Source organism: Paraburkholderia aromaticivorans, from assembly GCF_002278075.1.
Taxonomy (GTDB): Bacteria; Pseudomonadota; Gammaproteobacteria; order Burkholderiales; family Burkholderiaceae; genus Paraburkholderia; species Paraburkholderia aromaticivorans.
The window spans coordinates 2,967,991-3,024,705 of sequence record NZ_CP022989.1 but is presented as its reverse complement, the minus strand read 5'-3'; the positions used below and the strand labels follow the sequence as shown (position 1 = coordinate 3,024,705).

The following is a 56,715-nucleotide window of genomic DNA, read 5'->3' as shown; positions in this document are numbered from 1 at the left end:
CGGAATGTCCTGGAAGCGCACGAGACTGCGCCGCTCTTCGCCGAACTCGCCGATCAGCACGTGGTCCGCCGTGTAGACGCGCAGCGGCACCTTCGGGCGATAGTCGGTGAGCGCGTCGAGCGACGGCAGTTGCGGCCCCATCACCACCAGCGCATAGCCGATGATCAGCGCGCCCACCACCGCGATGGTTGCGATCAGGCCGGCGAACCAGATGGCGATGGTCGCACCGATGGAACGGCGGCCGGCCTCGGCGTCGCGCGAAGCTGCATTGCGTCCTGGCGTGCGCTGGTAGGAATCCCGGTCTTCACCAGACGGAGAATTGGATGAATGCGGTCGTTTGATGATTGGCATGACTGGAATAGTGGGCGCGTAACCGAACGCCTTTCTGCACGCGCTCGTGGCGCGTGCATGGATCGTGATCGGGCATCCTGGACCGAGGCGCAAACCACCGCGCGGCCCTGTGCCCCCGGCCGGCCGCACGGCACGCCCGGGACCATGTCCGGCGCAACGTAACAGCGCATTTTAAAAGAAATCGAGCGCGGTCCAAGTTAGTTTTTTTGTAAGAATTCCCTTCGTGCGAAAGGAGTCTGTAGTTCCGGGCAGTCATATGAGCGCTTTTGCGCCGGCTCGGAGTTATTCACAGAAAATGTTGAAAGGCCTGTGGACAAGCCGCCCGCAAACACTACAACTCGTTGATGTCACGGGATTTTCATGTCGCGCCCGTTCCGCAGCGGGGCAACTCGTCATATGATGGACTCCGCGCGCGCCAACACCTGCGCGCGTTGCGGCGTTCGCCAAATGTCCGCTTTGAACCGCCCATGCCAACAAGTATGCGAGCCGACCATGAACAAGCCCAGCGAACGCATCGTCGTATTCGTCACGACCGCGCAGAAACGCGCGATTACCGCCACCGCGGAGAATCTGGGCATTAGCGTCAGCGAGCTGATGCGGCGCGCGGTGCTGAGCTTCGGCGCGACCAGCGAACAGGTGAAGGCGGCGAGCATCGTCGACCGGCTGCGGGCCCCGCGTGCGCCCGATGCGCTCGACGCAGCGCTGCAGCGGGTCGCGCGCGGCACACGGCACGCGCGCGCCGCACTGCCGCCGGCCTTGCAGACGCGCGGCGACGGCGCTACCGGCGAGTCCGCCGACAGCGCGGCGGGTTCCGCTGCGTCCACGCCGGCTGCGAGCGCGCCGGCGCGCACCGTCATCGACGATGCGCCCGCGCCGCTGCTGCCGGCGGGTGTCGCCGCCGCCCTCGCCGCTGACATCGACGAGGAAGCCGTGGCCACAGCGGAGGCGGTCGCGCGGGTGGCGGCGGCCAAAGCGGCTTCGACAGAAGGAGCCACGCTCCAGCCAACCGATTCCGAAGCGCAATTGCGCAGCGTGCTCAAGCGCCCCCGCGTCGACAGCGTGCGCGAAGACGACGATCCGCTCGGCGAGCCAAGCACAAAGGGCGGCCGCTTTGCTTGACGAGGCGGCGCAGCGTACCTGATATGAGACGCGAGTCCGCGCATTGCCGTTGCATGTCGTTACATCTGCACGCATTCGAATGCGTGCGCGTTGCGCATGGCGCGCAAGCGAACCTCGTGAATCTGTCATCGCTCCCTTTAAGGCGGTTTTAAGAGAGCACGTGGTGTAATATCCGCGAGCGTCAGAATGACGCGCCGCGCGATTTAACCTTTTGAACTGCTCGCAGCCCGATATCCGAATCGAACAATTTACGTCGCCGCTATTGCATTCGCCGCGTGCGCCCCGAACTCCGGTCCGAACGCTGCGCAGCTTCGTGCGCAGCGGCGTAAAGTAGCAGTTGAATGCAGTTGGGCGCGCGGGGTTATTCAGCGCCGTTTACATTCTTTGGAGGTTTTCATGTCGCTTTTTGACAGCATTTCGCGCACGCTCAAAGGTCTCCTGAACGACGCAGCCGATTCCGTGCAGGATCCGTCGCGCGACTCGCGCCAGATCGTGCGCGAACTCGACGAAAGCATCGCCAAAGCCGAGAACTCGCTGATCGAGATCCAGGCGCAAGTGGCCACGCAGCAAAGCAAGCGCGATGTTGCCGCCGACAAGGCGAAGAAGTATGAAGACGGCGCCAAACGCGCGCTGCAATCCGGCGACGAAGCGCTCGCGCGCGAGGCCCTCGGCGCGCAGGCCACGGCCGAAGCCGAACGCGATGCGCTGGCGAAGGAATTGACCACGCTGGAGCCGTCGGTGGCGCAGTTGAAGAGTCAGATCGAAGACATGCGCACCCGTCGCAACGACCTGAATGCGCGCTCGAACATTCTGCAAGCCAAGCAGCAGATCGCTCAGGCGAAAGACGTGGCGGCCACGGCGTTGGGCGGCATCGGCGGCAAGAATCTGTCCGAAGATTTCCAGAAGCTGGAAGACAAGGTTGCGCTGTCGAATGCCCGTTCGGACGCCCGCCTGAATTCGGCCGACGTGAAGAGCGGCAAGGCGCTCGACGACAAGCTCGCGGATCTGAACCGCGGCCCGTCCGTCGAAGATCGTCTCGAAGCATTGAAGAAGCAGATCAATACGCCGGCCCAGTAATTGCGTCGGCAGCAGTACATACCGGCGGCCTTCGTGTGAGCCGCCGGAATCGACTGAAGGAGACGGGCGCAACGCGCCCGGTCCGTAAATGAAAAAATTTCTTGCAACCGCATTTGCCTCACTGCTGTTCGTGTCGGCTGCGGCGTTCGCCGTGCCCACCGTCCAGCAGATCGAATCGGCCATGTCGCAAGGCAACTGGCAACAGGCCGATGCGGGCCTGAGCGAAGTGCTGCAGGCGCATCCGAACAATGCGCGCGCGCATTATCTGTACGCGCAGGTGCTCGACCGCGAAGGCCGTTCCGCCGACGCGCTCGCCCAGGTGCAGCAGGCCAAGACACTCGACCCGCAAATCCGCTTCACCGACCCGACCCGTTTCGCGCAAACCGAAGCGCGTATTCGCAAGGACGCGGAACGGGCAGGCGCCGCGACCGCGAACACCACCAGCCACGCGGCCAACCCGTTCGTGCAGCAGACGACGCCGGCCGTGCAGCAGCAGTCGGCCATGATGTCGCAGGCGCCGCAACGGCATGGTCCGGGCATGGGCATGTGGATCGGCATCCTTGTCCTGATCGGCGTGATCGCGCTGGTGCTGCGCTGGACCTTGCGCCGCGCCCGCACGCAAGGCGATACGCGCGCCGACGACGATCGTCGCGTGCAACTCAAGCGCGCCACCGACATGCTCAACACCGTGCGTTCGCTCAAGCTCGACGTGAAGCTTTCCACGGTGCCAGGGCACGAGGCGCTGGAAAAGGAAGTCGAAGCGACCGAAGACCAGTTGCGCGGCCTCGTCGAAACCTTGTCGAACAGCAAGAGTCCGGTGCCGCCGTATCAGCTCGACGAACTCGAACAGCGCCTCGGCAGCCTGCGCGCGCGGGCGGACGGCAAGCCCGATCCGTATGCCGCGCCGGCCGCCGGCACGCAACCCTCCCCCTATGCGCAGGAAGCCGAACGTTTCGGCAATCCGCCGCAAGCGCCCTATCCGCAGCAAGGGCCGTATCAGCAACAGCCGCAGGTTATCGTGCAGCAAGGCGGTGGCGGTTTCGGCGGCGGCATGGGCGGTTTGCTGACCGGCGTGCTGCTCGGCGAAGCGCTGAATTCCGGGCGTGAGCGCGTGGTCGAACGTGACGTGATCGTCGACGACGAAACGCGCCGCCGTGGCAACGACGGCGGCAATGGCGGCGGCCTCGACTTCGGCCAGGGTTCGAACGACTGGAGTGACAACAGCGGCGGCGTCGATATGGGCAGCAACGACGACTCCGGCGGCTGGAACGATACCTGAGCTGCGTCGCGGCTGAGATCACATCAGTCGTGCAGGCAGGCGTAGATGAAAACAGGCTCCTTCACGGAGCCTGTTTCGTTTTGCGCTTCTTCGTTTTGCGCTTCTCAGGCCTCAGGCCCACATCGACGACGGCGCCCTGCCCGGCTCATGCTGCGCGACCAACACCGAACCCGCGAACAGCCTCACGATAAAACGCTCCGCATAGGCGACCAGCGCATCGCGGCGCGCTTCGTTTGCGTCGATATACTCAGCCGATAGATGGAACAGTTGCAGAACGGTCTGCGTGCAGACTTCGTCGACGGTTTCGCGTGAAAGCGTCGGCATCAATTCCAGTTGAACGACGTCGTCGGCCATTTCCGCCGAGACCTCGTGCAGGTTCGCGCGCACGGCCTCGCGCAACGCGCGCGAGGTGCCATGATATTCGGCCAGCGCGCTGAGAAACGCCTCGCGGTTTTCCAGCGCGAACGCAAAGAACGCGACGCACGCACGACGCGGCACGCTATACGGCTCGTCATGCGCGGCGAGCCAGCGCTCGCGCCGCAACATGGGCCGCAAACGGCGGCTCACCGATTCGACGGCTTCGCGCGCCAGATCGTCGAGCGTGTCGAAATGGCGATAGAACGTGTTGGGATTGAGCCCCGCCTCACGCGCCAGTTCGCGCAAACCCAGACTCGCAAAAGCGCGGCCGCCCGCGGTCAGACGCAACGCGGCTTCGATCAGTTTGCGCTTGCCGGCCGGCAATTCCTGCCCCGCGGCTACGCCATGCTCGGCGGCGGCTGCCGCTTCGGGTATGGATGTCATGTGATTTCAATCAATGCGCGCCACGCGCGTTTAATAGCAATACTCTAAACGATCTTGACGCCAGGTGCACAGTTGTCTACCCTGCGCGTTATGCTGCGTAGACACCCGTAGACGCCGTAGATGCCTGAAATTCGCCCCCTCCCGGAGACCGCCGTGACGCCTGCCTCAACTGCCCCATCCGCCGCGCCACGCATTGCGATTGTCGGGAGCGGCTTTGCCGGCATCGGCATGGCGATTCGGCTGCAGCGAATGGGCATCACGTCGTTCACGATCTACGAGGCGGCCGGCGACATTGGCGGCACGTGGCGCGACAACACCTATCCCGGCGCGGCCTGCGACGTACCTTCGCATCTCTATTCGTTTTCGTTCGAACCGAATCCGGCGTGGTCGCGTGCGTTCGGTGGCCAGGCGGAGATTTTCGCTTACCTGAAGCATTGCGCCCGCAAATATGGCGTGGACCGCTACGTGCGCTACCACGCGCGCGTGGCCGCCGCGCGTTTCGACGAAGCGCGCCAGGTCTGGTGCGTCGAGCTCGATGTGAACGGCGTGCGCGAACACGTCGAGGCCGACGTGGTGATCGCCGCGAGCGGCCCCTTGTCGCGCCCTGCGATGCCGCGAATCGCCGGGCTCGAACGTTTCCAAGGCAAGCTGTTTCATTCGGCCCGCTGGGACCACGCGTATCCACTCGACGGCAAACGCGTCGCGGTGATCGGCACCGGCGCGAGCGCGATCCAGTTCGTGCCGCAAATCCAGGCGCGCGTCGCGCATCTCGATCTGTTCCAGCGCACCGCGCCGTGGATCATGCCCAAACCCGACAAGCCAGTGAACGCGCGCACCCAATGGCTGTTCCGGCATTTGCCGTTCACCCAGCGCTTCGTGCGCAGCGCGATCTACTGGCAACTCGAATCGCGCGCCATTGCGTTCGTGCTCAATCCGGAACTGATGAAGCTGCCGATGAAATTCGGCCTGAGCTACCTCGAACGACGCGTCAAAGACCCTGCCCTGCGCGCCAAGCTCACGCCGAACTACCGGCTCGGCTGCAAGCGCGTGCTGCTTTCGAGCGACTACTATCCTGCGTTGAATCAGCCGAACGTCGACGTGGTGACGAGCGGCATTCGCGAGATCGTCGCCGACGGCGTCGTGACCGAAGACGGTGTGCATCGTCGCGCCGACGCGATCATTTGCGGCACGGGCTTCCAGGTCAACGACGTCGGCGCGCCGTTCGACGTCACCGGCCTCGACGGCGCGGACCTCGGCGCCCTGTGGCTGCGCGACGGCCCGGAGGCCTATCTCGGCGTCAGCATTGCGAACTTCCCGAACTTCTTCATGATCGTCGGTCCGAATACCGGACTCGGCCACAACTCGATGATCTACATGATCGAGTCGCAAGTGCAATACATCGCCGATTGCCTGCGCGTACTGCGCCGCCGTCGAGCACGTACGATGAATCTGCGGCCCGACGTGCAGCGTGATTTCAACGCGCGTTTGCAAAAGGACATGCAGCGCTCAGTATGGGTGAGCGGATGTCACAGCTGGTACCAGACCCGAAGCGGCAAAGTCACCGCATTGTGGCCCGGGTTCACCTTCAGCTTTCGCAAACGCACGCGGCGCGTGCGTGCGCACGACTATCGCTTCGTGCCCTGACGACATGAGCGGTGGCCGATAACCGGCAGAGCGAGACGCCGCCGATGCCATCCGATTCGAAGCCAATCGAACTAACAGGGAGACAACCAGCATGGCAAGCATCGACTCCACCACGCCCGCCTCGACCACCCCGCTGCCGTCGCGCTCGCTCGCCGCGCGCCTCGGCATCACCAGCGTGCCGCGCGACGAATTGCGGCGTCGCTATACGCAAAGCGGCTCCAGCTTCGTGGAGATCATGGGCGCCGATGTGCATTACATCGACGAAGGCAGCGGCGACATCATCGTGATGATCCACGGTTTCGCGTCTTCGCTGCATACGTGGAATCGGCTCGCCGATGAACTCAAGCGCGAGCATCGCGTGATCCGCCTCGATCTGCCGCCGTTCGGCGTGACAGGGCCGTTGCGCTCAACCAGCGGCGACATCGAAACGATGAATCTGCCGGCCTACCGGCGCTTCATCGACACGTTCATGCAGGCGCTCGGCATCTCGCGCGCGACCTTTATCGGCAATTCGCTCGGCGGACTGATTTCGTGGGACTACGCGGCGCGCCACCGTGAAGCCGTCGAGCGGCTCGTGCTGATCGACTCGGCCGGTTTTCCGATGAAGCTGCCGATATACATCGGCCTGTTCAATAGCGCGCTGGTGCGGGTCAGCTCGCCGTGGTGGCTGCCCGAGGCCATCATCAAGAGCGCGGTGCGCAATGTCTATGGCGATCCGCGCAAGCTCGACGCGCTAACGCTGCGCCGCTACGTCGAGTTCTTTCACGGCGAGGGGACGCGCGAAGCGATCGGCAAAATGGTGCCCACGCTCGACTTCAAGGAAGTCGACACCGACGTGCTGACGACACTCGACGTGCCGGCGCTGGTGCTCTGGGGCGCGAAAGATCGCTGGATTCCACCCGCGCACGCCACCGAATTCGCCAGCCGCATTCCGGGCGCGAAGTCGGTTATGTATCCGGGGCTCGGCCACATTCCAATGGAAGAAGCGCCCGAGCGCGTCATGGCCGATCTGCGCGCGTTTCTCGGAACAGGTGACGCGCGGGTTCCGGCCGACAAAGGGGCGTATCGCGCGCCGGCCTGATCTGACGCCTGCTTGCGCGCCTTTTTCCCGCTTTCTCCTGATTTCTCCCGCTTTCGCGCTGATCACTCAATCGACGATTCGCGCGCTGAAGTCGTGCGAATCCCGCCCGCCCTTCGCATGCGCCGCGCCGGCGCGCTCAGCCGCCACCGAGCAAACGCAACAGGCCCCACAGGAATTTGCAGAGCATGACGATCAGCTCCCACAGGTGGTAGAGCTGTTGCCAGCCGGAAACGCGCGCGAAGCCGTCGATCATGGATGCCGGTAAGAGAAGGAAAGGTCCGCGCTGACGCTACGAACCGGGGTTGGACCGCACATGATAACGACTGCGGGATACCCCGTATCAAGTCGATTGAAAGTCTGCCGTCAAAGCATCTGGAGGACGCTGCATCCGCGCTGGATGACTGTGTCGATTGACTGCGCCAAGGGCGCCATCCCAGGAGACGACCATGACGCGTTTCAGCTTTCGCCGCGCGGCCCGTTCGCAGACGGTCGTCGGCGATATTGCCGCGCAAGCCGGCAAGCTGGGCATCGAGATCTGCGACGTATCGGGCCACGTCGAGGAAGTGGCCGCGCGCGTGCAGCGCCAGGCGCACGTGTGCCTGGCGCTGCGCGAATCGGCGGCGCAGACGCTCGCCGGCAACCATCGCATTGCCGCCGCCGCGCGGAAGATGAGCCACGTATCCGCCGAAGCCGCAACCGGCGTGCAGGATTCGCAGCAAACGCTCGAAGCGTCGCTGGCCGACATCCACGGACTCGTGGAAGGCGTGACCGTCATCGAAACCCAGATCGGCGCGCTGCGCAGCGCGCTGGCGCATGTGAGCCGCGTTTCCGAGGAGATTTCGCTGATCGCCCGCCAGACGCATCTGCTCGCGCTGAATGCCGCGATCGAAGCCGCGCGCGCCGGCGACTCCGGCAAGAGCTTCGCGGTGGTGGCGGCCGAGGTGAAAAACCTCTCGGCGAAGACCGCGCAAGCCACCGGGCAGATCGAGACGACACTCGCGCAACTCACGCAGCAGACCGAGCAGTTGATCACCGAGGGTTCCGCGAACACCGCGCGAGCACACCGGGTGCGCGAAGGCACGCGCAAGATCGGCGAGGTCGTGCATGCAACCGGCGATGCGATCGCGCATTTGAACGATGAAGCAGAACAGATCGCGGTGCTGACCGGCGAGATAGAAACGCAGTGCGACGGACTCGAGGCGCAGGTGCTGGAGATGGCGAGCGGCGTCGAGGATTCGAGCGAAAACTTCGTACAGGCGAAGGATCGCCTGGGGAACCTGCTCGGCGTCTCCGAAACCTTGATCGAACTGACCGCCGCGACCGGCGTGGAAACGGCGGATACCCGCTTTATCGACGCGGTGCGAAAGGCGGCGGCCGCCGTGAGCAAGACATTCGAAACGGCCGTGGCGCGCGGTGAAATATCGCTCGACGATCTGTTCGATCAGCATTATGTGCCCGTGGCCGGGAGCAATCCGCCGCAGTTCATGACGCGCTTTACCGCATTCACCGACCGGGTGTTGCCGGCGATTCAGGAGCCTTTGCTCGATCTCGACCCGCGAGTGGCGTTTTGTGCGGCGATCGATTCGCGCGGTTATCTGCCGACGCACAATCTGAAGTTTTCTTTACCGCAGCGTGATGATGTGGTCTGGAATATGGCGAATTGCCGTAACCGGCGCAGGTTCGATGATCGCACCGGGCTGGCGGCTGCTTCACATACGAAACCGTTCCTGTTGCAGACCTATCGGCGCGATATGGGCGGCGGCGAGTTCGTGCTGATGAAGGATGCGTCCGCACCTGTTTTCGTCGGGGGACGCCATTGGGGCGGAGTTCGGATGGGGTATAAGGTTTGAGGTTTTTAGGTGGTGGGCGGCCGGGTCCGTTGCGGAGGGCACGCCCCACCACCTCACGCCCTAAACCGCCATGACCGCCCGCTTCCGCTCGGCCCGCTGCATAAAGTAGTTAGCGAGCACCACGCCAACGGTCACCACCGCTATAAACAGCGTAGCCAATGCATTCATTTCCGGATTCAGCCCCAACCGGACGCGCGAGAACACGACGAGGGGCAAGGTCGTCGAACCCGGCCCGGACAGAAACGCCGACAGCACCAGATCGTCGATCGACAAAGTGAACGACAACAACCACCCGGAAACGAGCGCCTGCGAAATCAACGGCAACGTAATGAAGAAAAACACGCGCAACGGCGTGGCCCCAAGATCCAGCGCCGCCTCTTCGAGCGAAGGATGCAACTCCTTCACCCGCGACTGCACGATGATCGCCACGTAAGAGATACACAGCATCACGTGCCCGATCCAGATCGTGAAAATGCCACGTCCGGCCGGCCACCCCAGCCACTTGGCCATTTCGATAAAGAGGAGCAGCAACGAGATCCCCTGAATCACCTCGGGAATCACCAACGGCGCATTGATCATGCCGGTATACAGCGTGAAGCCGCGAAACCGCCCCATGCGCGCGAGCACGAACCCCGCCCACGTACCGATGATCACCGACGCGAACGCCGTCAACAACGCCACGCGCAACGACAACCACGCGGCCGCGATCAGCTCGTCATCCTGCAGCAACGCCGCATACCAGCGCGTCGAAAAACGCGTCCACACCGTGACCAGCTGCGATTCGTTGAACGAATACACAATCAGACTCACGATCGGCACATACAGAAACAGAAACCCGATCCCCAGGGCAATGAACTGCAAAATCCGGTTCGGCTTCATCAGCGCCTTTCCTCCATCGCCTTCGCCTGCGCATACTGGAAAAACGCCATCGGCACCAACAACAACAACACCATTGCGCACGTCACGGCGGACGCCATCGGCCAATCGGCATTGTCGAAGAACTCATTCCACATCACGCGGCCGATCATGAGCGTATTCGCGCCGCCCAGCAATTCGGGAATCACGTACTCGCCCACCGCCGGAATGAACACCAGCAAACAGCCGGCGATGATGCCGTTCTTCGAGAGCGGCAAGGTGATCTGCCAGAATGCCTTCCATGGCCTCGCGCCGAGGTCGTAGGCGGCCTCCAGCAGCGTCATGTCCATCTTCACCAGATGCGCGTACAGCGGCATGACGAGAAACGGCAGATACGAATAGACCATGCCGATATAAACGGCGGTATTGGTGTGATACAGCTCGATCGGCGTGTGAATCAGCCCGACCGACATCAGGAAATTGTTCAGCAAGCCGTTGTTCTTCAGGATTCCGATCCATGCATACACGCGAATCAGAAACGACGTCCAGAACGGCAGCATCACGGCCATCATCAGCAGATTGCGGCTGGCCGGATTCGACCGCGCGATGTAATACGCCATCGGATAGCCGATCAGCAAACACAGGAGCGTCGAGATCGCGGCCACCACCACGGAATTCACATAGGTGGCGAAATAGAGGCTGTCGGTCAGCAGAAACGCGTAATGCGACAGATCGAGCGTGATGTGAACCGCGCCGTCCGCGAACTTCGTCAACTCCGTGTAGGGCGGAATGCCGAGCTGCAAATCGGCGAAGCTGATCTTGACCACCAGCAGGAACGGCACGAGGAAAAACAGCAGCAGCCAGACGAACGGACCGGCGACCACCGCGGTACGGCCGCTCAGGTTGAAGCGCCGCACCGGCCAGGTGGCGAAGGAATTGAACGAGCGCTTCATGACGTCAGCACCACACCGGCCGACGCGCTCCAGCGCACGTACACTTCGTCGCCCCACGTGGGCGGATCGATCTCGGTCAGCGCGAGGCTCGTCACGTTGGCAATCACTGTTTTACCGCCATCGAGCTTCACGTGATAGAGCGAATAGCCTCCCATGTACGCGATATTCGTGACCACGCCCTTGCCCCAGTTGTACGCGCCCTCCGGCGGTTTGCGGGTGAGCGCGATGCGCTCGGGGCGCACCGAGATCGTCACCGGCATGCCGAGCGGACCGGTGATACCGTGGCTCACATACAGACGGCACGGCAGATCGGGCGTTTCGATGAATACGTGATCGGGCTCGTCTTCGACCGTATGGCCTTCGAACAGATTGGTCGAGCCGATGAACTCGGCCGAGAAGCGGCTATTCGGATACTCATAGACTTCGTGCGGCGTGCCGAGCTGGACGATCTCGCCTTCGCTCATCACGGCGAGGCGGGCCGCCATGGTCATCGCCTCTTCCTGATCGTGCGTGACCATCACGCAGGTCACGCCGACCTTGTCGAGAATGTTCACCAGTTCGATCTGGGTGCGTTGACGGATCTGCTTGTCGAGCGCGGACATCGGCTCGTCGAGCAGCAACAGCTTGGGCCGCTTGACCAGCGATCGCGCCAGCGCGACGCGCTGCTGCTGGCCGCCCGAAAGCTGATTCGGCTTGCGCTTCGCGAAGCGGCCCATCTGCACGAGTTCGAGCGCGGTCTGCACGCGCTCCTTCAGTTCGGCCTTCGGCACGCCTTCCTGCTTCAGGCCAAAGGCGACGTTACCCTCCACCGTCATATGCGGAAAGAGCGCGTACGACTGAAACATCATGTTGACCGGCCGGCGGTACGGCGGCAATTGCGCGAGGTCTTCGCCGTCGATCAGGATCTTGCCCGAGGTCACGCTTTCGAGCCCGGCCATCATGCGCAACAAGGTGGACTTGCCGCAGCCGGAACTGCCTAGCAGCGCGAACAGCTCGCCCTTCTTCACCGACAGGTTGACGCCTTTGACCGCCACGGTCTCACCGAACTTCTTCACGACGTCGACGATCTGGACGAAGTTGTCCGTGGCGTCGCCCGCAACGGCGTTCAGGCTCGGGGACGGCGCGGCGGCCCCCGCCAGCGCGCCCGACTGGTCACTACTCATCACAATGCTTTACTCCGGCGTTTGACGAACAAAGCCCCCGGTGAACACCGAGGGCTTCATGATGATGCTTACCTGTTCACACCGGCCGCGGGTCAGCGGCCGGACTTGAATTCAGTCCACAGCCGCGTTTGCAGCCGCTGGATTTCCGGCGGCAGCGGCTTGAGCAGGAACAGGGTCTTGATGACTTCAGGCGACGGATACACGGCCGGGTCGTTCGCCACGTCCTTGTCCACATATTTGCGCGCTTCGAGGTTGGCGCTCGGATAATAGACGGCGTTGGTGATCGCGGCATGAACCTGCGGCGTTTCGATGTAGTTGATCCACTCGAGCGCGGCGTCCTTGTTCTTCGCGTCCTTCGGAATCGCCATCACGTCGAACCACACCGGCGCGCCGCCCTTCGGAATGTAATACTCGACCTTGTAAGGCTTCTTCGCCTCGAGCGCGCGATGCTTGGCGATCACGACGTCGCCCGACCAGCCGTACGCAAAGCACACGTCGCCGCCAACCAGGTCGTTGATGTAGCCCGACGAGTTGAACTGCGTGATGTATGGGCGGATCTTCTTCATCATCTCGAGCGCGGCGCGATAGTCGGCCGGGTTCGTGCTCATCGGATCCTTGCCGATGTAGTGCAGCGCGGCGGCGAACATCTGGTCCGGTGCGTCGAGCACGGAAACGCCGCACGCCTTCAGCTTCGAGATGTTTTCCGGCTTGAAGAGCACGTCCCAGCTGTCGAGCGGCACGCCTTTGCCGAGGATCTGCTGCGCCTTGGTGACGTTGTAGCCGAGGCCGGTCGTGCCGTAAGCCCAGGGCACGGTGAATTTGTTGCCTGGATCGGCGCCGGCGACGAGCGCCATCAGCGACGGATCGAGGTACTTGAGGTTCGGCAGCTTCGATTTGTCGAGCGGCGCAAAGATGCCGGCGGCGATCTGCTTGCCGGCGTAATTGCTGGTCGGCACGACGATGTCGTAGCCGGAATTGCCGGTGAGGAGCTTGGCTTGCAGCGTGTCGTCGCTGTCGTAGTTGTCGTACTTGACCTGGACGCCGGTCTGCTTGGTGAAGTTCGGAATGGTGTCCTTGGCGATGTAATCGGACCAGTTATATACGTTCAGCTGCGTGTCTTTCGCAGCGGCCGTCAACCACGGCGTCGCGCACAAGACCAGCGCCGCCACTTGCCCCACTACCCGTCTTTTCATCCCGTTCTCCGTTCCTGACCGGCCGAGCCGGCCGTCTCACCTACGCCGCGCCACCGCGCGCGGCTCCCCTGAAAAACCCGAAAAGTACCACCAATTATTGCGCGCTCCAAAAAAAATCCCGGGCTGTCGCGCAAACGGCACAGCGCAAGCCGCGCCGCTGGAAATTTGGCCGCAATTTTAGCGGGTTATGGGCGCGTGTCTACCCGAAAAAAACACCTGTATCGGCCGCACGGTTATCTCACGGTCGAATTGCCGCCGTGAAGGCGCGCCGCGCCCGCGCAAAGGGGGGTGACCCAAGGCGGCTTGCCCTCACCCGCATCCCGCGCGGCGCGGGTGCGGCGAGGTCGATATGAGGTCGAGCCGCCTGACGTGCGACGGTGCACAATAGTCCTCGAGAGCCGTCGACAACGCGCCGCCCGGCGCGTGTCGGTGCGGCCCCGCCCACGCCCGCCGGGCACGCGGCTTGCAAGAGGATGCAGTCTTGAACCTCAGGCACCGATGAACACCAATCCGTCCGCATTGCGACCCCACCGCCGCCGGCGTCTGCCGGCCAATGGGCCGGCGCGTCCGGCGCACTGGTTTTCGTTCGTCGGCGCGGGGGCTTTGATCGCGGTCGGTTATATCGATCCGGGCAACTGGGCGACCGCGCTCGGCGCCGGGGCGGGCTACGGCTACCGCCTGCTCGGCATCGTGCTGCTATCGAGCCTGATGGCCATGCTGCTGCAATGGCTGTCGTCGCGCCTTGGCGTCGTGACCGGGCGCGACCTCGCGCAGATCTGCCGCGAACGCACGAGCCGCCGCGGCACCCTTTTCCTGTGGGTGACCAGCGAGGTCGCGATCATCGCGTGCGACGTCGCCGAGGTGGTCGGCAGCGCCGTCGCGTTGCAATTGCTACTCGGCGTGTCGCTCACGGCAGGCGTGTTGATGTCGGCAGTGTGCACCTTCGCGCTGCTCGCGCTCAAGCAGAAAGGCGGCCGCAAGCTCGAAGCGGTGATCGCGGCGCTGATCGGCTTCGTCGGCCTGTGCTTCGTGGTGCAGCTCGCGCTGGCGCGGCCGGACTGGCACGCGGCGCTGGCCGGCACCGTGCCGAGCGTCGAGTTGCTGCGCAACGCGGGCATGGTGTGGCTCGCGGCGGGCATCGTGGGCGCGACGGTCATGCCGCACAACCTTTATCTGCATTCGGCGCTCGTCAAGCACCACGCGCCGGACGGCAGCGACGCACAGATCAGGGCGGCGTTGCACGTCGTCAATCTCGACACCTTCGGCGCGCTTTCGTTTGCGTTCGTGATCAACGCGGCGCTGCTGATCGTGGCCGCGGCCGTGTTCTACCTCAGCGGCCATCGCGACGTGACCGATCTCGCGGATGCCCACCGGCTGATCGCGCCGCTCGTCGGCACGCACTGGGCCGGCATCCTGTTCGCGGCGGCGCTGCTCGCCTGCGGACTGAGTGCAACGGTCACCGGCACGCTGGCCGGCCAGGCGGTCATGGAAGGCTTTCTGCGCATTCGCCTGCCGCGCTGGCAGCGCGCCTTGCTGACCCGAGCACTCGCGATCGGGCCGGCGCTCTTCGCGGTCGCGATGTTCGGCCAGCACGGTTCCAATCAACTGCTGGTGGCAAGCCAGGTGGTGCTGAGCCTGCAATTGCCGCTCGCGGTCGTGCCGTTGATCCGCTACACCTCGGACGCCGGGCTGATGCGCGGCTGGCGCGTACGCGGCATACCGCTCGCGCTGGCGTGGCTGTCGGCCGCGTTCATCGTCATGCTCAATAGCGCGTTGTTGTGGCAACTGGCCTTCGGCAGCTGAACCGCCGTTTTTTGACGAGGCAAGATGAAGTGAGTTTGTAAGCAATCTTCAAGTATCTCGACATGACCGGCGACGCCGCCAAACATACGGCGGATGCGGCCAAGCGTGCGCGGACGGCGGCCACGCCGTTCGCGCACGGCACGGCGCTTGCCGCGCATCGGTTAACATAGCGGAACTTCGCCTCTTCGCCCCAAGGTTTCCGATGGCTTCGAATCTTCACGATCTTCCCGACAGCCCGTGTATCGGCGTCTGTTCCACGCTGTTCGACGACATATGCAAAGGCTGCGGCCGCACCGCCGCCGAAGTGTCCAACTGGGTCTTTCTGAGCGACGAGGAAAAGCGCGCCGTGTGGGTTCGCATCGAGCGGCAAGGCACGGCGATGCGGTTCGCCAACGACAAGCTATAGGTCTCGTCGAATGCGTCGTGCCGCGCGTATGCGGCAGCGTCGCGCTCAGGTCGACGCACCAATGGAAACGCCGGGATATCCCGGCGTTTCCATTGGTGTATGCGGTCGAACACGCACGCACGAACCGCGCGCGAAACTCAGAAGCGCATCCCGACACCGAGGCCGACCACTACCGGATCGATGCTCAAGCGGCCAAGCGCCTGTCCGCCGAGCGTCGCATCCGTGTGCATCCAGATCTTCTTGATGTCCGCGTTGACGAACAGCGACTTGGTCACCTGAACGTCGACGCCGGCTTGCAACGCCGGGCCCCAACTGTGATTGGTGACCCCGATCGACTGACCGCCCGCGTTCAGGCCGTTGTTATAGAACAGCGTGTAGTTCACGCCCGCGCCGAGATACGGACGAATCCGTCCTGCGTGGTTGAAGTGATATTGCAGCAGCAGCGTGGGCGGCAATACGTTCACGCCGCCGAGATTGCCGAGGCTCGAAGTCAACTGATGCCTCGAGGTGGCGAGAATCAGCTCGACGCCGAGGTAATCGCGGATCATGTACGTCAGGTCCAGCTCCGGCACGATGGCGTTGTTCACATCCACGTTGAGCGCCGACAACGATTGGGTGGTGCTCACATTCGGCATGATGCTGATGGCGCGCAAACGCACCAGCACGTCGCCGGCGTGAATGCCGCTTATCGTGTCGTCGCCCGCGGCGTGCACCTGCGGGGCAAAAGTGCCTGCGCACAACAGGCTCGATGCAATGGCGGCGGCCCGAAGTCGGTTCCTTAACGAGTGGTTCATCTGCTTCCCCAAGTAGTTGTTTGCGTGTGGGGATTGTCGAAGTTCTCGTCGCGCGGCATGTTGACGCGTATCAAGTCAGAGAAAACGCCCAACGTCCTGCGACAGCCGGTCGCGCCGCTCCCGTGAGCAGCAGTTCGAGCAGGTCGTGCACGCTGCGAATGGCGGAGCCGAACGGCAACGCTTCGCGGCCACGGAAGAACAGACCGTTTGCCACGTCCCCGCGCAACGCCGCCGCGAGCCGCGTGTCGATGCAGAAGTGCCCGAACTTCTCGATACCGTCGCGCCAGCCGCAAGCGCTCAGACATTCGAGCGCGGTCGGGCAAGCGTGTTTGAGCGCGCCGGCTTTCTCGCGAATTTTCGTCTCGTGCCGCAAATACCGCATCAGCCAGGGCGTTTTCACGGCACGCGCCGGCAGCCCCGTCACGCTGACGAACTCCACGATGTCCTCGGGCAAAGCGTCGGCCAGCACGCGCTTGAAGTTCGGATGCGCGTCGCCTTCCTCGGTGACGGCGAACGGCGTGCCGAGTTGCACGCCGCTTGCGCCCGCATTCAGCAGCGCACGCACCGCCTCATGACTATTGATGCCGCCCGCGACGATCAAAGGCACGTCCTGCCGGTTCAAACCGAGCGACGTGAAAACCGTGTCGAGCTCTTCGAGGACGCGCAGGAAATCGAAGCGTCGATCGTGTTGATCGGCCAGGTTGTTGACGCCGAGATGGCCGCCCGCGTGCGCTGGATGTTCGATCACGACGGCGTCGGGCAAACGGCCTTTCTTCATCCACTTCTTCAGCACGAGCGCGACGCCGCGGCTATCCGACAGAATCGGAATCAGTGCGACGTCGTGGCCTTGGGTCATGTCCGGCAAATCGAGCGGCAGACCCGCGCCCATGACGATCGCATCGGCACCGTTCGCACACGCGACGCGCACGTAGTCGGCCTGCGCGCTGACCGCTTTCATCACGTTGACGGCGATCATGCCGCGGCCCTCGCTCAGCGCTTTGGCGGCCTGGATCTCGCGGGCCAGCGCGGTGAGATTGGCCTGTTCGAGCGTGGCACGCTCGGGCGACTCGCGGCAACGTTCGATCAAATCGCGATGATGATGTCGCAGGTCGATACTGGCGATCGTGCCCAGCGCGCCTTCACGAGCGACGCTGCCGGCCAGCCGGTGCGCCGAGATACCGACGCCCATGCCGCCTTGCACGATAGGCAGCAGCGAGCGGCCACGAATGACGAGCGGCGGGAAAGAATGAGAGTTGAGCATGACTGGCCCAATGGCGGATTATCGAAGCGGTGATAATCGTTGGTTGGGCGCAGCCTGCGTTGTTTCAGGTCAATGTGCCGGTAAATGGCCGAGTCGTATGTGCCGATCCGTTGATGCCGGTCATGTGAATCGGATCACGCCTTGAATTGCATGGACTTGAGTTCGAGATACTCTTCGAGTCCATAGACGCCGTTCTCGCGCCCGAATCCCGACTGCTTGAAGCCGCCGAACGGCGCGGCCATGTTCCATGCACCGCCATTGATATCCACCTGACCGGTCCGGATCCGCCGCGCGATGCCGACCGCACGCTCGTCGCTGCCGGCCCATACCGCGCCGCCGAGGCCATACGGCGAATCATTGGCAATCCGAACCGCTTCCTCTTCGTCCTTGTAGGTGAGAATCGACAGGACCGGGCCGAAGATTTCCTCCTGAGCGATCGTCGCCTTGGGATGCACGCGGCCGAACACGGTGGGTTTGACGAAGAAGCCCTTCGACACCCCGTCAGGCAAGCCCGCGCCCCCCGTCACCAGCTCGGCGCCCTCCTCGATTCCCTTCGCGATGTAGTGCAGCACGCGCGCCTGCTGCGCCGCCGACGCCAGCGGGCCGAGACGGGTCGTTTCATGGCGCGGGTCGCCCGCCACGTATGTCTCGGCGACCTGCTTCGCCAGCGCGCGCGCTTCGTCGTAACGCGTCTCGGGCACCAGCATGCGCGTGTGCGCCGAGCATGTTTGTCCGGAATTCAGGAAACACGCGCTGACCGTGCCCTTGACCGCCGCGGCGAAATCCGCATCGTCGAGAATCACCGACGCCGACTTGCCGCCGAGTTCGAGCGCCACGCGTTTGACCGTCGCCGACGCCAGCTCGGACACCCGTTTTCCCGCGCGCGTCGAGCCGGTAAACGACACCATGTCGACCGACGGATGGCTCGCCAGCATTTCGCCCACCACCGGCCCATAACCGCTCACCAGGTTGAACACGCCGGCCGGCAGCCCGGCCTCGTGGATCGCCTCGGCAAGCACGAACGCGTTCAGCGGCGCGATCTCCGAGGGCTTGAGCACCACCGTGCAACCGGCGGCGAGCGCCGCCGCGACCTTCAGCGTGACCTGATTGAGCGGATAGTTCCACGGCGTGATCGCCGCCACCACGCCGACCGGCTCGCGCACCACCAGCGAATTGCCGACGCGTTCCTCATACTGGAACTCGCTCGCGAGCTTCGCATACGCGCCCCAGTTGTAGACAGGACCGCCCACCTGAATCGCGCGAGCGAGCTTGAGCGGCATGCCGACCTCGCCGGCGATCAAACTGGCCAGTTCGTCGGTGCGCGCTTTCAGGTTCGCCGCGATTTTGCGCAGAAACTCGCCACGCCCGGCGGCGGGCGTGGCGGCCCAGCCGTCGAACGCGACGCGCGCGGCGGCGATCGCGCTTTCGGCGTCGGCCTCGATACCTGCGGGGATGCGGCCCATGATCTCTTCCGTGCCCGAGTCGATCACGTCGATCGTGCTCGTGCCGCTCGGCGCGATCCACTTGCCGTCGATATAGAGTTGGTCGTAGGTCTTCATGATGGTCGGTCCCCTGTCTGCGTCTCCGGAATGGTCTTCTATTCTAACCAGCCAGCATGGGAAGGTTGATGCGGGTGCACGACCATCAAATAGCGAAAGCCGGATGTAGTACGATTGCATTGCAATGCGAAGCGCACGCCCGGAAAGCCCCGTCCAAGGGAACAACTATTATGAATATGCTTTCGATATGGCCAACCCTGGTCATTATCGGTGTCACGATCCTCATTCTGTCGGTGAAGCGAGTCTTTTCGTGCCTGGATACCGCGCCCGTTGCACATCAACACCGTCTGGATTCAATCGACGGATTGCGTGGCATTCTTGCATCAGCGGTTGTATTTCATCATTTCGTGATGACAGCCTACAACTTGAAGAACAGGACATCAGGGCTGCCGCCATCACCCTTTTACTCGTTCATCGGGCCGGGCGCCGTGGCCGTGTTCTTCATGATCACGGGTTATTTATTTTGGGGACGCCTGATCGATCGACAGGGCAACATCAAATGGCTTGAACTGTATGTCAACCGCGCATTCCGGATTTACCCGCTCTACCTGCTTCTGATCGTCGCGTATTTCATATTTGTCATTCGCCATGTCGGCATTGCGGCGACTCAGACAATGGGTCAAACGGCCGCGCAACTCTCGCAATGGCTTTTCTTCGGCATCGTCAACCAGCCGACACCGTTCCTCAATCGTCCCGAGTATCTGGGGCTGGTCGGGCAAACATGGAGCCTTCATTATGAATGGCTCTTCTACATGGCGCTTCCGCTGCTCGCTATTGTGGCCCGCGAGAAGGCTACGGTTGCCATCACTGCTTCAGCCTTCATTTTCATGCTGTTCGGCAATGCAGTGATCACCGATCTGTCCGTAGTCTTCATCGAACACTTCCTGATCGGCATGCTCACGGCGAGCCTGCTTCGGACATATCCCAAACTGAAGGGCAATGGCGCCGTCCGCTCGTTTGTTGCGATTGTTGCCGGCGCATTTGCGATCCTGATATCGGGCGGTCCTTATACGAATCTGGCAACCGTGCTTCTCGGCATATCGTTCTTTTGCATTGCTTCAGGGGCCTCGGCATTCGGCATCCTGACCGCAGCGGGCACGAAACGGCTCGGCAATATCAGTTACAGCATCTACCTGCTGCACGGGCTGATCATCAATCTGCTGATGCAGTTCCCCCGATACAACGCCAATCTTGTGTTCACCACCCAGCGATTCTGGCTTGTCACGTTTCTGACCTACGGTTGCATCATTGCCGTCTCGATTGCGACTTATTATGTGATCGAACGAGGTGGCATTAACCTCGGGCGCCGGATCATTCAAAATCTGCCGGCTAACGCCACGAGATCGAATAGCGCGCTGGCGGAATAGAAGCCGTTCGGATCGACAGGCGCGATTCGGGCGCCGGCGAGCACCGTTCGATGCTCGGAAAACAAAAGGCGTGCAACCGTTGCCGGTTGCACGCCCTTGGTCCTCAGAAAATCGACTCGCTACAGGATCACGTCCCTACTGTGCCACAGAGACGAAGCCCCTTATGAGCGAGCAATTTCGGACGCTTACTGCACGCCCTGACTCAACAGGAAGTCTTCGTAATTGCCGCCGAAATCGTTCAGCGTGCCGTTCGTCTTCACCTCGATGATCCGGTTCGCGAGGCCGCTCACGAATTCACGATCGTGTGAAACGAAGATCAGCGTGCCTTCGAACTTGTCGAGCGCGATCTGCAGCGACTCGATCGATTCCATGTCCATGTGGTTGGTCGGCTCGTCCATCAGCAGCACGTTGTGGCGGCCCAGCATGAGCTTGCCCCAGATCATGCGGCCCTTCTCGCCGCCGGAGAGCACCTTGACCGACTTGCGGATGTCGTCGGCGTTGAACAGCAGCCGGCCGAGCGTGCCGCGCACCATCTGCTCGTCGTCGCCTTCCTTGCGATAGACGTCGATCCAGTCCATCAGCGTGACGTCGTCCGGAAACTCCTCGTACGTATCCTGCGGCATGTAACCGATGTTCGCGTTCTCGGCCCACTTCACCGTGCCGTGATCGAGCTCCAGCTTGCCGAGCAGCGAGCGCAGCAGCGTGGTCTTGCCCGCGCCGTTCTCGCCGATGATCGCGATACGCTCGCCCGGCTGCACGCTGATGCTGAAGTCGTTAAAAATCTGACGATCGTACTTCTTCGAGATCTTCTCGGCCACCACCGCGATGTTGTGCAGCTTCTTCTCGTACTCGAAGCGGATGAACGGGTTCTGCCGCGACGACGGCTTGAATTCCTCGATCTTGATCTTGTCGATCATCTTCAGACGGCTGGTGGCCTGACGCGCCTTCGACTTGTTCGCCGAGAAGCGGCGCACGAAGTCCTGCAGGTCGGCGACGCGTTCCTTCGCCTTCGCGTTGGCGTTCTGCTGACGCTCGCGCGCCTGCGTGCTCGCCAGCATGTAGTCGTCGTAGTTGCCCGGATAGACCTTCAGCGTGCCGAAGTCCATGTCGGCCATGTGCGTGCAGACCTGGTTCAGGAAGTGGCGATCGTGCGAGATGATGATCATCGTCGAGTTGTACTGGTTGAGCACGTCTTCCAGCCAACGGATCGAGTTGATGTCCAGGTTGTTGGTCGGCTCGTCCAGCAGCAGCACGTCCGGCTTCGAGAACAGCGCCTGCGCGAGCAGCACGCGCAGCTTCCAGCCCGGCGCGACGTTGCTCATCGGGCCGTTGTGGTCCTCGATCGCGATGCCGATGCCGAGCAGCAGCTCGCCCGCGCGCGCTTCGGCCGTGTAGCCGTCGTACTCGGCGAACTTCGCTTCGAGCTCGGCGGCGTGCATGTAGTCGTCGTCCGTCGCGTCGGGGTTCGCGTAGATCGCGTCGCGCTCGGTCATGGCGGCCCACATTTCCGTGTGGCCCATCATCACGACGTCGAGCACGCGTACGTCTTCGTATGCGAACTGGTCCTGACGCAGTTTGCCGAGGCGCACGTTCGGCTCGAGCATGACGGTGCCGGAGCTCGGCTCCAGGTCGCTGCCCAGAATCTTCATGAAGGTGGACTTGCCGCAGCCGTTCGCACCGATCAGGCCATAGCGGTTCCCTTCCCCGAATTTGACCGAGATGTTCTCGAAGAGGGGCTTCGGCCCGAATTGCATGGTGATATTGACGGTAGACAGCACGGCGCGTCCCTTTGAATGTGATATCGGCGAAAAACCCAATATTTTAGCAGGTTATCGCGATTTCAACCCGCGCGCGCGTCGCGCTACTGCCTTTGGCCGCCTCTTGGCGTCTGCAAAACGTCGATGAAGGCCGACAGGTCGGCCTCGCCGAGCCCCATCGCCGCGCCGAGCCGCAGCAATTGCTGAACCGTCGACGATACCGGCATCGGCGTGCCGGTCTCATACGCGGTCGCCGCCACCGTGTCGACGTCCTTTTGAAAGGTCCGGAACGCGCCGATCGGCGCGAGGCCGCTTTGCGTCATGCGCGGCACGAAAAGCTGCAGCAGCACCGAGTCGGCCCAGCCGCCGGCGAGACCCTCGGTCAGCCGGGAGGCGTCGAGCCCGCTGCGCTGCGCGAGACTGACCGCCTCGGCGATCGCCGCCAGCGTCGCGGTGACGATGGTCTGATTGCACAGCTTGGCGGTTTGTCCGGCGCCGACCTCGCCCATGTGCGTGACGCGCGCCGCGTAGGCGCCGAGCAGCGGCCTGACGGCTTCGACATCCGCGGCCGCGCCGCCCGCCATGACGGCCAGCGTGCCGGCCGTGGCGCCGGCCACGCCGCCCGAGACCGGCGCGTCGATCCAGCCGGGCCCGCCGGCCAGCTCGCCCGCGACTTTGCCCGCGCTTTCGCCCGCGCTGTCGGCCGCGCTTTCGCCTGCTCGAACCGCCGACAGCGCCGCCGCGCGCTGCGCGAAGGCGCGCGTCGCGGCAGGCGGAATGCTGGAGTGATCGACGATCCAGCGCAAGCGGCCCGATACGGGCGCATCCGCGCTCAGGAGGCCCAACGCACCGAAAACGGTCTGTTCGACCGCGGCGGCGTCCGCGACGCACAGCAGCACCGCCTCGCAGCGCGCCGCGAGCTCACGCGGCGTGTCGACCACCTGGGCGCCGTCCGCCCGCAGCGCTTCGGCCTTGGCCCGCGTGCGATTCCACACATGCACGAGATGCCCCGCGCGCAGCAGATGCCGGATCATCGGCGCGCCCATCAAACCGGGACCGCAAAAACCAATTTCCACTTTCGAACCTCGTCGGATTTCAGATTGAGTTGCGCGTACATGATAACGGCCGTGTCCGGCTACGGCATACCGGGCACGGCATGTGCGACATGATCCGCTCAAGCGAGAGCCATTCGCGGCGCTGGCGTTGCCTATACTTTTCGAACACCAACGAAGATCAAAGGAGGAAGTTCATGTCCGAACACGTCTACAAACAGATCGAACTGACCGGCTCGTCGACCAAATCGATCGACGACGCCATCAGCACGGCCATTGCGAAAGCGTCGAAAACGCTACGCAATCTGCACTGGTTCGAAGTGACGGAGACTCGGGGCCAGATCGAGAACGACAAGGTTGCTTACTGGCAGGTGACCATCAAGGTCGGCTTGCGCATCGACTGAAGTATGGCCGGCGCGCAAGCCGGCGCGAAAAATCCACAATGAAAAAAAGCTGCGTCCGTACCGGACGCAGCTTCTCGAAGCGGTTGCCAAGACCGCCGCCTGATCGGGCTGTTCGACGCCGCTTCAGGCATCGTTTCCCGACGCCGCTACACAGCCGACGCCCTCACTTCGGCAGCGACCCGTCCACGCCTTCCACATACCAGTTCAGGCGTTGCAGTTCCGGATCGGTCAGCGTCTTGCCCGCCGGCACCTTCACCGCGCCGGCTTGATCCTTGATCGGACCGGTGAACACGTCCCACTTGCCGCCCGCCAGTTCGTCGCGTTTGGTCGAGACCTGCTTCTGCGCGTCGGCCGGAATCGCGGCCGTATTCAGATCTTCGAGATTGACGGCCTTCTGCGGAATGCCCCACCACACCGGGTCGTTCTTCCACTTGCCGTCCAGCACCTGCTGGATCGCCGCGTTGTAATACACGCCCCAGTGCGCGACCACCGAACCAAGATGCGCGTCAGGACCGAACTTCTTCATGTCCGAATCCCAGCCGAACGCGTGCACGTGCTTTTCCGATGCCGTGGCGAGCGTGGCGCTCGAATCGGTGTTTTGCAGCAGCACGTCGGCGCCCTGACCGATCAGCGTTTCCGCCGCCTGCTTTTCCTTGCCCGGATCGAACCAGCTGTTGATCCAGATGACCTTGGTGTGCACCTTCGGATTCACCGAACGCGCGCCCAGCGTGTACGCGTTGATGTTGCGGATCACTTCCGGAATCGGCACCGACGCCACGAAGCCGAGCGTGTTGGTCTTCGTCACATAACCCGCGGCGACGCCGGCGAGATACGCGCCCTGATACATGCGCACGTCATAGGTGCCGAAGTTCGGCGCCTTCTTGTAGCCGGTCGCGTGCAGGAAAACGGTGTCCGGGAAATCCTTGGCGACCTTCAGTTCAAAGTCCTGGTAGCCGAAGCTCGAACCGATGATGATCTTGTTGCCCTTGTTCGCCAGATCGCGGAACACGCGCTCGGAGTCGGCCGATTCCGGCACGTTTTCGATGCGGGTGATCTTGATCTTGCTGCCGAACTTCGCTTCCGCTTCCTTCGAGCCCTGGTCGTGCGCGAAGGTCCAGCCGGCATCGCCCGGATTGCCGAGGTAGACGAACGCGACGCCCGGCGCATCGGCGGCCTGCGCGCTTTGCGCGAGCGGCGCCGCGAGCGCCAGCGAGGCCGCGCCCCACGCGAAAGCGGTCAGCAGATTTCTTCTCTTCATGTTTTCTCCTGTCGTGTTTATCGAATGATGTGAAGCGTATGGCCGATGGGTGGCCGATCAGCCCGCCGAGAAGAACGGCTTGCCGAGCGAAGCAGGTGCATTCAGCCGGATCGTATTCGGATTGCGCGAGATCAGCACCAGCACGACGATCGTCGCGACGTACGGCAGCATCGCGAGGAACTGCGTCGGCACCGGCACGCCGATCGCCTGCGCGTAGAACTGCAGGCCGGTCACGGCGCCGAACAACAGCGCGCCGATCAGCAGGCGCCCCGGGCGCCACGTCGCGAACACGACCAGCGCGAGCGCGATCCAGCCGCGCCCCGAGGTGAGCTGCTCCTGCCACAGGTGCAGATTGACGATCGAATAATAGCCGCCCGCGAGCCCGGCCATGCCACCGCCGAAGGCCACCGCGCCGTAGCGCACGCCGACCACCGGAAAGCCGACCGAGTGCGCCACTTGCGGCGATTCGCCCACCGAGCGCAGCACGAGGCCCGCGCGCGTGCGATACAGGAACCAGCCGATCACCGCGAACATCAGGAACGCGAGGTAATCGAGCGGCGTGAGGCTGAACAGCGCGGGGCCGAGCACCGGAATCTTCGAAAGGCCGGGAATGGTCCATGTGTCGATGGTCGCGCGCACCGCCGCCGACGTATAGGGCTTGCCGACATACGCCGAGAGGCCGATGCCGAAGATCGTCAGCGACAGGCCGGTGGCGACCTGGTTGGCGAGCATGGTGAGCGTGAGAAAGGCGAACAGCAGCGACATGGCGAGACCGGCGCCGATCGCGGCGAGCACGCCGAGCCACGGGTTGCCGGTGATCGCGGTGACCGCGTAGCCGGTCACCGCGCCCATCAGCATCATGCCTTCGACGCCGAGGTTGAGGACGCCCGATTTTTCGGTGACGAGTTCGCCGGCGCCCGCGAACATCAGCGGAATCGCGGCGGTGACGGCGCTCGAGGTGAGCGAGCTGGCTTGTTGAATGTCCATGGGGATCCGGCGGAATCAGTTAGCAGTGAGCGAATGTCGGCGAGCCGATCAGTGAGCCAGGGCGGCCAGCGTTCGGCGCCGCACCCGGTAGTTCACGAACAGGTCGGCGCCCAGCAGGCAGAACAGCAACAGCCCCTGGAACACGCCGGACAGCGCCTGCGGCAGTTGCATCGAGGTCTGCACCGCTTCGCCGCCGAGATACAGCAACGCCATCAGCAGGCTCGCGAGCACGATGCCAAGCGGATGCAGCCGCCCCACGAACACGACGATGATCGCCGTGAAGCCGTAACCCGGCGACCACGTGGCCTGCAATTGCCCGATCGGGCCGGCGATCTCCCCCATGCCGGCGAGGCCAGCCAGGCCGCCGCTGATCAGCAGCGAGGTCCAGATGGTCTTCTTGTCGGAGAAGCCGGCGTAGCGCGCGGCGAGCGGCGCGAGACCGCCGACGTTCATGCGGTAGCCCGCGAAGCTCTTGCGCATGAAGACCCACACGAGCGGAATCGCGATCAGCGTGACGAACACCGACGCGTTCAGGCGCGTGCCGCGCAGCCATTTGATGTGCCAGTCGCCGGAGAAAGTCGGATAGAGCGCGTCGCCGCTGAACATCTCCGAGAGCGGGAAGTTCATGCCCTGCGGATCGCGCCACGGGCCGCTCACCAGGTAGATCAGCAGTTGCGTGGCCACATAGGTGAGCATCAGGCTGACCAGAATCTCGTTGGTGTTGAAGCGGCTCTTGAGCAGTGCCGGAATCGCCGCCCACGCCATGCCGCCGAGCACGCCGGCGATCATCATGGTCGGCAGGATCCACCAGCCGGTGGCCTGATCGAAGTAGATGGCGACGCCGCTCGCGGCGATACCGCCGAGCAGCATCTGCCCTTCGGCGCCGATGTTCCAGACATTGGCGCGATAGCCGATGGCAAGACCGAGGCCGATCAGGCACAACGGCGACGCCTTGAGCAGCAGTTCGGACCAGCCGTTCACGCTGGAGAGCGGTTCGATGAAAAACGCGTGCATGGCCTGCAACGGATCACGCCCGACGAGGCTGAAGATCAGAAAGCCGATCGCGAGCGTGAGCAACGCGGCGATCAGCGGCACGGCGAGCTGCATGGTGCGCGAGGGCGTCGTGCGTGCTTCGAGTCGATACGGAAGAGTCATGGGTAGCGTGTGCTTATCTGGGTTCTGGTTCTGGTCCTGATACCGGGCGACCTGACGCGCGTGCGCCGCAGGCCGGATCAGGCGTGCGCCGGCTGTTCCGCGGAAGGCGCCGCACCCTCGCGGTCGCCGAACAGGCCCGCCATCCAGCGGCCGATTTCCTCGGCATTGGTCGCCCCCGTGGCGCGCACCGGCGAGAGCCTGCCGCCCGCGAGCACCGCGATGCGGTCGCAGATGTCGAACAGCTCTTCCAGTTCCTCCGAGATCACCAGAATCGCCACACCGCGCGCCGACAGGTCGAGCAGCTGCTGGCGAATGAACGCCGCCGCGCCGACGTCGACGCCCCACGTAGGCTGCGCGACCACCAGCACCTTGGGCGCCTGCAGAATCTCGCGGCCCATGATGTACTTCTGCAGATTGCCGCCCGACAGGCTCTGCGCGAGCGCTTCGGAGCCGCCGCAGCGCACGTCGAAAGCGTCGATGCAGCGTTTCGCGAACGCGCGCATCGCGCCCGCCTTGATCCAGCCCGAACTCACCATCTGCTGACGATGCGCGGTGAGCAGCGCGTTTTCCGACAGCGTCATGGCCGGCACCGCGCCGCGCCCGAGGCGCTCTTCTGGCACGAAGCCGAAACCGAGCGCGCGCCGGCCTCCCGCGCCGAGGCGCCCGGCCGCCTTGCCGCAAATCGTCACGGCGTCGGCGCGCACGCCCCGCTTTTCGCCCGACAGCGCCGACAGCAGTTCGGCCTGCCCGTTGCCCGAGACGCCCGCAATGCCGAAGATCTCGCCGGCATGCACGCCGAACGACACGTCACGCAGCGAGGTGCCGAACGGGTCGTCGCTTTCCACCGAGAGTCGCTTCACGTCGAGCAGCACCGCGCCCGGGTTGTGCTCGCGCCGCGTGTAGTCCGGCAGCGAATGGCCGACCATCAGTTGCGCGAGCGACGCGTGGGTTTCGCCCTTCGGCTTCACGTGGCCGGTCACGCGGCCGCCGCGCATCACCGTCGCGGTGTCGCACAGTTCCTGGATTTCGTCGAGCTTGTGGCTGATGTAGAGAATGCTGCAGCCTTCGGCGGCCAGCCGCCGCAGCGTCTCGAACAGCTTGCGGACCGCTTGCGGCGTCAGCACCGAGGTCGGCTCGTCCATGATCAGCAGACGCGGGTTCTGCAGCAGGCAGCGCACGATCTCGACGCGTTGCCGCTCGCCTACCGTCAGGCTGTGCACGTGGCGCTGCGGGTCGATATCGAGGCCGTAGTCGGCGGAGACTTCGCGAATGCGTTTCGAGAGCGTCTTCAGATCGAACGGTTCGTCGAGCGCGAGCGCGATGTTTTCGCCGACCGTGAGCGTCTCGAACAGCGAAAAATGCTGGAACACCATGCCGATGCCGAGCTTGCGCGCGGCCGCGGGGCTCGCGATCTCGACCGACTGGCCTTCCCACTGGATCTCGCCCGCGTCCGGCCGCACGGCGCCGTAGATGATTTTCATCAGCGTGCTTTTGCCGGCGCCGTTTTCGCCGAGCACGGCATGGATTTCGCCCGGCGCGACGATCAACGTGACGTCGTCGTTGGCTCGCACGGCCGGATATTGTTTGGTGATGCCCTGAAGCACCAACCGGGGCGCCGCCTGTTCCGGCCTGGGTGCCGGCTGCGCGGCGGCGCCGTTGCTATAAGAAGAGTCGCTCATGTGATTCCGTAGTACGTCAGTGACTGCCGGTTACAGCGCGCCCGCCCGCCTTGCCGGCAAGCGATCCGTCACCACAACCGGATGACAATACCTAATTCGACCTACTCAGTCGAGCCGTCAAAATTCCCGCAAACCCGCGCCGCAGCGTGCTTTGCGGGTATCCCACTCTTGACGCGGCTTTGTGTTCATATTAAAAGTCATATACCCCCACGCCCATTCGATCAGCCAGAACATATATTTCGGAGAAGTCATGAGTCAGCAACGCGAGGCGATCGATACGTACCTACTGCGCGTCTTGCACACCCTGTTGATGGAACGCAGCGTCACGCGCGCGGCCGTCAAACTGAATCAATCGCAACCCGCCATCAGCGCGGCGCTGCGCCGTTTGCGCGACATCACCGGCGACCCGCTGCTGGTGCGCGGCAAATCCGGCATGGTGCCGACGGAATACGGCCTGCGCCTGCTCGAACCGGTGCAAAACGCGCTGCGCGAAATCGAACGCATCAAGTTCCAGCAGCACAACTTCGATCCGGCGACCTCGATCCGCTGCTACCGGATCGGCTGCCCGGACTACCTGAACGTGCTGTTCGTGCCGACGGTAGTCGAACGTTTTCGCCAGGCCGCGCCGAACGCGACGCTCGAGTTTCATTCGCTCGGGCCGGCCTTCGACTACGAACTCGCGCTCGAAGACGGCAAGCTCGACATCGTGGTCGGCAACTGGCCGGAGCCGCCGGAGCAGTTGCACCTGTCGAACCTGTTCGTCGATCAGATCGTCTGCCTGATGAGCAACACGCATCCGTTCGCCAAACGCGGCGGACTCACGCTCGACCAGTACCTGAACGCTCCGCATCTCGCGCCTACTCCTTATTCGGTGGGCCAGCGCGGCGCGATCGACGTGCATCTCGCGCGCGAGCGGCTAAAGCGTCATGTGGTCGTGACGTTGCCGTACTTCAATCTGGCGCCGTACGTGCTGATCAAGTCCGATCTGATCTTCACGACGACCCGCCTCTTTGCCGATTACTACGCGAAATTCCTGCCGCTCACCGTGGTGCCCGCACCGCTCGATTTCCCGCCGATGCAGTACTACCAGTTGTGGCACGAGCGCGTGCATTACTCCGACGAAGTGCGCTGGCTGCGCAGCCTGGTCGCCGAAGCGACCAAGACGTTGATCGACAAGCCTTAAGCCTTTGCTTTGCGGATTACCGGCGGCCACCTGTCTCGCCGCCGACAACCTTGCCCTGGTCCGTTACGCCGCCGCCTCGTATAGCGTTTTCGCCAACCGGTTGTGCTGCTCGATGACGGGTCCGAGTTCCAGCGTCGTCAACTGCCCGTCTTTTACGATCACCTTGCCGCCGATCACGCTGTAGCTCACCTGCGACGGCGCGCAGAACACCAGCGCCGCGACCGGGTCATGCAACGCGCCGGCGAACAGCGGTTGGCGCAGGTCGAACGACACGAAGTCCGCCGCCATGCCCGGCGCCAGCGCGCCGATATCGTCGCGGTTGAGCACCTTCGCGCCGCCGAGCGTCGCGATTTCCAATGCCTCGCGCGCGGTCATCGCATCCGGACCGAAACCGACCCGCTGCAGTAATAAAGCCTGACGCACTTCGGCGACCATCTGCGCGCCGTCGTTCGACGCTGAACCGTCGACGCCCAGGCCCACCGGCACGCCCGCCAGACGCATGCGCCTGACCGGCGCGATCCCCGACGCGAGCCGCATGTTCGAACACGGACAATGCGCGACGCCGGTGCCGGTGCGAGCGAACAGTTCGATGCCGGCGTCGTCGAGTTGCACGCAGTGCGCATGCCAGACGTCGCGGCCGACCCAGCCGAGATCTTCCGCATACTCCGCCGGCGTCATGCCGAACTTCTCGCGGCTATACGCGATGTCGTTGACGTTCTCCGCCAGGTGCGTATGCATCGACACGCCGTACTCTCTCGCCATGATGGCCGATTCGCGCATCAGATCGCGGCTCACCGAGAACGGCGAACATGGCGCGACCACCACGCGCAGCATCGCGTAACGCCCTTCGTCGTGGTACGTCTCGATCAGGCGCTGCGTATCCTTCAGAATGTCCGCCTCGCGTTCGACCACCGAATCCGGCGGCAGCCCGCCGTCTTTCTGCCCCACGCTCATGCTGCCGCGCGCCGCGTGAAAACGCATGCCGATGCGGCGTGCCGCGGCGATGCTGTCGTCGAGCCGGCTGCCGTTCGGATAGATATACAAATGGTCGCTCGAGGTCGTGCAACCGGACAGCAACAGCTCAGCCATGGCCGTGAGCGTCGAGACTTCGATCATCTGCGGCGTGAGGTTCGCCCACACCTTGTAGAGGCTCGTCAGCCAGCCGAACAACTCGGCATTCTGCGCGGCGGGAATCGCGCGCGTCAGGCTCTGATACATGTGGTGGTGCGTGTTCACGAGACCCGGAATCACCAGATGCCCGCGCATGTCCAGCACTTCGTCGGCCGTTTGCGGCAGCTCCGCCGTCGGCCCGACCGCGACGATGCGGCTGTCCTCGATATACAGGCCGCCGTCGCGCAGTTCGCGCCGGGCGCCGTCCATTGTGACCAGCACGTCCGCGTGCTTGACCAGCATCGTTTTCTTCGGCTTGTTCGTTTGATTAGCCGCTTGTTCCATCGTCATTCGTTTCTCCGCTTCATTGCTTCCGTGCAAAGCCGTTCGAACGCGATGTGACGGCACACCACCGTGCCGCCGCGTCGTGTTGAACGCCGTTGGCCCGGTTACCCAGCGTGTTGCCGCCGTCTTCGGGGTGTGCTGCGGCTGAATCGCCGTCGATTCATGTTTGCTGCAACGCACAGACGTAACCTTCGACGGCCAAAATAATGCTGACAACTCACGCCAATGCGATACCCAACTTCACGCCGCCGATATAGTGGGCCTTTTTTGGCGCCGGTACGATCCGCCGGTAAGACAAATGCATGGTGATCGTCGAAAAAATAGGCTCGTTGCGGCTTTCAACGGGCTGTCTGTCATGCGCCAGCTATTATCTTTCCTATCTCGCGCGCGCTGAGCGGAACAACCTTTTTACAATGGCTGCCACGGCGCTCGCTTCAATTCGCCGACGGGTATGTAGCCACTGACGTGGAGCCTCGATCCGCCGCAAACGTATCTGGATCGGGCTGCCGCCGAAACCTCGCATTCACATAAGGAAAATTGCGAATGGGAAAGCTCACTACCCATGTGCTCGACACTGCCAACGGCCGTCCCGGCGCGGGCATCAAGGTCGAACTCTTCGCGCTCTCAGGCGACACGCGCCGCGCGCTCAAAACCACGCTGACCAATGACGATGGTCGTTGCGACCAGCCGCTGCTCGAAGGCGACGCGCTAGTCGCGGGCGAATACGAACTCGTGTTCGGCGCCGGCGATTACTTCGCGTCGATCGGCACGAAGGTGCCGGAGCCGCGTTTCGTCGATCGCGTCGTGTTGCGCTTCGGCGTGGCCGATGCCAGTGCGCACTATCACGTGCCGCTGCTCGTGTCGCCGTGGTCGTACAGCACCTATCGCGGCAGCTAAGGAGACGTCTGCCGAGGCGTCGGGAAAGGGAGGTCGAGTTCGCGCCGCCTGCCCAGCGCACTCGATTGCATTGCGCAGATGCTCACGAACGCACATGTGAGCACCCGCGAAACGCAATCGAACGCAAGCGGTCCTGTCGTCTCGATCCGACCCGACGAGCCAATAAAAAAACGGCGCCGTGCGAACTGAGCGCACCGCGTCTTTCCCCCCAAGGGCGTAGCCCTGAAAGAAATCCCCTGGGGGACACCCCGCAGTCTGCGTAGCGACGTTTTTTGCCTGTCATCGGGCCGCCAGCCGGGTTCCACAAGGCGCCAAACGCCGTTGCGTGTACAACGAATCAGAAGTGGAGGAGTTTCATGGAAGGCTTTATCACAGACTGGTTGAATCTGGCGATTCGCTGGTTCCACGTCATCGCCGCGATCGCATGGATCGGCGAATCGTTTTATTTCGTGGCCCTCGACAACAGCCTGAAACCGCCAACCGACCCGAACCAGCGCAAACGCGGCGTGTTCGGCGAACTGTGGCACGTGCATGGCGGCGGCTTCTACAACATGCAGAAGTACACCGTCGCGCCGCCGGAAATGCCGGAGGATCTGCACTGGTCGAAGTGGCCGTCGTATACCACGTGGCTGTCTGGCTTCGGTCTGTTCACCGTGCTGTATCTGTTCTCGCCGAGTACCTATCTGATCGACAGGAACGTGCTGGATATGGGGCCGGTCGTCGCGGTTGCCTCCGCGCTCGGCTTCCTTGCCGCCGGCTGGATCGTGTACGACTCGTTGTGCCGCATCCTCGGTAACAAGGACAAGGTGCTGGGAATTTGCGTCGGCGTGTACGTGTTGATCGCGGCGTGGCTCGCGTGCCATATCTTCGCGGGTCGTGCGGCTTACCTGATCATGGGTGCGATGCTGGCAACGATCATGTCCGCCAACGTGTTTTTCGTGATCATTCCGGGTCAGCGCAAGATGGTCGACGCCATGCTCAAGGGCGACACGCCGAACCCGATCTACGGCAAGCGCGGCAAACAGCGCTCGGTGCACAACACGTATTTCACCTTGCCGGTGGTGTTCGCCATGCTGTCGAACCACTACGCGATGACCTATACGCATCCGTACAACTGGGCCGTGCTGCTGGTCATCATGCTGGCCGGCGCGCTGATTCGCCAGTTCTTCGTGATGCGCCACCGTGGCCAGGTGCTGTGGTATCTGCCGCTGGTGGGTATCGCGTTGATGTTCGGCGCCCTCTTCTGGACCATGCCGAAGCCGGTCGTGCCGCAAGCGCAAGCCGCGAACTCGCCGGCGGTCAAGGTGGCCGATATCGCACCGGTTCTGCAACAGCGCTGCGTGGCTTGCCACTCCGCCCATCCGACGATGATGGGAAGCGCTCCCGCCGGCGTGCTGCTGGATACGCCGGATGAGATCTCGCAGAACGCGCAGCGGATCTATCAGCAGGCCGTGACGCTGAAAGCCATGCCGCTTGGCAATGTGACGCATATGACCGACGACGAGCGGATGAAGATCGCCGCATGGTTCGAAGGGGGCGCCGCGAAGTGACTACCGGCCGGGCTTGCTGCCCGGCGCGGCGAAGGATGTACCAGCAGGATGAAGCGGGCTTCGCGCGAGCGGGAGGCCCGCTTTTTTTGTTCCGCTTGCCGTAGGCCCCTCGAGGACGAGATCAGCTGTTTTGTAGCCCATAGGCTACAAAACAGCTGATCTCGGCGTAAAATGTAGCCCACAAGGCACAATCTCCACCGGTGATTTTGTGTCTCATGGGCTACAATAATCATTAAATACGCCAAAATTGACGCCGTGGGGCTACAAATGACCAACCTCGCCGATGTATCGGACATGTTGAAGGCCGCGCGCCGCGCAAGCAATCTATCGCAAGAGGAACTGGCGCAGCGGGCAGGCGTCGCGCGCACCACCGTCGCGCGTATGGAAACGCTCGCCAAAAACGACATGAGCGTGTCCGTGCTCGTGCGCCTGCTCGAAGCGGCAGGCTACGACCTCAAATTCGTCGCGCACGGACACGGGCGCACGCTCGAAGACATCCTCGCTGAACAACGCAATCCGGACGCTAACTCATGAGGCTCGACGTTCAGGTACTGGGCAAGAACGTCGCCACGCTATTTCGCGAGCGCGATGACTATGTCCTCAAATACAACCGTGACGCAAGCGCGGCGGATTTCGTCAGCCTGACCATGCCGGTGCGCGAAGAGGCCTGGCGCTGGCCGCGCGACCTGCATCCGTTTTTCCGGCAAAACCTGCCGGAGGGTTACCTGCTGAACCTGATCCGCGAGCAATTCGGGCCTCTGCTCGACGGTACTGACCTGTCGCTGCTCGCCGTGGTCGGCGGCATGGGGATCGGCCGCGTCACCGTGACACCCGAAGGCGTGGCGCCGGGCACGGAACTGCAAGCGCTCGACGTGCAAGACATTCTGCATGGCGACAACACCGCGGAACATTTCGCGCGACTCGTGCGCGAATATGCGCGTGCCGCCATCTCGGGCGCGGTGCCGAAATTCATCGCACCTGAGAGTGGGACGTCCGGCATGACCACGCCGATGCCGCTCGGCAAACCGACCATCAGGACGAGCCGCCACATCGTCAAAGGCTCGGACGACAGCACGCCATTTCTCGGCTTCAACGAGTTCTATTCCATGCGCGTGCTGGAGCGGCTCGGCGTCGCGCCGGTCGCGCGCACGCACATGTCGGACGATGGCCGGGCGTTGATCGTCGAACGCTTCGACGTCGACGCACAGGGATTGCCGGCCTACGGCGTCGAGGACATGTGCGGTTTATTGGGTTTGCCGCCCCACGAAAAATACAACTCGACCAGCGAGAAAATGCTCAATGCCGGGCGAGCCTATCTGCTGGATCGCGCCACCATGAGGCAGCAACTCGAACATCTCGGCTGGCATTTGCTGACGAACTATGTGGTACGCAACGCGGACTGTCATACGAAGAACGTCGCGTTGTTCTACACGTCGGTCGATGATGTCGCGTTCACGCCCGTCTACGACATCGTCACGACGCAGGCATACCCGCGCTTCGCGGCCAATCCGCCTGGCTTGCCGATCGACGGACGCAAAACCTGGGCGGCCGGCAAGAGCCTGGAGCGCTTTTTCAACACGCGCATGGGTATCGCGCCGCGGCAATACGCGCAGATGGTCGAGGCGTTGTGCGATTCGGCTGTGGCCGTCGGCCACGAGTTGATCGAAGCGGCGCGCAACGAGTCGCAATGGCACACCGTCGCCAAGCACATGCTTCACGCCTGGGACGACGGCATGGCGTCGCTGCGCTCGCCGAAAAAGAGCCTGCAATTCAAAGGACTCAAACCGGCAATCGAGGCCGCGGGGTTTTCCGCGCCTGAACCGGCGGAACGCGCGCGCGAGGTGATCGGGCATTCGCCGCTTCTTGCCAAACGGAACTGAGCGCGCCACGACGGCGTCGCCACTAACGTTGTGGTTCGCGGCCAAAACAAAAAAACCCACGGCCTTGAACCGTGGGTTTCTTTTACGTCCACCTGCCCGCTACGTCAAGGCGCAGCACTCAGGCAGCCAGCGCGCTCAACGCATCTTCCGTGAGCCACAACGACTCCGCGAGATCCTGCTCATTGAGGTTGAGTCCGTCGCCACCGCGATCGACGACGATAAAGTCGCTCACCTCGCCCAACGCAATCAGCGGATGGTGCCACACACCCTTCGCATAGTTCACGCCCTGCCAGCCGCTCGTCACGAACGCGCGAATCTTCGCCACGTCCAACTCGCCCGCCGGCGCCACGACCACCAGATACGGCTTGTCGTTTAGCGGCACGAACGCCTGGCTGCCGAGCGGATGCCGCTCGAGCATCTTCACTTCGAACGGCAGCGTGCGCGGTTGCCCGCGAAACAGGTTCACGAGCGTACGGCCGTTCTCGTCGGCGACGTCCACTTTCGCGAGATCGTGATAGCGGATCGTCGTGCCGAGGTTGATCGGGATCTGCTTCGCGCCTTCGAGTTCGATCACGTCGCCGAATGTGGCGAACGCTTCCTTCGTCAATGGTTCGATCGCGAGCGTTTTCATGATGCGAGCGTGCCCCACAGCCGCAGACGCGACACGCCGCCGTCCGGAATGATGTTGAAGCGTACATGCGTCACCGGACCCAGTGCCGCGATTTCGCTTTCGAAATAGTGCTGATTGTCCATCTTCAACTTCTGCTCGCCGAGCAGCACGGGCCAGAACATGGCTTGCGTGATCAGCGAACTGTCCGTGCCGCCCGTCACGTACGCAGCCTGGATCGAGCAGCGGTCCGGAAAGTTGCCCTTGAAGTGCGCCGTATCGACTTCGATCTTCCTGATCACCCCCGGTTGCGCCAGCGCGACGATCGCCCAGTCGTTGCCCGGTTCGCGACGGCGGCGCGTTTCCCAACCGTCACCCATGTTCACGCCACGGCCCGGCATCAGGATCGTCGATGCTGCGCCGAAGTGCTGGTTGTTCGCCGCGACCAGATAGGCGCCGTTTTCCATTGCGGCCAGATCGAACTGCTCAGTGCGGCTCGCGCCGGCCCAGTCGACCTGCGGTTGACCATACACGCGCAGACGCGCGATCCCGCCGTCCGGATAGATGTTCACGCGCAGATGCGTATACGCGTTCGCGTCGCTGACTTCGTGATAGTGATGGCTATTGCCTTGCAACGTGGTCGACGGCACGATTTCGGTCCATTGCGTCGACTGGTTCGGTGCGCCGTCCACCACGCGCGCGGCTTCCACCGACGCCGCCGGCGGGAAATTGCCCGTGAAGTGGCTGGTGTCGAGATCCAGCCCCTTGATCACGCCCGGACGCGCCAGCTTCACCAGGCACCAGTCATAGCCGGTCGCGCGCTTGCGGCGCGTTTCCCAGCCGTCCATCCACTTGCCGTTGTCGTCGTACTTGCCCGGAATGAAAACGGCCGGCTCCGGATTCAGCATGCGCTCCTTCGGTGCGAAGAAGTCGTCGCTGGCCTCGAGCGCCTGCGCGCCCAGACGCGGGTCCGCCAGGTTCACATAGCGGCGCGTGAATTCCGGTGCGTTGGGGTCGAGAATCGGGAGTGCCATTTTTGTCTTCCTTGAAATTTGCCAGTGCTGAAAAAACGTTTCGGCTCGAGGTCCGCGACGCGTGGTTGAACCTCACGCGTCGATCAGATCGTCGAGCCTGAAACGTGCGATGCGGTAGATCTGATCGAGACTCGCGCGCAGCTCTTCGGCGCGGCTATTGTTCACGCGCGCCTCGAAGTTCGCGATGATGCCGTGACGGTCATACCCGCGCACGGCGAGGATGAACGGAAAGCCGAACTTCTCGCGATAAGCGGCGTTCAGCGCGAGCAGCTTGTCGAACTCTGCCTGCGTGCATTGCGCGAGGCCGGCGCCGCTCTGCTCACGCGTGGACTCGGCCGTCAGTTCGCCGCGCACCGCGGCCTTGCCGGCGAGTTCCGGGTGAGCGTTGATCAACGCCAGTTGCTTCTCTTCGCCGGCCGTTTCGACGATGCTCGACATCTTGCGATGCAACTCGTCGACGCTGGCGAAAGGCCGTTGCTGCGCGGCGATTTCCGCGACCCACGGCGAGTGCTCGAAAATGCCCGACAGCGTTGCCACGAATGCGTCGGTCGAGGTGCTGTTGAGTTGATCCAGAGTGTATTGCATCGCCTTCATGCCGCTGGCCCGCGGTTGTTTTGCTGGTAAGGGTGATGTTCGCGCCAGTGGCGCGCGATATCGACGCGCCGCGTCACCCACACGCGATCGTGCTGTTCGATATGGTCGAGAAAACGCTGCAGCGCGCGAAAACGCCCAGGGCGCCCGAGCAGGCGGCAATGCATGCCGATAGAAAGCATCTTCGGCGCTTCGTCGCCTTCTTCGTAGAGCACGTCGAATGCATCGCGCAGGTACGTGAAGAAATGGTCCGCCGTGTTGAAGCCTTGCGGGCTGGCAAAGCGCATGTCGTTGGTGTCGAGCGTGTACGGCACGATCAGCTGCGGCACTGTCGCGCCGCCGGTAACGTTCACGTCCATCCAGAACGGTAGATCGTCGCCGTAGTAGTCCGAGTCGTACAGGAAGCCGCCGTATTCGGCAACCAGACGATGCGTGTTGGGACTGTCGCGACCGGTGTACCAGCCAAGCGGACGCTCGCCCGTCACGCGTTCGATCGCTTCCATGCCAAGACGCATGTGCTCCGCTTCTTTCTCCGGCGACACGTCCTGATAGTGAATCCAGCGATACCCGTGACAAGCAATCTCATGCCCGAGTTCGACGAAGGCGCGCGCGAGGTCCGGATGCCGTTCGATCGCCATGCCGACGCCGAACACAGTAAGCGGCAGCCCGCGCTTCTCGAATTCACGCAGAATGCGCCACACCCCCGCGCGCGAGCCGTATTCGTAGATCGATTCCATGCTCATGTGACGAGCCGGATAAGCGGCGGCGCCGACGATTTCCGACAGGAACTGCTCCGAGCCGGGATCGCCGTGCAACACGCAGTTTTCACCGCCCTCTTCGTAATTCAGGACGAATTGCACCGCGACTCGGGCCCGACCCGGCCAGTTGGCCTGCACCGGGTGGCGGCCATAGCCGATCAGATCGCGTGGGTAGTTCGGGTCGAGTGGCATGGTTTGACGAATGCGTGGTGAAGGTACGTAAAATTCGCGTGGCGCTCACGTGCATGCACGTGGGAATGGCGCGGCCGAAACAGCCTTGGAGACAACGCCTGAAGCAGCAGAAAAACCTTTCAGGCACCCCGCGCCGAGTTGGACCAGTGTAGCGAAAACACCCGGGTGCGCCCATACACCGGGGCAGATAGTGCATGTCACACGGAATGTATGTGCCGCCCCGGTTCCGTAGTGTTTACCCGCAGCAAATCCGACGTTGCCGCATTTTCCGGCGCACTGGCGGCGGAAAGTTCGGCAGATCCGCGCGTCGGAAGCGGCTTCGAATCGGTATCGGCCGGACTGAAGGATTCCAGCGCGCCGTCGTAGCGCTTGGGTAGCGGCCGCGCATAGTCGCCGCGTTTGGCCGTCGAAAGACGCAGCGCGACCAGCGCCTCGGTCCATTTGACCGCCGCGGTCACGCCCTCGATCACCGGCGCGCCGAGCGCGTCTTCAATCTCCGCGCACAGTTCGGCCATGCCCGCGCAGCCGAGCACGATCGCATCCGAACCATCTTCCGCGAGCGCACGCCGGCATTCGTCGAGGATGATGCGGCGCGCCGCCGAGCCGGGCTTGTCGAGGTCGAGGACGGCGACGTCGGTGGCGCGAACGTTGCGGCAAAACCGCTTCATGCCGTAGCGCTCGGCCAGGTGCCACGCCATGCCGCAGGTGCGCGCCAGCGTGGTGACCACCGAGAACCCCGGCGCCAGCACGCTGGCCGCGTGCATCGCCGCCTCGGCAATGCCGATCACCGGACCGCGCGCCAGTTCACGCGCGGCGTACAGACCGGGGTCGCCGAAGCAGGCAATCACGTAACCGTCGCAGCCTTCGCGCTCGCCGGCGGCGACCTCCGCCAGCAAGCCCGGCGTCGCCAGCGCTTCGTCGTAATAGCCCTCGATCGACGGCGGCCCCATGGTCGGATTCACCGCGATGACTTCGGTGCCCGGCGCGGCGACTTCGCGCGCGCAGCGGCCCATTGCCTCCGTCATGCGCTGGGTCGTATTCGGGTTGATTAGTTTGATGCGCATATCGACTCCTGTTGCATCCGCAAGATTCAGCGTGCGATGACGCGATAGAACAGCGCGGCAAGCCCGGCGCCGATGAACCACGAGAAATTCGCCATGCCGTCGAGCGCCGGCACCATCACGCAGATCACGGCGATCACGGCAGCCGGCAGCAACGCGGCGACGGCGCGGTAGTTGACGCCGTTGCGATACCAGTACGAGCCGGTAGGCGCGACCGTGTACAGATCGTCGAGGACGATTTTCTGACGCTTGACGAGGTAGTAGTCGACGATCAGGACACCGTACAAAGGTCCAATGAAGCTACCGAGAACATCGAGCGTGTAATGGATCACGGCGGGGTTGTTGAACAGATTCCACGGCGTGATGAAGATCGACGCCACCGCCGCGAGCATGCCGCCAGCGCGCCAGCTGATCAGGCGCGGCGCGACGTTGGAGAAGTCGAATGCCGGCGAGACGAAATTGGCGACGATGTTGATGCCGATGGTCGCAATCGTGAAGGTCAACGCGCCGAGAATCACCGCAGTCGGATAGTCGATACGGCCCACGGTTTCGACCGGGTCCGTGATCAGTTGGCCGAACACCGGCAGCGTGGCCGCGGTCGTGATCACCGTCACCAGCGAGAAGGCCAGAAAGTTGACCGGCAGTCCCCAGAAGTTGCCGCGCTGCACGCTGCGAAAGCTCTTGCCATAGCGCGAAAAGTCGCCGAAGTTGAGCATCGGCCCGGAGAAGTACGACACCACCAGCGAAGTCGCCGTGATCATCACCGGCACGACCTGCATGCCGTGATATTTGACGCCGCCCAGGTTGATGCCGATGTTGCGCCATCCCGCGCGATACACCATGTAGCCGGCGAGAATGAACATCACCACGTAGACGGCCGGGCCGGCGAAGTCGATGAACTTCTTGATGGTCTCCATGCCATGCCAAAACACCAGCGCCTGCAATACCCACAGCAGCATGAAACCGGCCCAGCCGAGCGTCGACAACCCCATGAAGCCGTGATGATGCACATCGGCATACGGCAGCAGCTGCGGAACGAACTTCAGCACCACGATCACCAGTGCGCTCGACGCCAGATAGGTCTGAATGCCGTACCACGCGACCGCGATCAGGCCGCGAATCACCGCGGGAATATTCGCGCCGAGCACACCGAAGGTCGCGCGGCACGCCACCGGATACGGCACGCCGTTCGCCTGGCTCGGCTTGGCGATCAGGTTGCACAACAGGTTGACGATCGTGATGCCGACCAGCAGCGCAATCAGCACCTGCCAGCTCGTCAGGCCGAGCGCGAACAGACTGCCCGCGAACACATAGCCGCCGACGCTATGCACGTCCGACATCCAGAACGCGAAGATGTTGTAGGCGCCCCAGGTTTGATGGCGCAACGGCGCGAGGTCTTCGTTGTAGAGCCGCTCGCTGTAGCCTGCCGGTATCGACGTATCGCCGGACGCGCCGCCGTCTGCATAAGTGGGAATTGCGGGACTGCCGGGCGCTGCACTGAACTGAGCCATGATTCCTCCTTGGGATAGGGACCCTCGATAGCGAATCGAAGGACGTTGCATCGGCCATGCCAGTCATTGCGCGCTCTTTGCCCGCTCGGGACAAAGCACCTGCGCGCCGCCTGGTTGGCCGTGCCGCGGATGCCTCCGTACTGAAGTACTTGTGGTTATCGCACCGCCGGCAGCCGCGGATCACCGCCGATGCGTTACTGCCTTCGAAGTCCGTCGCCCGGCGGCGCACACGCGTGCGCAAGCCGGCAGCGCTCACGCCGAGCCGCCTTGCAACGCTTGATTCGTTCAGTTCAATTCAGTGCGGCGCGCACCAGTAAAGCGCGCACGCCGGCCGCTTGCCTCAGCCTGGCGCGGCCTTCGTCGTGGATCCATCTCTGGGCGCACCATGGTGCGCGCCGAACACTTCACGCAGATCGGCCGCGCCGCGCGCGGGGCGATCCAGCATCTTCAACTCGACGCTTTGCAGATGGCGCGACATCAGGGCCGCCGCCTCTTTTGCATCGCCGGCGTCGAGCGCGGCGAGAATGGCTTCGTGGTCTTCGAACGAGCATGGGCTGCGTCCGAGCGACTCGTAAAGCGCGGAAATCAGCGTGGAGCGCGCCACCAGCCCGTTCAGGCAATCGCACAACACGGTGTTGCCGGTGAGCCCCGCCAACTCGGTGTGAAACTCGCCCGACAGACGAATCCACGCCGGAAAATCACGCGTTTCGAACGCTTTGCGTTCCCGGCCGATCATGCTGCCAATGCTCTTCAAGCGGCGCATGCCGTGACCGCTGCAAATCTTTTCCACCACCGCCAGTTCGATGATGCGGCGCATCTCGAACACCTCATGCACTTCCTGTAGCGACGGGCTCGCCACGAACGCCCCGCGATTCGGTTCGAGGTCGATCAGGTGGTCGGTCGCCAGTTGCGCGAGCGCCTGCCGGATCGGGCCGCGCTTCACGCCGAATACTTCGCATAACTGTGCTTCTGTCAGCTTGGCGCCGGGCGCGAGCCGATGCTCGAGGATCGCGGCGCGGATGCGCTCGGCGATCGCTTCAGGTTTCGAACTACTCGTGGCGGCGGACTCTGTGTCGGACATGATGTGCGTCTCGGTATGTTGGCCATCTTAGGATGGACATAAAGATTGTCAACAATTTTTATCTTTAATTTTGACAATGCTGGCGTCGGCGCTGGACCGACGGGCAACTGGGCTGGCATCGCAGCCTAGTACTGCCTACATATCAGTTTAATAAGAAGAGAGAGGGGCACCAAGTTGAGGGCCGGTTTTGTCAACAAAACGGAAGGACCTTCACGAAGACCTCTGCGCGCTGTGAAGGATAGGAATAGGCCGTTAGTTGCGTTAATGAATCAAAAGAAAACGGGCATCCACCCGCTTCTCTGCCGCGCCCGATCACGCGAGGTACGGATAGCCCGACACGCTCAGTTTGAATCCGTGCGCGTCGGCCACGAGATGCGCATCCGCGCCGACCGGCAGCGTCAGCATGTTGCGAACATGTCCGAACTGCAGGCCTGTGACGATCGGAATGCCGATCACCGTCCGCGCCTGCTCGATCACGGAGTGCAGGTCGTAGCCATTGTCGTAGTCGTAGGGTTTGGCACCGGAGAAATCGCCCAAAACGAGCGCCTGTTGCTGCGCGAGAATGCCGGACAAGTGCAGTTGATAGATCATCCGCTCGACCCGGAAAGGTTGCTCGTTGACGTCCTCGATAAACAGGATGCCGCCCTTCACCGGCGGCATATACGGCGTGCCGATCAGCGACGCCAACACCGCCAGGTTGCCGCCCCACAACATGCCCGACACGTCCACCGGCTGCGCCTGCGGCGTGTTGCTCGAGACCGTCATGGTCGGCTTCGTCAACGTCGACCAGAAGTGCTGCATGGTGAATTCGCTGAGCTCCTCCGCGCCGAAGTCGCTCATCAACATCGGACCGCCGAAGGTTTTCACGCCGGCGCGCGCCAGCAACGCAAGCTGGATCGCGGTGAAATCGCTGTGCCCCACCAGGGCGATGGGCTGATCGGTCAGCCGCCGTTGCAGCCCTTCGTAGTCGAGCCCGTGCAGAATGCGCACCGCGCCATAACCGCCGCGCACGGCCAGCACGATGTCCGGCAACTCGCGCGACGGGTCGGCGAGCCGGTTCAGATCGGCTGCGCGCTGGCCGTCGGTGCCGGCGAAGCGCTGAAAGCGCCGCCTCGCTGCTTCCGCGCCTTCGATGCGATGACCCTGCGCATGAAAACGCTGCAGCGCGCGTTGCAGCACCTCCAGATCATGCGGATACCCCGACGGCGCGATCAATTCGATAGTGCGATGGACGCTCATGAGCAAGACCTTGTTGGACGTTGTTGTTTCAGACCACCTCGGCCGGCCCCGGTTCGCTACCCGGATCGCTGCCCGCTTCGGCGCGTGCCGACGCGCGTGCTGCGCGGCTTGCGCGCCGACGCTCGGCAAAGAACGACTTGAGCGCGGCGCCGCATTCGCTTTCGAGCACGCCGCCGGTCACCGTGGTGTGATGATTCAACTGCGGATTCGCGAAGGCATCGACGACACTGCCGCACGCGCCGGTTTTCGGATCGCGCGCCCCGAACACGACTCGGGCGATGCGCGCGTGCATGATCGCGCCGGCGCACATCAGGCAAGGCTCGAGCGTCACGTAGAGTTCGCAGCCCGGCAGACGATAGTTTTGGACGGCGAGCGCCGCGGCGCGCAACGCGGCCATTTCCGCATGCGCCGACGGGTCGTGCGCGCCGATCGGATGATTGAAACCTTTGGCGATGACTTCGTCCCCTCGCACGAGGACCGCGCCGACGGGCACTTCGCCGGCAGCGCGCGCCTCTTCGGCGGCGGCTTGCGCGAGCGCCATGAAGCGGCGATCGCGCTCGGAGACAACGGGAGATGCGCACGGACCACCGGGAGCGGCCTCGGCATTCGCCGTGACCGCGGCTGCGCCTGAATCCGTCGCAATCGATCCGTCTGCACCATTTGCCAAGGCCTGAGAACTCATCGCATGCGGCGCTTCGTGAGATTGAAAAGAATCTGCGTCCGGCCCGATGGAGCGGGCAAGCGGCTCGCTCACGGCGAACCCGCTTTTGCCGCATCCAGGCTGCCGACGCGTTCGGACAGCCGTTCGGCAATGCGCCTGCAGTATTCGCGCGGCAGAACCAGTGGCCCGCCGCGCAGCGATTCGAGCGCCATATCGAGCGCGAGCATGCGCGCCTGGAGACGGCAGCGGGTAGCCTGGTCGCTCACGGCATCCAGCTCCGCTTGCAAGTCGCGCAACGCGCGCAACTGCTCGACAGCGGGCGGCACAAAACCCGCATTCTTCAAAATCCGGTTGGCGACGCGCACCTCTTCGGGAACCAGAGCGTCATCGCCCAGAGAGAGGAGCGGCGCGCCCGCGCCCGGTAACTCGTCGAACTCACCGCGCGCGGCGGCGGCAATGCGCTGTTCGACCAATGCATCAAGCAATTTCATCTGCGATCCACTACGTTGCGGCCCAAGCATTCTATCAGGCAGCGCACGCTCGTTCAGGCTCGACAACCGACGAAACCTCCTACGTTTTCAGAATCTTCGCAATTCGTACGCACGCGCTGCTGCGCTAGGTTAAGGGGTCCGCGGCCACGCCGCGTGCGTCCGTCCGTGCGTCCGTGCGTCCGTGCGTGCGCAGTTTTAAGCCGCGACCCGACAAACGACTTTCAATGGCCGACGCCGTTCGCCCTTTGCTCGCCGCTCCTCCAAACCACCGCCAACATGCGATCCGGAATGATTCACTCAAGCCGTAACCACGCCGCCATCACGCTAGACACCGCCGTAGCCACGCGCCCTCCACGCCCCGACAAACGCATTTTCAGACCATGCCTGCGCGCGACGCTGGCCGCCGTGACCATGTCGCTTGCGCTATCCGGCTGCGGCGTATTCTGCGGCGGCGCAGGCGGCAGCGGTGGCGGCTTCGCCGGCGGCTGCGCAACCGGCCTGCGTTTCTGAGCCGTCGCGCTGTGACACGCCAGCATCGAGTGAAGCGCCGCGCGCTATGCCCCGGCGTTCGCCAAAGGCCATCGGGCCAGCATGACATGCCGTGTGCGCCCGAGCAAACTGTGCATCAACGCAAACTCGCGCACGTTCCAGCACAGCGGTTCCACCGGGCGCGCAGCGGCCCACGGCATGCCATACGCCAGCGTGACGTGCGGCGTATAGTCCACCGCGGCGGAGGCGGCATGCTCCCCGCAACCGGCGTCGCGCAACGCGCGACACAAGGCGTCGTGCAGCCTATGCAGGCCAGCCACGCCCTCGCCGCCTGCCAATACCAGCGGTCCCGGCCGAGGCTTGGACGCGAAGCTCACCACCTTATCGAATTCGACGCTGAACGGCTCCATCTTGATCGACGCGGCAGCTTTGATGGCTGCGTCGACTCGCGCCTGAGGCAAACCGCCCGCGAAATTCCCGAGGTGCTGCAAGGTGACGTGCAAACGGGCCGCCGCCAGCGGTTTGCTGCGCGCGCGCGTTTCCCCGCAAAGCCGCTGCGCGAGCCTGGAGATGCTGACCGCTGTATTGGCGTCAGGAAAGACGGCGAAAAACAGGCCGTCGGTCGGTGTTGGCGGCGCCTCGAGTCCGGGCAGCCACAATTGTTCAGGCATGAGGTTTCTGACCAGATAGAGCCGGCATGTAAATGAATCTCCGTTCATTGTGCGGGCTTGCCTGAGCCCTGATCGATTCGGGCCACTCGACCATGCGAATTTGCACGATCGCCTTGCTACGGCAAGCCCGGGGATTCGCAAGATTTGGCCGGGCCGCCGGCAAAAACGTGCTCATTTTGCGAGCACACATTTTCCGCCATGGCGCTTCTGCTTCCGGTTCCCACTCAAGAAACCACTTTGCCGTGGTCGGCCCACGCCCAGCACTGTACATCCATACAGTACGAACGACAACCGGAACGGGACAAAAAAACAGAAACCATCGAGCGGATATGAACGGGCTGGCCGACGCGCCCCGGTCGACAACCGCCTCCGCCACACCCGCAGCTTTTTCGACGCGATCAAATCGACTGGGTAGGCCCAGGCGAGACGCATTCAGTCGCAGGAGGCGAGACTGATCATTGAAATTGCATTTCGGGTTACGCACCGCGCAGCCACCCCGCTCGCCGACGCCATTGCCGGGCATCGCACAGTACCCTGGCAGCGCCTCGGTGATCAGCTGCAGTTCGGCCGCGTGTGGAATCGGCTTATGGGTCGAGTCGATGTGGATGGCACCCACGCCGACCACACTGACTTCGTCGTGTCCCAGATAACGACACGATCCATGCCGCCGCGCCGCCTCATCTGTCCAGCATTGAACCGTTCGCGAGGCCGGCGGCGCGGCGCGAGAACGGAACCACGGCGGCCCGCCGGGTCATACGCGGCCCCGCCTGAGACGGCGGACTTCGATCAGCACGCGCTCGATCACCTCCTCCACCACGGCGGCAACTTCCATTGCCATGCTCGCGCCTCTCTCGAAACAGGCGCCTTCGACCGCGTAGATAACCATGTCGCGCGGCGCGAGTCCGAGCGTACGGGCGAGCGCGATCGCATCGGCCACGCCGAGAGCATGACTCGACGCTGACGCCCTGCCCCGCTGCAACTCGTCCGTTGCCAGATCGATCCGGTGAAGGCGGCCTCGGGCGATTGCAGGAGAGGCGGCGTCCACCAGCACGAGCGCATCGAACCCGGCCCAGTCCTCGATCAGCGACAGCGCGTCGCCGCTGCGCACGAGCACTGTCACGTCGGCGGGCAGCCGGCCCGCGAGGCCGCGCGCGACGATCGCGCCGATGCCGTCGTCAGCTCGGTCGGCATTGCCGATGCCGACCACCAGCACCTTGCGCGGCGCGGCGCATCGAGTGTCGATCGCCGTCATGCCCGGTGCAGCGAAAGTTTGAGGAAGTGGGCGGAGCATGAGATACACGGATCGTAGTTGCGGATGGTCTGTTCACATCGATCCCGCAGCACGTCGTCGGGTTGATCCAGCATGGCGGTGGCGACCGCGACCAGATCAGCCTCGATGCTCGGTTGATTCTGCGAGGTCGGCGGCACGATGCGCGCCTCGACAATGGCGCCGTCCGGGTCGCAACGATAGCGATGCCAGCAGATTCCGCGCGGTGCCTCGGTACAGCCGAAACCCGTGCCCGCGCGCGTTTCGACCGGCACCGAAGCAAGCGCCGGAGGCTCATAAGCCGCGATCAGCCGCAGCGCCTCTTCGCACGCGTAGACGATTTCGAGCGCCCGCACGACGATGCTGCGGAACGGATTGCGGCACGTCGGGCCGAGCCCGGCTTCGCGCGCGAGGGTCTGAACCGACTGCGGCAGGCGATCGAAATTGAGCGCATACCTTGCCAGCGGTCCGACGAGATACGCGCCCCGCTCTTTCACCAGCGCATGCAGCGCGGTGGAGTGCGCGACGTGCCGCTCCTCAAAGTGGCTGTCGTAGTCGGCCACGTCGATATCCATGCCGCGACTCGATACGATTCGCCCTTCGTTGAACGGATATTCGTCCGCGTGCCGCAGCGCCACGAACTCGTAATCCTGCTCGAAATCCGGAAAGTCGAAGGCCGCGACCCAGCGCACCAGTCCCACCGCAAGTTCGCGCGCGCGCTCGAGTTGCCCGGCGACCGGCGCAAGTTCGACGCGATCCGGCACGCGATAAAACCCGCCGATCCTCACATTCACGGGGTGTATCTCGCGCCCTCCAAGCACTCTCATCAGCTCGTTGCCGGTCTTCTTCAAAGCCAGCCCCTGGCGAACCGCTTCACCCTGTTCGCGCGCCATCTGGATCACGTCCGGGAATCCGAGGAAATCCGGCGCGTGCAACATCACGACATGCAGCGCATGACTGCCGATCCATTCGCCGCAGTAAACCAGCCGGCGCAGCGCGCGCAGCTGTCCGCCGACCTGGATCCCGAAGGCATTTTCGATCGCATGCACCGCACTCATCTGATAGGCAATCGGGCAGATGCCGCAGATGCGGGCGACGATATCGGGCAGCTCGGCCACCTGCCTGCCGCGCAACAGCGCTTCGAAAAGGCGCGGCGGTTCGAAGATATTGAGCTGCGCCGAGCTCACGCGGCCGTCCTTGATCTGCAGATCGAGCGCGCCTTCGCCCTCCACGCGCGTCAGGTAATCGACCCGTATCGTCTTAGTCGTCACGAGGTTCGCTCTCCTTCAGGAACGCCGGCGCCATCGCGTTGAATGTGCGCAAAGCACGGCGGATGAGCTGCGGCCGGGCGCCGAGCGCCTGCCATTCGCGCGCGAGCGCGGGCACATTCGGTGTCTCCATCGGACCGTAGCAGCCATAGCAGCCGCGCCGGAAGGCGGGGCAAATCGCGCCGCAGCCGGCATGGGTTACCGGCCCGAGGCACGGCGTGCCCAGCACCATCACGCAGACCGTGCCGCGCTGCTTGCACTCCACGCAGACACTGTGACTGGCAATAGCCGGTTTGCGGCCGGCCAGAAATGCCGAGATGACCTCCAGCAGTTGCCTCTTGTCGATCGGGCAGCCGTGCAGTTCATAGTCGACCGGCACATGCGCGGAGATCGGCGTGGAGGTGGCAAGCGTCTCGATGAATTGCGGCGACGCATAGACCGCGGCCACGAACTCCCGCACGTCGGCGAAATTGCGCAGCGCCTGGACGCCGCCCGCGGTCGCACAGGCGCCGATCGTCACCAGCACTTTCGATTGCCTGCGCACCATCCGGATGCGCTCGGCGTCGTGCGCGGTGGTGATCGAGCCTTCGACCAGCGATAGATCGTACGGCCCTTTGCCGATGGCGCTCGAGGCTTCCGGGAAATTGGCGATCTCGATGGCGTCGGCGAGCGCGAGGAGTTCGTCTTCGCAATCCAGCAACGAGAGCTGGCAGCCGTCGCAGGACGCGAATTTCCATACCGCGAGCCGAGGGCGTGCCTTTGCCCTTGCCGGCTTTGCCGCATACGTGTCGGCCGCGCTCATGTCAGATCTCCCGGATCGCGAAGATGCCGGCCATCGTGTCGAAGCGCATCACGGGACCGTCCTTGCACAGGAAAGCCGGGCCGAACTGACAATGACCGCACAGTCCGATTGCGCATTTCATGTTGCGCTCCATCGAAAGATAGATGCGTTCGGGCGAGACGCCCGCATCGAGCAATGCATTCGCCGTGAAGCGCATCATCACCTCGGGGCCGCAAACCAGCGCCACCGTCTCGCGCGGGTCGAAGCCGGCGCGCGCGATCAATGCGGGCACCACGCCCACATGGCCATGCCAGCCGGTGTCCGCGTGATCGACGGTGATGTCCACCTGGACATCCGGGCGATTGCGCCACTGCTCCAGCTCCCGGCGATAAAGCAGATCCTTAGGACTACGACTGCCGACCAGAATGACCACGCGGCCATAGCTGCGCCGTCTCGCCAGCAGCTGGTAAATCGCCGGGCGCAGCGGCGCAAGGCCGAGACCGCCGGCAACGATAACGATGTCAGCGCCCTCGGCGAGCGCGATCGGCCAGCCCGTCCCGAACGGTCCGCGCAGCCCGATCGTCGCGCCCGTCCTGAGCCGGGTAAGCGCCGCGCTGACGGCACCGACGTTGCGAACGGTGTGGACAAACACCCGCTGGTCAGCCGGACTGCCGCTCATGCTGACCGGCACCTCGCCGACGCCGAACACATACAACATATTGAACTGCCCGGCCTCGGCCGCCGGACAGGAACCGGCGGGCGGAACGCACTCCAGCGTCGCCGTGTCAGACAGCTCGCGGCGCACCCGCCCGACCCGATAGATCTCGGGGACGAACGGGTTCGGAGCGTCCGCCGCGACCATGTCAGCGTTTCCCGTAGACATCGAGAAGCTGGAGCCTGGTGGCGTCCAGACGCTTCAGGAAAACGGGCAGGAAGCGCTTCATCATCTCGTAGCCGAGATCGTGGTCCGCCTCGCATTTCCCGCGCAGACATTCCGCATTGATACCGATTGCGCGTGTCAGCTCGACTGCCCGGGCATCGAAAGTCCAGCGATACGGCGGCACCAGCCAGGATGCGCCCACGATCTCGCCTGCGCCCAGGGTCGTGACCACGACAGGCGCCTGACCGGGTGCCGCGATTTCGAGCGCCACCTTGCCGTGCCGGATCACAAAGAACTCATTGGCCGGCTCGCCCTCCCTGAACAGGTAATGCTCCGCCTGGAAAAGATGGTTTCTCGCGCAACCGCCTATGAGGCGCTTGTGTGCGTCAGGAAAACCCGCGAAGAAAGGCTGTTCGCCGAGTATCCGTTCAAGCCCCTCCATGTTGTTCCTCCCCGCCGGCTTTGCCGGTGGCGCGAATCGCCGCGGCCTCCTCGGTGATGTCGATACCGACCGGACACCAGGTAATGCAACGGCCACACCCCACACAGCCGGACGTGCCGAACTGGTCGATCCAGCTCGCGAGCTTGTGCGTCATCCATTGCCGGTAGCGCGCGCGCGTCGTGCTGCGCACGCTGCCGCCGTGGATGTAGGAGAAGTCCATCGTGAAACACGAATCCCACTTGCGAATCCGCTCGGCGGATTGCCCGGCGAGATCGCTGTGGTCTTCGACGGTCGTGCAGAAACAGGTCGGACACACCATCGTGCAGTTCCCGCAACTCAGGCAGCGCTCGGCAACCTCGTCCCAGCGCGGATGGTTGGGATTGCCTTGCAGCAGTTCCCTGATGCCGTCCGTCTCGAGGGTGCGGCCCATCTGGGTCGCGGTGTGCGCGACAACCGCCTCCGCGGCCGCACGGTGCGCGTCAGACGCCGGCCGATGCGGGATGTGCCTGAGCGCCTCGGCGCCTGCCTCACTGCCCGCTTCCACCAGAAACGCGTGGCCGTTACCGTCGAGCAATTCGGTCAGCGCGAGATCGAAGCCCGCGTCGGCCTTCGGTCCGGTTTGCATCGACACGCAGAAACAGGTTCCCCCGGCCTGCGCGCAGTTGACGGCAACGATGAACGCGTCGCGGCGGCGCAGCGCATAGACCGGATCCGTGTACGGTCCGTCGCAAAACACCCGGTCCTGGATCGCGATCGCATGGATTTCACAAGCACGCACGCCGATGAACGCAAATCTGGGCGCCGGCTCGTCCGCGGCGGCTATCGTGAGTCCCTGCCCGGTATTGCTCGCCTCCCACAGTTTCTGGATCGGCGGATGCAAAAAGCGCTTCCACGAGTGGGGGCCCACAGCAAAGCCGAACACCGCCGCATCGTTGCGACGCTCCAGCCGATAGCGCCCTGCCTCCTGACGATCGGTCCAGCCGGCCGGCAAATCGCCGACGCGGGCGATCCGGTCATAGACGATCGCACCGTCACGCACGGTCGGCCCCAGCACTTGATAATGGCTGGCGGCGAGAAAGTCGATAAGCGACTGCAGAGCATCGAGGGTGATCACGCCCCCTTCGCTCTCTGAGATTGGATGCTCCGCCATCGCTCCTCCTCCGAAAACAATCGGATGGACACCCCACGCCATCGCCATCGGCTCTCGAAGTGGGGAGGCACTCGAGCGCACGATAGACGAAAGCGCCCGCATGACGACTACAACACTAGACCAGATTTGAGGGAATCGAGTGCTGCGCCGGCAGCGCGGCACGGGACCGGCTCAATGCATCAACCATGCCGTATCGCGGCCAATTCACCGCGACCCGGCCCCTACCGGGTTTCAACTTGACTTGAGTCAATTGGCCGGAGCGGTCACGGCTCTATCTTCAGCAGACGCAACATAGAAAAGTGAGCGGCCTCCGGTTTCGCATGCTCCATCCGGAAGCGCTTCAACCGAGCCGAAAACATGGCCCTATCGAAACACCGCACGCAGGCCCTGCTCGCGCTAGTCGCCATTGCGGCGGCCGGCATCGTGGCGTGGCGTTGGCCAGTGCTGTTCGGCTCCCGTCATGATACGACCCATATCGTGGTGTCCGGCAACATCGAGGCTCACGAAAGCGTTCTGAGCGTCACCCAGGTCCAGGCGCCGATCGTGTATCTGCCGTTCGACGAAGGCGCCTATGTCGAGCGCGGCACCGTGCTCGCGCGCGTCGACGATCGCCTGTACCGCCAGCAGACGGAAATCGACCGTACCAACCTGCAGGTCGCCACGGCGCAGATCAGCGCCAATGAGAGCACGCTCGCCGCGGCACGCCACAACGTGGTGAGCGATCAGTTCGACCTCAGCGAAAAGCAACTGGATTTGGGGCGCGCGGAGAATCTGGTGAAAGGCAACGCCATTCCGCGCCAGGTGCGTGACCTCGCCTATACCGCCGAGCGGCAATCCGCCACGACCCTGGCACACGACAAGGCGCTGGTGGAGGTCGCGAGCAACAACATCGCGCTCGCGCGCGCCAACCAGGCCGCCGCCGAGGCGAAGCTCGAGCTCGACGAAATCACGCTCTCCTATACCGAGCTGCGCGCGCCGTTCAACGGCGTCATCGCAGTACGCGAAGCGGAGCTCGGGCAGCTCGCGGGGCCGGGCGTCGCGATCTTCACGCTCGATGAACTCGATCACGTCTGGCTGCGTGCGTATGTGAACGAGCCCGACATCGGCAAAATCCGTCTGAACGAACCCGCCACCGTGACGACCGACACCTACGCCGGCAAGACTTACCAGGGGCGCATCAGCTTCATTTCCCCGCAGGCCGAGTTCACGCCGAAAACCGTCGAGACGCACGCCGAACGCGTGACGCTGGTCTACCGGATCCGCATCGACATCGACAACCCGACGCATGAACTGCTGCCGGGCATGCCCGCCGACGCGTCGATCGCCTTGCTGGCGGCCGGGCAATGAACCCCGCCCCCGCAGCAATCTCCGTCCACGCCCAGGACCTGGTCCGCGGATTCGGGGCGGTGCAGGCAGTGCGTGGTGTCAGCTTCGATATCGAACGCGGGGAAATCTTCGGCCTCGTCGGCCCAGACGGCGCCGGCAAGACCACCATCATGCGCATGCTGGCGGGTGTGCTGCGGCCGGACGCCGGTCGGATCTCGCTCGAGAATATCGACGTGATAGCGGCACCCGAGCGCGCGAAAGCGGCCCTTAGCTATATGCCTCAGCGTTTCGGTCTGTACGAAGACCTGAGCGTCGCCGAAAACATTTTCTTCTACGGCGAACTCTTCGGGGTGTCGCGCAAAGCCAATCGAATCCGCAGCGGCGAACTTCTGGAGGCCGCCGGCCTCGTGCCATTCCGGGATCGTCTCGCCGGGCAACTGTCGGGCGGCATGAAACAGAAACTCGGCCTCGTGTGCGCGTTGATTCACACACCACGCGTGCTGCTGCTGGATGAGCCGACCACCGGCGTGGACCCGGTGTCGCGGCGCGATTTTTGGGCAATCCTGTACAGCCTGCGCGAGAGCGGTGTCACTATCGTGCTGTCCACTGCATATATGGACGAAGCCGAACGCTGTTCGCGGCTCGCGCTGCTGCATACCGGGCAAATCCGCCAGTGCGACACGCCGGCACGGTTAAAGCAGGCCATGCCCGGGGCCCTGTTCGCCATCGCCGCGGCCGACCCGCGCGCGGTACACGGCGCGCTGGGGGACGCGCCCGGTGTGCTCAGCGCCTTGCTGATGGGCGACCGTGTGCACGTGCGCGTGGACGACGCCGCGCGCCGCCTGCCAGAGTTGCAGGCCCGGCTTGCCGGACGTGCCGTTGCACACGCAACCATCACGGCCATCGAGCCGGGCATCGAAGACGTCTTCGTCGCGCTCGTCGGCTCAGGGAGCCCGACATGAGCGCCGCTGCGCCCGTCGTCGAGGCAATCGGCCTGACCAAGCGGTTTGGCTCGTTCACGGCGGTCGACCGGCTCGACCTGTCGATCGCGAGAGGCGAAGTGGTTGGCTTCATCGGGCCGAACGGCGCGGGCAAATCGACCACCATCCGCCTGCTGTGCGGGCTGCTTTCGCCCAGTGCCGGGCGCGCATCCGTGGCCGGCTTCGACGTCGCCACCCAGGCCGAGGCGCTACGCTCGCACATCGGCTACATGTCGCAGAAGTTCTCGCTGTACGGCGACTTGACCTGCCACGAAAACCTGCGCTTTTTTTGCGGCATCTACCGGGTTCCCCGGCACGAAATCGCCGAGCGTATCCAACTCGCCATTTCGACCGCGGGACTCGAGGGACGTGAAAATATCCTGGTGCGCACGCTCGCGGGCGGCTGGAAGCAGCGGCTCGCACTCGGCTGCGCGAATCTGCACCGCCCGCCCGTGCTGTTTCTCGATGAACCGACCTCAGGCGTCGAGCCCGAGGCGCGCCGCCGCTTCTGGGACCTGATTCACGGCCTTGCCGCGGGCGGCGTCACCGTGCTGGTGTCCACGCATTACATGGACGAAGCGGAATACTGCCACCGCATCGCGCTGATCGATGCGGGACATCTGGTTGCGATCGGCAGCCCCAATGAGCTGCGCGAACACAATCTCGGAGGCAGCCTGTTCGAGGTGGTGTGCGCGCCGCTTGGCGCGGCCCTCGCGGCGCTGCGCGAAGCGCCCGAGGTGATCGACGCCGCGATCTTTGGCGACAGGCTCCACGTGCTGATGCACCTGGGCGTGCCTGAAACCGTGCTTCAGCAACGTCTTGCGCAACGGCATATCGCCTTGACGACGGTGCGGGCGATCCGGGCGAGCCTTGAAGATGTGTTCGTCCAGCTCGTCACCCACGCGGACCAGGGAGCGCACGCACCATGAGCCTGCGGCGACTGCTGGCGATGGCTTTCAAGGAAACGCTGCAGATCTGGCGCGATCCGCGCAGTCTCGCCATCGCGCTGCTGATGCCGTTGTTGCAGATGGTGCTGCTCGGCTATGGCGTCAGCCTCGACATCCGGCGCGTGCCGCTGTGCATCAACGACGAGGAACACAGCCAGCTCAGCCGTGAGCTCGTGCAGGACTTCGTGTCGTCGCGCTGGTTCGTGGCGGTCCGCAATGTCGACAACGAGCGCGAACTGCGCGATGCGATGGATCGCGGCACGTGTGCGGGTGTCGTCACCATCCCGGTCGATTTTTCCCGCGTCTTCACCACGACAGGCAATGCATCGGTGCAAACCGTGTTCGATGCGACCGATGCCAATACGACCAACATTGCGATCGGCTACGCGCAGAACGTCATCGCGCGAGTCACGGCGGAGTTTCAGTTGCGCTGGCAGCAAACCCACGGCATACGGGCCCACACCGTCGGGACGGTCGACCTCGAACCGCGTGTCTGGTTCAACGAGACGCTCGACAGCCGCAACTTCATCATCCCCGGCGTCGTCGCGGTCATTCTGGCGCTGGTCGGCGCGCAGCTCACGTCGCTGACCATCTCGCGCGAGTGGGAGCGCGGCACGATGGAGCAACTCATCTCGACGCCCGTTACCGCGCTCGAAGTCATGCTCGGCAAGCTGCTCCCGTACTTCGTGATCGGACTCGTGAATGCCGCATTCTGTCTGCTCAGCACGGTTTACTGGTTCCACGTCCCGTTGCGCGGCAGTGTCGGCACCCTGATCGCCACCACCGCGCTGTTTACGCTCGTGGTGCTGGGCATCGGCTATCTGGTGTCGGTTCACATTCGCAGCCAGCTCGGCGCCAGCCAGGTGGCGCTGCTGCTGACGATGCTGCCGACCAGCATGCTGTCGGGTTACACCTTCGCCATCGACCAGATGCCCGCGCCGATCCAGCTCGCCACGCTGCTCGTCTACGCTCGCTACTACATCACCATCCTGCGGGCGGTGTTCCTGAAAGGCAGCAACCTTGCCGACCTCGCCATGCCGATTCTCGCGCTGGCCGTGTATGCGCTGGCCATCATCTGGCTCGCCGCGCGGGCGTTCCGCAAACATCTGGACTAGCACATCATGTTCGACCGCCTGCAGGTCATGTTGATGAAGGAGTTCCTCGAACTCAGGCGCGACCCGTGGGCGATCTTCCGGCTGGTCGTGCCGCTGCTGCTGCAGGTGATCATCTATGGCTACGCCGCGACCTTCACCGTCAATCATGTGAGCCTCGCCATACTCGATCTGGACCGCAGCGAGGCCAGCCGGAACCTCGCCTCGCATTTCGTCGCCACCGGCAAGTTCGATGTCGTCGATCACGCGATGACAGAACGCGACATTACGCATGACATCGATAGCGACAAGGCGACGATGGCGCTCGTGATCCATGCGGGCTTCGCGCAGCATCTGCGCAACGGCCAGAGCGCACCGCTGCAG

The 56,715-nt window shown here is 63.6% G+C and carries 54 protein-coding genes (2 of these 54 cut by a window edge); 20 read left to right on the top strand and 34 right to left on the bottom strand.

Annotation, left to right across the window (positions count from 1 at the left end):
* A protein-coding gene (locus CJU94_RS13850; RefSeq protein ID WP_095419162.1) for a penicillin-binding protein 1A crosses the window boundary here: on the bottom strand, nt 1–351 show its beginning. The gene continues 2,151 nt to the left of window position 1, outside the view; 351 of the gene's 2,502 nt are visible here — the first part of the coding sequence; it begins with the start codon at nt 349–351; the stop codon falls past the left edge of the window.
* A 492-nt stretch (nt 352–843) separates the two neighbouring features.
* Between CJU94_RS13850 and CJU94_RS13845 the strand changes: the two genes are divergently transcribed.
* From CJU94_RS13845 to CJU94_RS13835, 3 genes are all read left to right on the top strand, one after another.
* On the top strand, nt 844–1,470 hold the full coding sequence (locus CJU94_RS13845) for a hypothetical protein (protein ID WP_095419161.1): 627 nt from the start codon (nt 844–846) through the stop codon (nt 1,468–1,470).
* A gap of 396 nt (nt 1,471–1,866) precedes the next feature.
* Entirely contained in the window at nt 1,867–2,547 is a 681-nt protein-coding gene (locus CJU94_RS13840; RefSeq protein ID WP_011488613.1) for a PspA/IM30 family protein, read from the top strand.
* Nucleotides 2,548–2,635: 88 nt separating this feature from the next.
* Nucleotides 2,636–3,826: a tetratricopeptide repeat protein gene (locus tag CJU94_RS13835; protein WP_095419160.1), complete on the top strand. Its 1,191-nt coding sequence runs from the start codon at nt 2,636–2,638 to the stop codon at nt 3,824–3,826.
* Between the two features lie 111 nt (nt 3,827–3,937).
* Here the strand turns inward: CJU94_RS13835 and CJU94_RS13830 are convergent, their stop codons facing one another.
* Complete coding sequence (locus CJU94_RS13830; protein ID WP_208645316.1) at nt 3,938–4,627, bottom strand: TetR family transcriptional regulator; 690 nt, start codon at nt 4,625–4,627, stop codon at nt 3,938–3,940.
* 153 nt (nt 4,628–4,780) lie between these two features.
* On the opposite strand from CJU94_RS13830, the gene CJU94_RS13825 reads away from it, so the two are divergent.
* From CJU94_RS13825 to CJU94_RS13815, 3 genes are all read left to right on the top strand, one after another.
* Nucleotides 4,781–6,271, top strand: a complete 1,491-nt coding sequence (locus CJU94_RS13825) for a flavin-containing monooxygenase (protein WP_095419159.1) — start codon at nt 4,781–4,783, stop codon at nt 6,269–6,271.
* Nucleotides 6,272–6,362: 91 nt separating this feature from the next.
* Nucleotides 6,363–7,352: an alpha/beta fold hydrolase gene (locus tag CJU94_RS13820; protein ID WP_095419158.1), complete on the top strand. Its 990-nt coding sequence runs from the start codon at nt 6,363–6,365 to the stop codon at nt 7,350–7,352.
* Nucleotides 7,353–7,798: 446 nt separating this feature from the next.
* Entirely contained in the window at nt 7,799–9,202 is a 1,404-nt protein-coding gene (locus CJU94_RS13815) for a methyl-accepting chemotaxis protein (RefSeq protein WP_095419157.1), read from the top strand.
* Between the two features lie 60 nt (nt 9,203–9,262).
* Here the strand turns inward: CJU94_RS13815 and CJU94_RS13810 are convergent, their stop codons facing one another.
* The 4 genes from CJU94_RS13810 to CJU94_RS13795 all read right to left on the bottom strand — a co-directional run bounded on the left by CJU94_RS13810 (nt 9,263) and on the right by CJU94_RS13795 (nt 13,366).
* Nucleotides 9,263–10,081, bottom strand: coding sequence for an ABC transporter permease subunit (locus CJU94_RS13810; protein WP_095419156.1), 819 nt, complete (start codon nt 10,079–10,081; stop codon nt 9,263–9,265).
* Nucleotides 10,081–11,010 (bottom strand): ABC transporter permease subunit, encoded by a 930-nt coding sequence (locus CJU94_RS13805; RefSeq protein WP_095419155.1) that lies wholly within the window; start codon nt 11,008–11,010, stop codon nt 10,081–10,083. The genes CJU94_RS13810 and CJU94_RS13805 overlap by 1 nt, the downstream gene beginning before the upstream one ends.
* Nucleotides 11,007–12,173, bottom strand: a complete 1,167-nt coding sequence (locus CJU94_RS13800) for an ABC transporter ATP-binding protein (protein WP_167397534.1) — start codon at nt 12,171–12,173, stop codon at nt 11,007–11,009. The genes CJU94_RS13805 and CJU94_RS13800 overlap by 4 nt, the downstream gene beginning before the upstream one ends.
* A 92-nt stretch (nt 12,174–12,265) precedes the next feature.
* Complete coding sequence (locus tag CJU94_RS13795; RefSeq protein WP_095419154.1) at nt 12,266–13,366, bottom strand: polyamine ABC transporter substrate-binding protein; 1,101 nt, start codon at nt 13,364–13,366, stop codon at nt 12,266–12,268.
* Between the two features lie 498 nt (nt 13,367–13,864).
* Here CJU94_RS13795 and CJU94_RS13790 point away from each other — a divergent pair, with 498 nt between their 5' ends.
* Together CJU94_RS13790 and CJU94_RS13785 are read left to right on the top strand one after the other, a co-directional pair.
* The gene (locus CJU94_RS13790) at nt 13,865–15,169 is read left to right on the top strand and encodes an Nramp family divalent metal transporter (protein ID WP_095419153.1); all 1,305 of its coding nucleotides are present in this window, start codon (nt 13,865–13,867) and stop codon (nt 15,167–15,169) included.
* A 202-nt stretch (nt 15,170–15,371) separates the two neighbouring features.
* Entirely contained in the window at nt 15,372–15,575 is a 204-nt protein-coding gene (locus tag CJU94_RS13785) for a DUF1289 domain-containing protein (protein WP_095419152.1), read from the top strand.
* A 137-nt stretch (nt 15,576–15,712) separates the two neighbouring features.
* Here CJU94_RS13785 and CJU94_RS13780 read toward each other — a convergent pair whose 3' ends face one another.
* The 3 genes from CJU94_RS13780 to CJU94_RS13770 all read right to left on the bottom strand — a co-directional run bounded on the left by CJU94_RS13780 (nt 15,713) and on the right by CJU94_RS13770 (nt 19,189).
* A complete protein-coding gene (locus tag CJU94_RS13780; protein WP_095419151.1) occupies nt 15,713–16,369 on the bottom strand; it encodes an OmpW/AlkL family protein in 657 nt (218 codons plus the stop codon).
* A gap of 70 nt (nt 16,370–16,439) precedes the next feature.
* Nucleotides 16,440–17,630 carry an NAD(P)H-dependent flavin oxidoreductase gene (locus tag CJU94_RS13775; RefSeq protein WP_095419150.1) on the bottom strand — a complete coding sequence of 397 codons (1,191 nt, stop codon included), beginning with the start codon at nt 17,628–17,630 and terminating at the stop codon, nt 16,440–16,442.
* Between the two features lie 134 nt (nt 17,631–17,764).
* Nucleotides 17,765–19,189: an aldehyde dehydrogenase family protein gene (locus CJU94_RS13770; RefSeq protein WP_095419149.1), complete on the bottom strand. Its 1,425-nt coding sequence runs from the start codon at nt 19,187–19,189 to the stop codon at nt 17,765–17,767.
* Nucleotides 19,190–19,359: 170 nt separating this feature from the next.
* On the opposite strand from CJU94_RS13770, the gene CJU94_RS13765 reads away from it, so the two are divergent.
* Nucleotides 19,360–20,556, top strand: coding sequence for an acyltransferase family protein (locus tag CJU94_RS13765; protein WP_157763749.1), 1,197 nt, complete (start codon nt 19,360–19,362; stop codon nt 20,554–20,556).
* 185 nt (nt 20,557–20,741) lie between these two features.
* Here CJU94_RS13765 and CJU94_RS13760 read toward each other — a convergent pair whose 3' ends face one another.
* Nucleotides 20,742–22,334 (bottom strand): ABC-F family ATPase, encoded by a 1,593-nt coding sequence (locus CJU94_RS13760; protein WP_095419147.1) that lies wholly within the window; start codon nt 22,332–22,334, stop codon nt 20,742–20,744.
* Between the two features lie 83 nt (nt 22,335–22,417).
* Nucleotides 22,418–23,359 carry an NAD(P)-dependent oxidoreductase gene (locus CJU94_RS13755; protein ID WP_244220962.1) on the bottom strand — a complete coding sequence of 314 codons (942 nt, stop codon included), beginning with the start codon at nt 23,357–23,359 and terminating at the stop codon, nt 22,418–22,420.
* A 203-nt stretch (nt 23,360–23,562) separates the two neighbouring features.
* Between CJU94_RS13755 and CJU94_RS13750 the strand changes: the two genes are divergently transcribed.
* Entirely contained in the window at nt 23,563–23,769 is a 207-nt protein-coding gene (locus CJU94_RS13750; RefSeq protein WP_091793652.1) for a dodecin, read from the top strand.
* 163 nt (nt 23,770–23,932) lie between these two features.
* On the opposite strand, the gene CJU94_RS13745 is transcribed toward CJU94_RS13750, so the two are convergent.
* The 4 genes from CJU94_RS13745 to CJU94_RS13730 form a co-directional block, all read right to left on the bottom strand.
* Nucleotides 23,933–25,027, bottom strand: coding sequence for a BMP family ABC transporter substrate-binding protein (locus tag CJU94_RS13745; RefSeq protein WP_095419145.1), 1,095 nt, complete (start codon nt 25,025–25,027; stop codon nt 23,933–23,935).
* 57 nt (nt 25,028–25,084) lie between these two features.
* Nucleotides 25,085–26,014: an ABC transporter permease gene (locus tag CJU94_RS13740; RefSeq protein ID WP_095419144.1), complete on the bottom strand. Its 930-nt coding sequence runs from the start codon at nt 26,012–26,014 to the stop codon at nt 25,085–25,087.
* Between the two features lie 48 nt (nt 26,015–26,062).
* The gene (locus tag CJU94_RS13735; protein WP_095419143.1) at nt 26,063–27,169 is read right to left on the bottom strand and encodes an ABC transporter permease; all 1,107 of its coding nucleotides are present in this window, start codon (nt 27,167–27,169) and stop codon (nt 26,063–26,065) included.
* 77 nt (nt 27,170–27,246) lie between these two features.
* Nucleotides 27,247–28,848, bottom strand: coding sequence for an ABC transporter ATP-binding protein (locus CJU94_RS13730; RefSeq protein ID WP_095419142.1), 1,602 nt, complete (start codon nt 28,846–28,848; stop codon nt 27,247–27,249).
* A 250-nt stretch (nt 28,849–29,098) separates the two neighbouring features.
* Between CJU94_RS13730 and CJU94_RS13725 the strand changes: the two genes are divergently transcribed.
* Entirely contained in the window at nt 29,099–30,031 is a 933-nt protein-coding gene (locus tag CJU94_RS13725) for a LysR substrate-binding domain-containing protein (protein ID WP_074764203.1), read from the top strand.
* 63 nt (nt 30,032–30,094) lie between these two features.
* Here the strand turns inward: CJU94_RS13725 and CJU94_RS13720 are convergent, their stop codons facing one another.
* Nucleotides 30,095–31,492, bottom strand: coding sequence for an 8-oxoguanine deaminase (locus CJU94_RS13720; RefSeq protein WP_095419141.1), 1,398 nt, complete (start codon nt 31,490–31,492; stop codon nt 30,095–30,097).
* Nucleotides 31,493–32,029: 537 nt separating this feature from the next.
* On the opposite strand from CJU94_RS13720, the gene uraH reads away from it, so the two are divergent.
* The 4 genes from uraH to CJU94_RS13700 all read left to right on the top strand — a co-directional run bounded on the left by uraH (nt 32,030) and on the right by CJU94_RS13700 (nt 35,813).
* The gene (gene uraH / locus CJU94_RS13715) at nt 32,030–32,383 is read left to right on the top strand and encodes a hydroxyisourate hydrolase (RefSeq protein ID WP_095419140.1); all 354 of its coding nucleotides are present in this window, start codon (nt 32,030–32,032) and stop codon (nt 32,381–32,383) included.
* Between the two features lie 356 nt (nt 32,384–32,739).
* A complete protein-coding gene (locus tag CJU94_RS13710) occupies nt 32,740–33,933 on the top strand; it encodes a urate hydroxylase PuuD (RefSeq protein WP_095419139.1) in 1,194 nt (397 codons plus the stop codon).
* Nucleotides 33,934–34,200: 267 nt separating this feature from the next.
* Nucleotides 34,201–34,467 (top strand): helix-turn-helix domain-containing protein, encoded by a 267-nt coding sequence (locus CJU94_RS13705; protein WP_095419138.1) that lies wholly within the window; start codon nt 34,201–34,203, stop codon nt 34,465–34,467.
* On the top strand, nt 34,464–35,813 hold the full coding sequence (locus CJU94_RS13700; RefSeq protein ID WP_095419137.1) for a type II toxin-antitoxin system HipA family toxin: 1,350 nt from the start codon (nt 34,464–34,466) through the stop codon (nt 35,811–35,813). Before CJU94_RS13705 ends, CJU94_RS13700 begins: the two co-directional genes overlap by 4 nt.
* A 118-nt stretch (nt 35,814–35,931) precedes the next feature.
* Here the strand turns inward: CJU94_RS13700 and CJU94_RS13695 are convergent, their stop codons facing one another.
* From CJU94_RS13695 to CJU94_RS13610, 18 genes are all read right to left on the bottom strand, one after another.
* Nucleotides 35,932–36,444: an ureidoglycolate lyase gene (locus CJU94_RS13695; protein ID WP_095419136.1), complete on the bottom strand. Its 513-nt coding sequence runs from the start codon at nt 36,442–36,444 to the stop codon at nt 35,932–35,934.
* On the bottom strand, nt 36,441–37,454 hold the full coding sequence (gene alc, locus CJU94_RS13690) for an allantoicase (protein ID WP_095419135.1): 1,014 nt from the start codon (nt 37,452–37,454) through the stop codon (nt 36,441–36,443). Before alc ends, CJU94_RS13695 begins: the two co-directional genes overlap by 4 nt.
* A 72-nt stretch (nt 37,455–37,526) precedes the next feature.
* Complete coding sequence (gene uraD / locus CJU94_RS13685; RefSeq protein WP_095419134.1) at nt 37,527–38,048, bottom strand: 2-oxo-4-hydroxy-4-carboxy-5-ureidoimidazoline decarboxylase; 522 nt, start codon at nt 38,046–38,048, stop codon at nt 37,527–37,529.
* A complete protein-coding gene (puuE, locus tag CJU94_RS13680) occupies nt 38,045–38,995 on the bottom strand; it encodes an allantoinase PuuE (protein ID WP_095419133.1) in 951 nt (316 codons plus the stop codon). The genes uraD and puuE overlap by 4 nt, the downstream gene beginning before the upstream one ends.
* Nucleotides 38,996–39,192: 197 nt before the next feature.
* Nucleotides 39,193–40,059: an aspartate/glutamate racemase family protein gene (locus CJU94_RS13675; RefSeq protein ID WP_095419132.1), complete on the bottom strand. Its 867-nt coding sequence runs from the start codon at nt 40,057–40,059 to the stop codon at nt 39,193–39,195.
* Nucleotides 40,060–40,085: 26 nt separating this feature from the next.
* Nucleotides 40,086–41,567: an NCS1 family nucleobase:cation symporter-1 gene (locus tag CJU94_RS13670; protein WP_095419131.1), complete on the bottom strand. Its 1,482-nt coding sequence runs from the start codon at nt 41,565–41,567 to the stop codon at nt 40,086–40,088.
* A 340-nt stretch (nt 41,568–41,907) separates the two neighbouring features.
* Nucleotides 41,908–42,648 carry a GntR family transcriptional regulator gene (locus tag CJU94_RS13665; protein WP_095419130.1) on the bottom strand — a complete coding sequence of 247 codons (741 nt, stop codon included), beginning with the start codon at nt 42,646–42,648 and terminating at the stop codon, nt 41,908–41,910.
* A gap of 312 nt (nt 42,649–42,960) precedes the next feature.
* Nucleotides 42,961–43,887: a muramoyltetrapeptide carboxypeptidase gene (gene ldcA, locus CJU94_RS13660; RefSeq protein WP_095419129.1), complete on the bottom strand. Its 927-nt coding sequence runs from the start codon at nt 43,885–43,887 to the stop codon at nt 42,961–42,963.
* A gap of 28 nt (nt 43,888–43,915) precedes the next feature.
* Nucleotides 43,916–44,641 (bottom strand): tRNA adenosine(34) deaminase TadA, encoded by a 726-nt coding sequence (tadA, locus tag CJU94_RS13655; RefSeq protein WP_095419128.1) that lies wholly within the window; start codon nt 44,639–44,641, stop codon nt 43,916–43,918.
* Entirely contained in the window at nt 44,638–45,039 is a 402-nt protein-coding gene (locus CJU94_RS13650; RefSeq protein ID WP_095419127.1) for a DnaJ family domain-containing protein, read from the bottom strand. The genes tadA and CJU94_RS13650 overlap by 4 nt, the downstream gene beginning before the upstream one ends.
* A gap of 554 nt (nt 45,040–45,593) precedes the next feature.
* Nucleotides 45,594–46,199, bottom strand: a complete 606-nt coding sequence (locus CJU94_RS13640; RefSeq protein ID WP_095419125.1) for a 2'-5' RNA ligase family protein — start codon at nt 46,197–46,199, stop codon at nt 45,594–45,596.
* Nucleotides 46,192–46,815 (bottom strand): hypothetical protein, encoded by a 624-nt coding sequence (locus CJU94_RS40865; protein ID WP_157763748.1) that lies wholly within the window; start codon nt 46,813–46,815, stop codon nt 46,192–46,194. The genes CJU94_RS13640 and CJU94_RS40865 overlap by 8 nt, the downstream gene beginning before the upstream one ends.
* A gap of 135 nt (nt 46,816–46,950) precedes the next feature.
* Nucleotides 46,951–47,451, bottom strand: coding sequence for a hydrogenase maturation protease (locus CJU94_RS13635; protein WP_095419124.1), 501 nt, complete (start codon nt 47,449–47,451; stop codon nt 46,951–46,953).
* Nucleotides 47,448–48,737, bottom strand: coding sequence for a Ni/Fe hydrogenase subunit alpha (locus tag CJU94_RS13630; RefSeq protein WP_157763747.1), 1,290 nt, complete (start codon nt 48,735–48,737; stop codon nt 47,448–47,450). Before CJU94_RS13630 ends, CJU94_RS13635 begins: the two co-directional genes overlap by 4 nt.
* A complete protein-coding gene (locus tag CJU94_RS13625) occupies nt 48,727–49,536 on the bottom strand; it encodes an NADH-quinone oxidoreductase subunit B family protein (protein WP_095419123.1) in 810 nt (269 codons plus the stop codon). The genes CJU94_RS13630 and CJU94_RS13625 overlap by 11 nt, the downstream gene beginning before the upstream one ends.
* 1 nt (nt 49,537) lies before the next feature.
* The gene (locus CJU94_RS13620) at nt 49,538–50,377 is read right to left on the bottom strand and encodes an FAD/NAD(P)-binding protein (protein WP_095419122.1); all 840 of its coding nucleotides are present in this window, start codon (nt 50,375–50,377) and stop codon (nt 49,538–49,540) included.
* A gap of 1 nt (nt 50,378) precedes the next feature.
* Nucleotides 50,379–50,837 (bottom strand): cyclic nucleotide-binding domain-containing protein, encoded by a 459-nt coding sequence (locus CJU94_RS13615; RefSeq protein ID WP_095419121.1) that lies wholly within the window; start codon nt 50,835–50,837, stop codon nt 50,379–50,381.
* Nucleotides 50,824–51,951, bottom strand: coding sequence for a 4Fe-4S dicluster domain-containing protein (locus tag CJU94_RS13610; RefSeq protein ID WP_244220831.1), 1,128 nt, complete (start codon nt 51,949–51,951; stop codon nt 50,824–50,826). The genes CJU94_RS13615 and CJU94_RS13610 overlap by 14 nt, the downstream gene beginning before the upstream one ends.
* 393 nt (nt 51,952–52,344) lie before the next feature.
* On the opposite strand from CJU94_RS13610, the gene CJU94_RS13605 reads away from it, so the two are divergent.
* The 5 genes in view from CJU94_RS13605 to CJU94_RS13585 are tightly spaced (at most 6 nt apart) and all read left to right on the top strand, a layout consistent with a single transcriptional unit that may run on beyond the window.
* A complete protein-coding gene (locus CJU94_RS13605) occupies nt 52,345–53,334 on the top strand; it encodes an HlyD family secretion protein (protein ID WP_095419119.1) in 990 nt (329 codons plus the stop codon).
* Nucleotides 53,331–54,275, top strand: a complete 945-nt coding sequence (locus tag CJU94_RS13600) for an ABC transporter ATP-binding protein (protein ID WP_095419118.1) — start codon at nt 53,331–53,333, stop codon at nt 54,273–54,275. Before CJU94_RS13605 ends, CJU94_RS13600 begins: the two co-directional genes overlap by 4 nt.
* Complete coding sequence (locus CJU94_RS13595; protein ID WP_095419117.1) at nt 54,272–55,222, top strand: ABC transporter ATP-binding protein; 951 nt, start codon at nt 54,272–54,274, stop codon at nt 55,220–55,222. Before CJU94_RS13600 ends, CJU94_RS13595 begins: the two co-directional genes overlap by 4 nt.
* Nucleotides 55,219–56,355, top strand: a complete 1,137-nt coding sequence (locus CJU94_RS13590; RefSeq protein ID WP_095419116.1) for an ABC transporter permease — start codon at nt 55,219–55,221, stop codon at nt 56,353–56,355. The genes CJU94_RS13595 and CJU94_RS13590 overlap by 4 nt, the downstream gene beginning before the upstream one ends.
* Nucleotides 56,356–56,361: 6 nt before the next feature.
* Nucleotides 56,362–56,715, top strand: the 5' portion of a protein-coding gene (locus CJU94_RS13585) for an ABC transporter permease (RefSeq protein WP_095419115.1). The gene runs 777 nt beyond the window's last position; 354 of the gene's 1,131 nt are visible here — the first part of the coding sequence; it begins with the start codon at nt 56,362–56,364; the stop codon falls past the right edge of the window.

Bases quoted from the DNA above. Each gene is read 5' to 3' on its own strand.
- CJU94_RS13725 (WP_074764203.1), top strand. From the start codon at position 29,099: ATGAGTCAGCAACGCGAGGCGATCGATACGTACCTACTGCGCGTCTTG.
- CJU94_RS13730 (WP_095419142.1), bottom strand. From the start codon at position 28,848: ATGAGCGACTCTTCTTATAGCAACGGCGCCGCCGCGCAGCCGGCACCC.
- CJU94_RS13620 (WP_095419122.1), bottom strand. From the start codon at position 50,377: ATGGTCGCGGCGGACGCTCCGAACCCGTTCGTCCCCGAGATCTATCGG.
- CJU94_RS13695 (WP_095419136.1), bottom strand. From the start codon at position 36,444: ATGAAAACGCTCGCGATCGAACCATTGACGAAGGAAGCGTTCGCCACA.
- CJU94_RS13780 (WP_095419151.1), bottom strand. From the start codon at position 16,369: ATGAACCACTCGTTAAGGAACCGACTTCGGGCCGCCGCCATTGCATCG.
- CJU94_RS13835 (WP_095419160.1), top strand. From the start codon at position 2,636: ATGAAAAAATTTCTTGCAACCGCATTTGCCTCACTGCTGTTCGTGTCG.
- CJU94_RS13595 (WP_095419117.1), top strand. From the start codon at position 54,272: ATGAGCGCCGCTGCGCCCGTCGTCGAGGCAATCGGCCTGACCAAGCGG.
- CJU94_RS13670 (WP_095419131.1), bottom strand. From the start codon at position 41,567: ATGGCTCAGTTCAGTGCAGCGCCCGGCAGTCCCGCAATTCCCACTTAT.
- CJU94_RS13830 (WP_208645316.1), bottom strand. From the start codon at position 4,627: ATGACATCCATACCCGAAGCGGCAGCCGCCGCCGAGCATGGCGTAGCC.
- CJU94_RS13805 (WP_095419155.1), bottom strand. From the start codon at position 11,010: ATGAAGCGCTCGTTCAATTCCTTCGCCACCTGGCCGGTGCGGCGCTTC.
- uraD (WP_095419134.1), bottom strand. From the start codon at position 38,048: ATGAAGGCGATGCAATACACTCTGGATCAACTCAACAGCACCTCGACC.
- CJU94_RS13625 (WP_095419123.1), bottom strand. From the start codon at position 49,536: ATGAGCGCGGCCGACACGTATGCGGCAAAGCCGGCAAGGGCAAAGGCA.
- CJU94_RS13710 (WP_095419139.1), top strand. From the start codon at position 32,740: ATGGAAGGCTTTATCACAGACTGGTTGAATCTGGCGATTCGCTGGTTC.
- CJU94_RS13720 (WP_095419141.1), bottom strand. From the start codon at position 31,492: ATGACGATGGAACAAGCGGCTAATCAAACGAACAAGCCGAAGAAAACG.
- CJU94_RS13800 (WP_167397534.1), bottom strand. From the start codon at position 12,173: ATGAGTAGTGACCAGTCGGGCGCGCTGGCGGGGGCCGCCGCGCCGTCC.
- uraH (WP_095419140.1), top strand. From the start codon at position 32,030: ATGGGAAAGCTCACTACCCATGTGCTCGACACTGCCAACGGCCGTCCC.
- CJU94_RS13640 (WP_095419125.1), bottom strand. From the start codon at position 46,199: ATGCCTGAACAATTGTGGCTGCCCGGACTCGAGGCGCCGCCAACACCG.
- CJU94_RS13765 (WP_157763749.1), top strand. From the start codon at position 19,360: ATGAATATGCTTTCGATATGGCCAACCCTGGTCATTATCGGTGTCACG.
- CJU94_RS13775 (WP_095419150.1), bottom strand. From the start codon at position 17,630: ATGCTCAACTCTCATTCTTTCCCGCCGCTCGTCATTCGTGGCCGCTCG.
- CJU94_RS13770 (WP_095419149.1), bottom strand. From the start codon at position 19,189: ATGAAGACCTACGACCAACTCTATATCGACGGCAAGTGGATCGCGCCG.
- CJU94_RS13735 (WP_095419143.1), bottom strand. From the start codon at position 27,169: ATGACTCTTCCGTATCGACTCGAAGCACGCACGACGCCCTCGCGCACC.
- CJU94_RS13635 (WP_095419124.1), bottom strand. From the start codon at position 47,451: ATGACGGCGATCGACACTCGATGCGCCGCGCCGCGCAAGGTGCTGGTG.
- alc (WP_095419135.1), bottom strand. From the start codon at position 37,454: ATGGCACTCCCGATTCTCGACCCCAACGCACCGGAATTCACGCGCCGC.
- ldcA (WP_095419129.1), bottom strand. From the start codon at position 43,887: ATGAGCGTCCATCGCACTATCGAATTGATCGCGCCGTCGGGGTATCCG.
- CJU94_RS13590 (WP_095419116.1), top strand. From the start codon at position 55,219: ATGAGCCTGCGGCGACTGCTGGCGATGGCTTTCAAGGAAACGCTGCAG.
- CJU94_RS13845 (WP_095419161.1), top strand. From the start codon at position 844: ATGAACAAGCCCAGCGAACGCATCGTCGTATTCGTCACGACCGCGCAG.
- CJU94_RS13665 (WP_095419130.1), bottom strand. From the start codon at position 42,648: ATGTCCGACACAGAGTCCGCCGCCACGAGTAGTTCGAAACCTGAAGCG.
- CJU94_RS13705 (WP_095419138.1), top strand. From the start codon at position 34,201: ATGACCAACCTCGCCGATGTATCGGACATGTTGAAGGCCGCGCGCCGC.
- CJU94_RS13795 (WP_095419154.1), bottom strand. From the start codon at position 13,366: ATGAAAAGACGGGTAGTGGGGCAAGTGGCGGCGCTGGTCTTGTGCGCG.
- CJU94_RS13605 (WP_095419119.1), top strand. From the start codon at position 52,345: ATGGCCCTATCGAAACACCGCACGCAGGCCCTGCTCGCGCTAGTCGCC.
- CJU94_RS13615 (WP_095419121.1), bottom strand. From the start codon at position 50,837: ATGGAGGGGCTTGAACGGATACTCGGCGAACAGCCTTTCTTCGCGGGT.
- CJU94_RS13820 (WP_095419158.1), top strand. From the start codon at position 6,363: ATGGCAAGCATCGACTCCACCACGCCCGCCTCGACCACCCCGCTGCCG.
- CJU94_RS13785 (WP_095419152.1), top strand. From the start codon at position 15,372: ATGGCTTCGAATCTTCACGATCTTCCCGACAGCCCGTGTATCGGCGTC.
- CJU94_RS13745 (WP_095419145.1), bottom strand. From the start codon at position 25,027: ATGAAGAGAAGAAATCTGCTGACCGCTTTCGCGTGGGGCGCGGCCTCG.
- CJU94_RS13600 (WP_095419118.1), top strand. From the start codon at position 53,331: ATGAACCCCGCCCCCGCAGCAATCTCCGTCCACGCCCAGGACCTGGTC.
- CJU94_RS13740 (WP_095419144.1), bottom strand. From the start codon at position 26,014: ATGGACATTCAACAAGCCAGCTCGCTCACCTCGAGCGCCGTCACCGCC.
- puuE (WP_095419133.1), bottom strand. From the start codon at position 38,995: ATGCCACTCGACCCGAACTACCCACGCGATCTGATCGGCTATGGCCGC.
- CJU94_RS13700 (WP_095419137.1), top strand. From the start codon at position 34,464: ATGAGGCTCGACGTTCAGGTACTGGGCAAGAACGTCGCCACGCTATTT.
- CJU94_RS13815 (WP_095419157.1), top strand. From the start codon at position 7,799: ATGACGCGTTTCAGCTTTCGCCGCGCGGCCCGTTCGCAGACGGTCGTC.
- CJU94_RS13650 (WP_095419127.1), bottom strand. From the start codon at position 45,039: ATGAAATTGCTTGATGCATTGGTCGAACAGCGCATTGCCGCCGCCGCG.
- CJU94_RS13755 (WP_244220962.1), bottom strand. From the start codon at position 23,359: ATGGGCGCGCCGATGATCCGGCATCTGCTGCGCGCGGGGCATCTCGTG.
- CJU94_RS13750 (WP_091793652.1), top strand. From the start codon at position 23,563: ATGTCCGAACACGTCTACAAACAGATCGAACTGACCGGCTCGTCGACC.
- CJU94_RS13790 (WP_095419153.1), top strand. From the start codon at position 13,865: ATGAACACCAATCCGTCCGCATTGCGACCCCACCGCCGCCGGCGTCTG.
- CJU94_RS13810 (WP_095419156.1), bottom strand. From the start codon at position 10,081: ATGAAGCCGAACCGGATTTTGCAGTTCATTGCCCTGGGGATCGGGTTT.
- CJU94_RS13675 (WP_095419132.1), bottom strand. From the start codon at position 40,059: ATGCGCATCAAACTAATCAACCCGAATACGACCCAGCGCATGACGGAG.
- CJU94_RS13840 (WP_011488613.1), top strand. From the start codon at position 1,867: ATGTCGCTTTTTGACAGCATTTCGCGCACGCTCAAAGGTCTCCTGAAC.